We start from the raw sequence: 53,452 nt of genomic DNA on the forward strand, positions 1-53,452 counted from the left end.
CTGCCCAGCGGGCAGCTCCCCTTCACCGAACAGGCTGGGCTGGCCTTGTTCACTCCCTGCTGCGGACGGCGCTTGACTCATGCGCCCATTGTCCCGGCGGCCGGGAGATTCATTCACACCTTCTGAGCTCGACTTTGGCCATTCCCGCGCTGTAAAGGCGAAGCGGATCGGCTCGTAGACTGACTTTTCTCTCCGGGCAAGGGAGAAGGCCATGTCTGTTTTGCCGACCCGCTTCGCGCAGGTCATTTTGTGCTTCGCCGGGCTGTTTTGTCAGCGAACTTGGCAGCATGCCCAGTTGCTGCTCATGGGCGCGGTGCTGGTGCCCGGCGCGCGCACCGTCGCCAGCGTGCTGCGGGTACTGGGCTTGGCCGGCGAAGCGCACTTCGTGAACTTCCATCGCGTTCTGAGTCGCGCGGTGTGGTCGCCACGGGTGGCAGCACGCGTGCTGCTGGGGATGCTGGTGCGCGCCTTCGTGCCCGACGGACCCATCGTGCTGGGTATCGACGACACGATCGAGCGTCGGCGTGGGACCCACATCGCCGCACGCGGCATCTACCGGGATCCCGTGCGCTCGTCTCGCAGCCATTTCGTCAAGGTAGGCGGTCTGCGCTGGCTCAGCGTGATGCTGCTCGCACCTATTGCCTGGGCGCATCGCGTCTGGGCGCTGCCTGTGCTGACCGCCCTGGCACCATCCGAACGCCACGACCGCCAACACGGACGTCGTCACAAGGCGCTGACGGACCACGGCCGACAACTGCTGCGCCAGATCGCACGGTGGTTACCAGATCGGGAGTTGGTGATGGTGGCCGATTCGAGCTTCTCGGCACTGGAGTTTTTGAGCGCGCTGGCACCGCGCATGAGTTGCATCACGCGGCTGCGCCTGGATGCCCGGCTGTTTGCGCCGCCGCCGCCACGCAAGCCTGGACGCCCCGGACGCCCGGCACTCAAAGGCGAGCGGCTGCCCACGTTGGCCAGCAAGTTGATCAACGCCCGCACACGCTGGCAACGCGTGCTGGTGCCGGCCTGGTATGGGCTCACAGCACGCCCTATCGAGGTCGTCTCAGGCTGCGCGGTGTGGCAGCACCCGGGACTGCCGGTGGTGCCCCTGCGCTGGGTGCTTATCCGAGACCCGTTGGGGCGTTTCGATCCCCAGGCGTTGCTGTGTACCAACCAGGGCATGACAGCGCTGCAGATCGTGGCGTTCTTCGTTCGGAGGTGGCAGCTGGAGGTCACCTTCGAGGAGGCCCGCCGGCACCTCGGGTTGGAGACGCAACGGCAGTGGAGCGCGCTGGCTATTGCACGCACCACGCCGATCTTGCTGGGCCTGTTCTCGTTGGTGACGCTGCTGGCCAACACGCTCGTGCGCAATGGCAGCCTGCCCATGCGCCAGGCCGCCTGGTACACCAAAACCATCCCAACCTTCAGCGACGCGCTCGCAGCAGTCCGGGCGCACTGGTGGCGGGCCATCGGTTTAGCAACGTCCCGGCGCGAACGCGACATCATCAAAGTCCCGCGCAGTGTGTTCCGCCGCCTGCACGAGGCGGCTTGCTATGCCGCGTGATGGCCAAAGTCGAGCTGAGTGCTTGGATTTCGCCCGCCAGTGATACGGACTACATGGAATCTCAGGACCTTGATTTCCGTTCGCCCTGAGGTATCGAAGGGTGAACGGCTCCTGCCGTGCGGCAGGCGTCCGAGCCTGTCGGATTCGCACTTCGATACCTCAGTGCGAACGGCCATTTCACAACCAAGACGGCATTGAGTTGAACCGCGCGGCGCGGCCCCGCAACCCACCGCGCGATGGACCTCACCTCATTCACCCCCTCGTCGGCGCTGCTGACGGTCGTCCTGCTCGCGCTGGCGCCGTTCGTGGCGGTCATGGTCACCTCCTTCACCAAGCTGGTGGTGGTGCTGAGCCTGCTGCGCAACGCGCTGGGGCTGCAGCAGGTGCCGCCCAACGTGGTGCTCAACGGCCTGGCGCTGGTGCTGAGCATTTACGTGATGGCGCCGGTGGGCCTGGAAATGGGCCAGCGCCTGCAGGGCATCGACAACATCGGCGCCAGCACCGGCTCCATGCTCAAGGCCGCCGAGACGGCCAAGGAGCCGCTGCGCGGGTTCCTGGTGAAGCACAGCCGCCCGGTGGAGCGCGAGTTCTTCCTGAAGACGGCGCAGCGCGCGCTGCCGCCGGGCCAAGCCGCCAAGCTCACCGAACAGGACTTCCTGGTGGTGGTGCCGGCGTTCACCGTCAGCGAGCTGGCGGTGGCCTTCGAGATCGGCTTTTTGATCTTCCTGCCGTTCCTGGTCATCGACCTGGTGATCTCGAACGTGCTGATGGCGATGGGCATGATGATGCTGTCGCCGACCACCGTGTCGATGCCCTTCAAGCTGCTGCTGTTCGTGCTCATCGACGGCTGGGTCAAGCTCACCCACGGGCTGATCCTCACCTACCTCTGACCATGCCACGTTGCCTTGGCAACGGAGCCGGGAGACCGCCATGCACCACGGCGACATCGTGCAACTGACGCAGCAGGCGCTGTGGTTCGTGCTGCTGCTGTCGGCGCCGCCCATCATCGTGGCGGCGCTGGTGGGCCTGCTGGTGGCCTTCGTGCAGGCCGCCACGCAGCTGCAGGAGCAGACGCTGCAGTACGTGCTGAAGTTCTTCGCGATCGTGATCACGATCTTCCTGACGGCCTCGCTGCTGGGCGGCGGGCTCTACCAGTTCGGTGACCGCGTGTTCACCGACTTCGCCGGCCTGGTGCGGCGCTGAAGGGCATGGAAGCGCTGGCGCTGTTCGGCTCGCTGTCCGACACCGCCCTGCTGCTGGGCCTGTCGGTGACGCGCGTGGCCGTGTGCTTCCTGCTGGTGCCGCTGTTCACCGCGGAGGTGGTGCCGGCGTTGGTGCGCAACGCGCTGTTCGTGGCCGTGGCGCTGCTGGGCCTGGTGCTGCAGCCCTCGGCCGCGCCGGTGCACATGAGCGCATCCCAGTGGGCCGCGCTGCTGGCCAAGGAGGCCTTCATCGGCGGCGCGATCGGGCTGCTGTTCGCCGGCGTGCTGTGGGCCTTCGAGATCGCCGGGCAGCTCATCGACACCAAGATCGGCGCGACGCAGGCGCAGATCGCGGACCCGCTGTCGGGCCACCAGACCACGCTCAACGGTGCCTTCTTCGGCCGCCTGGCGGCCTGGGTGTTCATGTCCCACGGCGGCTTCATGCTGCTGGTGGGCGCGCTGGTCGAGAGCTTCAACCGCTGGCCGGTGCGCCAGCCGCTGGCCGGGCTGGCGCTGGGCGGCGTGCGGGTATTCGAAGGCGAGCTGGGCCGCATCATGCTGCTGGCGCTGCTGGTGGCCGCGCCGGCGCTGCTGCTGCTCTACGTGATCGAAGGCGTGCTGGGGCTGATGAACCGCTTCGCGCAGCAGCTCAACGTGTTCTCGCTGGCGATGTCGCTCAAGGCGGTGGCGGCCACGCTGATCATCCTGGCGCAGCTCGCCACGCTGATCCAGCTGCTGCAGGACGACCTGATGGCGCGCGCCGGGGTGGTGCTGGAGGTGGTCGGGAGGCTGGTGGCCGGGAGCTGAACGTCGGCCGGGATCTCAATCGCGGAACTCGCGCAAGGCCGTCGAGCCCGCCATCGCCGCCATCACGCGCCCTTCCTTGCCGATGGCCACGGCGGCGCCACGGGCGTAGAGCTCGACGAGTTCGCCGCGCTCGTTGTAGGCAAAGCGCAACTCACCGCCGTCGAGGAAGCACACATGGTGCGAGGCCATGCCGGCGACGTGCACCACCTCGTGGCTGTAGACCTCGCACAGGTTGCACAGGCCCACGCTGGTGATCTGCGGCAGCTCGGCAACCAGCTCCCCGCCGGTGCGCGTGAAGCGCGCGCCCCAGTCGGTGGCATGGGTCTCGCCTTCGGCCAGGCGATGGGCTTGGGACGGCAGGGCATGTTCGTTCATGGCGGGCTCCTTCACTGGGTGTAGTTGGCCGGGTCGATGGCGGGCGTGCCGTGGTGGCGGAACACGTCGCCGCCCTTGATGTGCTGCTGGCTCCTGATCTTTTCCGGGCTGGGCGGGGTGACGAAGACGATGCTGGCCTCGGCGGGGTCGCGCAGGTTGACGGCGGCGCTGGCGCCACCCTCGCGGTAGCTGGCGATGGCGCCAATGGCCATCTGCATGAACCAGGAGGCCGCGCCGGTGTTGCCCAGCCGGGCGTCGGTGGTCAAACAATCGATGTGCGCCTCGCTCCAGGCCAGGCGCAGCGTGCGCCGGGTCACGCCCAGACGTTGGTCGGCAAACAGCGATGACAGCTCGCAGAGGTCCATGCGCGATCTCCAGCGGGTGGGAGAAGCGCCGTCGGCCCCTCGGCCCGGGCGATCCGGGCGTGCGGGGCGAACTGCTCGGCACGGGCCTCATTGCCGCATGGCGGCGGCGCTGTCGGCCATGGGAGCTTGCTGGGGCGGGACCGGGAGGGCTGTCCCGGCGGGCATGGTCAAAAGCTCCCGATCGGCGAGGCAGTGAGGGTTGGCGCGCTTGCGCGGCGACCCCGCATCGGACACGCCCCGCTCAGCGCGGCTGCAGCGCCAGCAGCTCGTGCGCCAGCGTGCCGGCGCCGGCACGCTGGAAGGCCTCGCGCACCTGCTCCAGCGACACCGGCAGCGGCGTGAAGTCCCCGCCCGCCACCGTCGCGGGCAGCGCCGGCAGCACGTCGCGCTCGGTGGCGAAGCAGGACACCGCCTCCTTCACGCCCTGCCCGTTCATGCGCAACTCGAAGCGCATCGGCCCCGGCAGCCGCAGCCCGGCCGCCGCATTGACGCGCGAATCGGCCTGGAAGCGGTTGGGGAAGAAACGGCGCACCTGCCGGTGCTCGTCCTGGTGGAAGCAGTAGACATGCGCATCGCGGCTGGGGCGCAGCTCCAGCTCGATGCGCTCGCCGCCGCGCAAGCGCCCCGCCTCGCTGGCCGTGGCCACGCGCAGCGCCAGCGGGGCGGCGGCAGGCGCCGCGGCCGGCACGGGGGCCGTCGCCACGGCGGGCGCGGGCGCGGGCGCGGGCGCGGCCGGGCCCTGTGCCGGAGCGGGCGCCGGCGCCGGTGCGTTGTTCGCCGCGGCGCCGCGCGCGGCGATCTGGCGGTGGTCGGCGCGCAGGTAGGCCTTGAGGAAATCGTGGGTGAGCTTGGGCTCGCGCGACAGGCCCAGCGCCTCGCGGTAGCGGGCCACAGCGTCCTTGGTCTTGGCGTTGACCACGCCGTCGGCCGGCCCGTCGTACACGCCGCGCAGCCGCAGCTGGTTCTGGAACCAGCCGATCAGCTCCCTGGGCCGCGCGGCCAGGGTGTCGTACCAGTCGCGGACCTCGGCCTCGACCTCCGGGTGCTCGGCCTCGGCGCCCAGGCAGCTCCAGTACGGCACCTTGGCCAGCCGGCCCACGAGCTGGATGCCGGCCACTTCCGTCAGCGCGCGCACCGCCTGCGGATCGCCGCCGCGCGTGGGCACGACGAATGACTGGCCGAAGACGCGGATCTCGGCCACGCCGCTGCCGTGCAGCGTGGCGCGCTGGGTGGACGCGCCACCGGGCACGGCGCCGCGGTCCTGCGCCGACAGCAGGCCCAGCGTGACGGCGCGCGTGGCGGCATCGGGCCGCTGCACGGCGCCCTGCAGCATCAGCGGGGCGCCGCCCTGCCCGCCCGGGGCCGGCACCGTCAGCCGGATCGCCTGGCTGCGCCGTGACATGGCGCCGAAGGTGGCCTGCAGCAACTCGCGCGGCACCACCGACTGGCGCCCGCCGCTGTCGGGCGGCTCGCTCACCGCCAGCGGGAGGTCGCGCACGCCGTGGTCGAGCAGCAGGTCGTCCATGCAGCGCAGCCCGGCGGAGAAGTCCTCGACCTGGCGGCCGCTGGGCGGCGGCGCCGCGGGCTCGGGCGGCGTGGCCGCGCAGGCGGCCAGCAGGGCGGCAATGGCCAGGGACAGCGCGCTGCGGGCGCGGCGGGTCAGCGACGGGTGGGTCATGACAGGCAACCTTTGGTCCTCGGCCACGGGGCGGCGCGATGGGCTCGCGCGAGGGAATGCCTGTCTCAGTTGCGCGCCGGCCGCCAGCGGTTCAAAGCACGGCGGCCGGCATGGGACGGATCAGTGGTTGAGGATCTTGGAGAGGAAATCCTTGGCCCGCGGCGCGCGCGCCTCGGGGTTGCCGAAGAACTCCTCCTTGTTGCAGTCCTCGATGATCTTGCCCTGGTCCATGAAGATCACGCGGTGGCTGACCTTGCGCGCGAAGCCCATCTCGTGCGTCACGCACATCATGGTCATGCCCTCGTGGGCCAGCTGCACCATCACGTCCAGCACCTCGCCCACCATCTCCGGGTCCAGCGCCGAGGTGGGCTCGTCGAAGAGCATCACGATCGGGTCCATCGACAGCGCGCGCGCGATGGCCACGCGCTGCTGCTGGCCGCCGGACAGTTGCCCCGGGAACTTGTCCTTGTGCGCCATCAGGCCCACGCGGTCCAGCATCTTCAGCCCGCGCTTGAGGGCCTCGTCCTTGCTGCGGCCCAGCACCTTGATCTGCGCCAGCGTGAGGTTCTCGGTCACCGACAGGTGCGGGAACAGCTCGAAGTGCTGGAACACCATGCCGACGTGGCTGCGCAGCTTGGGCAGGTCGGTCTTGGGGTCGGCGATGCTCACGCCGTTGACGATGATGTCGCCCTTCTGGAAGGGCTCCAGGGCATTGACGGTCTTGATCAGCGTGGACTTGCCCGAGCCCGAGGGGCCGCAGACCACCACGACCTCACCCTTCTGGATGCTGGTGGTGCAGTCGGTGAGCACCTGGAAGCTGCCGTACCACTTGCTGACGTTCCGGATGTCGATCATGAGGATGCTCTCTCAACGGATGATGGCGATGCGCTTCTGCAGCCGCTTGACCAGCATGGACAGGCTGAAGCAGATCACGAAGTAGACGAGTGCCGCGACGAGGTAGGTCTCAACGGGGCGGTTGTAGTTCTTGCCGGCGACCTCGAAGCCCTTGAGCAGGTCGTAGGCGCCGATGGCGTAGACCAGCGAAGTGTCCTGGAACAGGATGATGGTCTGCGTCAGCAGCACCGGCAGCATGTTGCGGAAGGCCTGCGGCAGCACCACCAGCTGCATGGTCTGCTTGTAGCTCATGCCCATGGCGTAGCCGGCGTAGACCTGCCCGCGCGGCACGCTCTGGATGCCCGCGCGCATGATCTCCGAGTAGTACGCGGCCTCGAACACGGTGAAGGTGATGGTGGCCGAGATTTCCGCACCCAATGGCTGCCCGGTCAGCAGCGGGATGAGCAGGAAGAACCACAGGATCACCATCACCAGCGGGATGGAGCGCAGCGTGTCCACGTAGAGCTGCGCCGGGACCTGCAGCCACTTGTGGCTGGACAGCCGCATCATCGCCAGCAGCGTGCCGATGACGATGCCGCCGATCATCGCCACCACCGTGAGCTGCAGCGAGAACAGGAAGCCCTTGATGATGAAGCCGGTGACGACGTCCCAGGTCAGGAAGGAGAAGTCGAGGTTGAGCATCACTTGGCCCCCCCGACGGCGGTTCCCGGAATCCGCAGCCGCTTCTCGATGAACAGCGCGATGCGGTTGACCAGCAGGGCGGAGACGAAATAGAGCGCCGTCACGGCCAGGTAGATCTCCACGCCGCGCGAGGTTTCCTCCTGGGCCTGCATGGCGAACATGGTCAGCTCGGCGATGGACACCGCGAAGGCCACGGCCGAGTTCTTGATGATGTTCATCGACTCGCTCGTCAGCGGCGGGATGACGATGCGAAAGGCCATGGGCAGCAGCACGTAGCGGTAGGTCTGCGGCAGCGTCAGCCCCAGTGCCAGCCCCGCGTAGCGCTGGCCTTGCGGCAGCGCCTGGATGCCCGCCTTCACCTGCTCCGACACGCGCGCCGAGGTGAAGTAGCCCAGCGCGAACGCCACCAGCATGAAGCTGGGGAAGGCTTGCAGCGGCGGGATGAGCGCCGGCAGCACGTGGTACCAGAGGAAGAGCTGCACCAGCAACGGGATGTTGCGGAACAGCTCCGTCCACGCGTTGCCCAGCGCCACCAGCACGCGGCTGGGCGTGGTGCGCAGGATGCCCACCACCGAGCCCACCACCAGCGCCACCAGCAGCGCCAGCAGCGCCACCGACAGCGTCCAGCCCCAGGCCGAGAGCATCCAGTCGAGGTAGGTGATGGAGCCGTCGCTGCCAAAGCAGCGCGGCACCACCTCGCCTTCGATGGTGTCCCGGCAGAACACCTGCCAGTCCCAAGTCGCCACGTTGTTGTTCTCCCTTCGCGGCGCCGGCGCGGCGGCGCCCCAAGAAAAAGGCGCGGAAGACGGCTGTTGCGTCTTTCCGCGCCCGCGGTTACTGCGTGCTCGTCACGGCCATGCCGCGTTCGGTCACACCTTCTTGGCGTACTCCTCGGCCGGCTTGCTGTTGGGGCTCTTCAGCGCCTCCTTGAGCAGGTCGCTCATGGGCAGGTTGACCACGGCACCGGTGGGCGGCGTGGGCTGCATGAACCACTTGTCGTAGAGCTTGTAGATCTCGCCGGACTTGACCATGTCGCCGATCGTCTGGTTGACGATCTTGCGCAGGCCCTCGTCCTCCTTGCGCATCATGATGGCGATGGGCTCGACCGACAGCGGCTCGCCCACGATCTTGAAGTCAGCGGGGTTCTTGCTGCGCGCGATCAGGCCGGCGAGCAGGCTGGAGTCCATCACGAAGACGTCGGCGCGGCCGCTGTCCACCAGCAGGAAGCTGTCGGCGTGGTCCTTGCCGAACACCTCCTTGAAGTCCACGCCTTCGGCGCGCTTGTGGCGGCGCAGGGTCTGCACGGAAGTGGTGCCGGTGGTGGTGGCCACCGTCTTGCCCTTGAGGTCGGCCACCGAGTTGATGCCCGAGCTGGCCTTGGCGGCCATGCGCACCTGCTCGACGAAGGTGGTGTTGGCGAAGGCCACGTCCTTCTGGCGCGCGAGGTTGTTGGTGGTGGAGCCGCATTCCAGGTCCACGGTGCCGTTCTGCACCAGCGGGATGCGGTTCTGCGAGGTCACGGGCTGGTACTTGATCTCCAGGCGGCGGCCGACGGCCTTCTCGACGGCTTCGACGGCCTTCTCGCAGATCGCCACGTGGTAGCCGACGTACTTGGAGCCGCCCAGGGTGTAGGACAGCACGCCGGAGGATTCGCGCACGCCCAGGGTGATGGTGCCCGTGTCCTTGGCCTTTTTCAGCGTATCGGACTGGGCTTGCGCGGCGCCGACGGCCACCAACAGCGCGGCGACGAGCAGAGACTTCTTCATGCGGGCTCCTTCCTTGACGGTGAGGTAAGTAAAGTTTGTGAAAGCCATTCTAGGGGGCCGGTCAGGCCACGCGGCCCGCCGGCCCGTCGATCGCGGCCTCGCCCCCGCTTTGCTGCAGCTGCCACATGCGCGCGTAGCGGCCCTGCAGCGCCAGCAGCTCGGCATGCGTGCCCTGCTCGACGATGCGGCCCTGCTCCATCACCAGGATGCGGTGGGCATCCACCACGGTGGAGAGCCGGTGCGCGATCACCAGGGCCGTCTTGCCCTGCGCGGCGCTCTTGAGCTCGGCCTGGATGGCGCGCTCGTTGGCCGAGTCCAGCGCCGAGGTGGCCTCGTCGAAGATCAGGATGGGCGGGTTCTTGAGCAGCGTGCGCGCGATGGCCACGCGCTGCTTCTCGCCGCCCGAGAGCTTCAACCCGCGCTCGCCGACCACGGTGGCGTAGCCCTTGGGCGTGGCGGCGATGAAGTCATGGATGCGCGCAGCACGCGCGGCAGCCTCCACCTCGGCGCGGCTGGCGCCGGGGCGGCCGTAGGCGATGTTGTATTCGACCGTGTCGTTGAACAGCACCGTGTCCTGCGGGACGATGCCGATGGCCTGGCGCAGGCTGGCCTGCGTGACCTGGCGGATGTCCTGCCCATCGATGGTGATGCGCCCGCCGCCCACGTCGTAGAAGCGGTAGAGCAGCCGCGCCAGCGTGGACTTGCCCGCCCCGGAGGGCCCCACCACCGCCACCGTCTTGCCCGCCGGCACCTCGAAGCTCAGGCCCTGCAGGATCGGCCGCGCCGCCTCGTAGGCAAAGCTCACATCCTCGAAGCGCACGCAACCTTCACTGACGCGCAGCGGCCGGGCGTCGGTCGCGTCCGCCACCTCCCGGTGCGTTTCCAGCAGGTGGAACATGCGGTCCAGGTCGGTCAGCGACTGCTTGATCTCGCGGTACAGCACGCCCAGGAAGTTCAGCGGGATGTAGAGCTGGATCATGAAGGCGTTGATCATCACCAGGTCGCCCAGCGTCATGCGCCCCTCCACCACGCCCTGCGTGGCGCGCCACAGCATGGCCACCAGCGCCACGGCAATGACGAGCTGCTGCCCGCTGTTGAGCAGGGAGAGCGTGCTCTGGCTCTTGAGCGCGGCCTTGCGCAGCTGCTCCAGGCTGCGGTCGTAGCGGTGGGCCTCGAACTCCTCGTTGTTGAAGTACTTGACGGTCTCGTAGTTCAGCAGCGAGTCGATGGCCTTGGTGTGGGCCTGCGAGTCGAGCTGGTTCATCTCGCGGCGGTACTTGGTGCGCCACTCCGTCACGCTGATGGTGAAGGCGATGTAGCAGACCAGCGCCGCCAGCGTGATCCAGGCGAAGCCGGCATCGAACTTCACCGCCAGCAGCGTCAGCACCAGGCCGACCTCGATGAGGGTGGGCAGGATGCTGTAGAGCGAATAGGAGATGAGCGAGTGCACCGCGCGCGTGCCGCGCTCGATGTCGCGCGTCATGCCCCCGGTCTGGCGCTCCAGGTGGAAGCGCAGGCTCAGCGCGTGCAGATGGCGGAACACCTGCAGCGAGATGCGCCGCGCCGTGCCCTCGGTGGCGCGCGCGAAGATCAACTCGCGCAGCTCGGTGAACACGCTGGTCGAGAGCCGCAGCGCCGCGTAGGCCACCAGCAGCCCCACGGGCACCACCAGCATCGACGCGGCGCTGCCGGGCTGGATGGAGAGCGAGTCCACGAGCTGCTTGAGCAGCAGCGGCACGCCGACGTTGGCCAGCTTGGCCGCCACCATGAAGGCCAGCGCCGCGCCCACGCGCCAGCGGTAGAGCCACAGGTAAGGCAGCAGCTTGCGCAGCGTCGCCCAGTCGGAACGGCGGGTGGAAGGATCGGCCGCCGAGTCGGCAGCAGGGGAACGGGCCAGGGCGCGCATGATGTGAACATCAGTGACAACCCTTGCCATCATGCCCATGTCTGAAGAAGTTTCTGCCGTACTGCCCACTGACAAGGAGCTGGTGCTGCGTGTCATCCCGATGCCCTCGGACGTCAACGCCAGCGGCGACGTCTTCGGCGGCTGGGTGATGGCGCAAGTCGATCTCGCCGGGGCCGTGCTCCCCGCGCGGCGCGCCCAGGGGCGCATCGCCACCATCGCCGTCAAGGAGTTCGTCTTCAAGCAGCCCGTGCGCGTGGGCGACCTGCTGAGCTTCTACGCCGAGATCGTCCACGTCGGGCGCAGCTCGATGACGGTGGACGTGGGCGTCTACTCCCAGCCGCTGCACGACGCCGGCAAGGTGCTCAAGGTCACCGAGGCGGTGCTGACCTACGTCGCCGTGGACGAGCAGGGCCGGCCGCGCCCGCTGCCGCCGGCCTGAGCCCTCTCCTCTTCAGAACTTCGAGAAGTCGGGACGCCGCTTCTCGAAGAAGGCCTGGAAGGCCTCCTTGGCCTCCGGGCTGCGCAGGCGCTGCACGAACAGCTCGCGCTCGGCCTGCAGCGCCTGGCGCAGCGCCGGCAGCACCGGCGCGCGCATCAGCGACTTGGTCTGGCGCACTGCCTCGGGCGGCAGCTGCGTGAAGCGCATCGCCATGCGCCGCGCCTGCGCCAGCACCTCGCCGGGCGGCATCACCACGTTGGCCAGCCCCAGCTCCACCGCCTCGGCGCCGGTGAAGGCGTCGCCCAGCATCAGTTTCTCCGCGGCCCGCACATGCCCGATGCGCTGCGCCAGCAGCAGGCTCGAACCGAACTCCGGCACCAGCCCCAGGTTGACGAAGGGCAGCGCCAGCTTGGCCTCGTCGCAGACGACCACCAGGTCGCAGTGCAGCAGCATGGTGCAGCCGATGCCGATGGCCGCGCCGGTGACGGCGGCCACCAGCGGCTTGTCCAGGTCCAGCAGCGACTCCATGAAGGCGAACACCGGTGCGTCCTCGGCGCCGGGCGGGTGCTGCAGGAAATCCTCCAGGTCGTTGCCGGACGTGAAGATGCCGGGCTGCCCGGTGATCAGGACGGCGCGCACGGCCGGATCGGCCTGCGCGGCCTGCACGGCTTGCGCCAGCGCGGCGTACATGGCCTGCGTGAGCGCGTTCTTCTTCTCGGGGCGGGCAATCTCCAGCGTGGCGACGCCGTCGACATTGGCGGTGCGGATGCTCATGGCACGGTGCAAGGGCAAATGAAATAAGCGGGGCACGATAGCAGGGCCGCGCAATGGCCCTGATGGGGGAAAAACATCCCCTGTTGATGCGTCCATGCGCAATGGATTACGCTAGTTGCGGGAGAACTGCCGTGGATGTGCTGCAACTCGACGTGTCCGGACGCCCGCAAGCCTGGATCACCGCCCGCGAGGCGGCTGTGATCTACGCCACCGACGGCGTCGCGTGGACCCTGGGCTACCCTTGCGCGGTGCTGCGCGGGGGCATCCAACGCGCCACCGGGCGCGTTTCTCGTATTGAAGTGCACTCGATCATCGCGGTGCGCGGCGCGATTCCCAGCCGCGCCTGGCGGCAGACGCCGGCCCTGAGCAACACCAAGCTCTTCGCGCGCGACCGCTTCATCTGCGCCTACTGCGGCCGCCACCACGACCCGGAAGATCTCACGCGCGAGCATGTGATTCCCACCTCGCGCGGCGGCCAGGACACCTGGCTCAACTGCGTCACGGCCTGCCGTTCCTGCAACGGCCGCAAGGGCAACCGGCTGCCCGAGGAGGCGCGCATGAGCCTGGTCTACCTGCCCTACGTGCCCAGCCTGCACGAGGACATGATCCTGCGCGGGCGCCGCATCCTGGCCGACCAGATGGAATTCCTGCTCGCCAGCGTGCCGCGCTCGAGCCGGCTGCACGGCTGAACGAGCCTCATCCGCCGGCGCGGCCGGGCCTTTGCCGCCCGTGCCGCTTCCGCCGTTAATCTTGGCCGGTTGAACGCACCCGGGCCACTTGTCCGCCCGCGGCGGCGGCATGACAAGGCGCAGTACGCCGTCAACGCCGCCACCGCGGCGGCCGTTGCCCGGGAATCCAGACCGGAGAACCCATGAAATACAAAACCCTGGCCGCCCTGGCCATGGCGGCCGCGCTGGCCGCCTGCAGCACCACCAGCCCCGACGTGATCCAGCGCGGCGACGCGCAGCGCCTGTCGCAGGTGCAGGACGCCACCGTGCTGAGCATGCGCGACGTGGTCGTGGAAGGCAGCCAGAGCGGCGCCGGCGCCGCCACCGGTGGCGTGCTGGGCGGCATCGCCGGCTCCAGCCGCAGCAGCGGGCGCGAGTCGGTGGCCATCGGCGTGGTGGGCGCCGTGGCCGGCGCGCTGGTGGGCCACGCCATCGAGCGCGGCGCCACGCGCGAGAACGCGGTGGAGATCCTGGTGCAGCTGCGCAACGGCGAGCGCCGCGCCATCGTCCAGGCCAAGGGCAACGAGAACTTCATGCCCGGCGAGCCGGTGGTGCTGGTCACCACGGGCGGCAAGACGCGCGTGGTGCGCAATCCCGGCGCTGCGCCGGCGCTGGCGCCGTATCCCGCAGCGCCCATGGCCACGCCGCCCGGGCTGCCGGCACCGGTCTACTCGCCCGGCGGCCGACAGTACTGAGCCCGGCGCCGCGCGGCGCCGGCTACACGTCCAGCGTGTAGACCTGCGCCTCGCGCCGCTCCTGCGGCGCATGGCCCTGCAGCGGCCGGTCCCATTCCGGCGCCTCGGCGCCGCGCCCGGGGACGAGGCCGCTGGTCATGACGGCTACCTCCTCGCTGGTGGCGTCGAACTCCGCCACCTGCACGCGCGCCTCGTCGAACAGCCGCGCCACCATCGCGCCGCCCGAGTCGATCAGCACCAGGAACTTGGCCGGCTTCTGCAGGGGAAGGCTCCTCGAGCCGCGCTTCACGCTGGCACCGGGGAGCCCGAACGAAGAAGCCGTATCCGCACCGCCCTCGCCGTCCAGTCCCATGCCCAGGACGTTCTCCATAGGCACTGTCGTCATGCCCCCACGCCGCGGGTGGCGTCCGTGCCGGGATGACCGCTGTTGCGCCCGCCGCTGCTGTCATGCGCCGGCTCCTCGCCGAAGATGCGCTGCGCCAGGTCGCGGCCCTTGAACTGCAGCAGGTCCTTGTTGATCTCCTGCGCCACCGTCTGCTGCACCTGCGGGCTCAGGTGCTGGCGCAGCCGGCCCAGGAAGCGCGGCGCGGCGGCGATGTGCAGCGCGCCGTAATGCTCCTTCTGCAGCGCCTGCGCCAGGTACTCGGCCACGCGGCGCGCGAAGAGGTCGGCCTCCTGCTCCAGCTTGTCGGCCCCGGCCGAGGTGGTGATGCTGCTGACCTGCCCGGTACCGCCATGCGCGCGGCGGCCGTGCGCGTCGCGCTGCAGGTCAGCCTCGTCGGCATGGGCGGCCGCGTCGGTGAGCTCTTCCACGTCCTGCAGGTCGGCGCCGCGCCGCTCCTGCGCCAGGATGCGGGCGCGACCCTCGTCGGCCAGCACGATCCACGTCGGCTTCATCGTTGGTACTCCTTGTCGGTGTGTGAGTGGGGAAATGCGAGGGCGGGCTGCCCTCAGCTGCGGTCGGGGGCCGCGGGGGTGGAAATGTCCTTGAGCGCCTCGCCCACGCTGGCCTCGTCGCTGCCGCGGTCGGCCAGGTCGCCCAGCGAGACGATGCCCACGATCTGCTGCTGCCGGTCCACCACCGGCATGCGCCGGATCTGGGTGTCACGCATCTCGTCGAGCACGTCCTCCAGCGGCTGGTCCTCGAAGCAGCAGCGCACGCTGCCGCTCATGATCTCGCTCACCGGGGAGGACTTGGCGTCCATGCCCGCGGCCACGCCGCGCACGGCGATGTCGCGGTCGGTGAGCATGCCCACGAGCTTGCGGCCTTCGCACACCGGCACCACGCCGACGTTGAGCTCGTCCATCAGCTGCGCCGCGCGCTCGATGGTGTCCGTGGGCTGCACCACGCGCACATCGCGTGTCATCACGTCCATGACCTGGTCCATATGCACGACTCCTTGGGCTTCCGCAGGCAGGCAGCGGCAAGCGTGGTGCCCGTTGCGCGGGTTCGCCCGGCGCGGCTGAGGCGCCGCTTCGGGCGTGGCGCTTGCTGAGCCGCCCCATGCCGCGAACCCGTGCGGCAGGTCTTCCGTCTTCGAGGAGCAAGCAATGAAGCGTTTTATCTCCACCGCCGTGCTGGGCTGCACGATGGCCCTGTTCACCAGCTTGGCACCCGCGGCCGACCGCATGGTGCGCAGCGACCGCAACTTCATGGAGCAGGCCGCGCAGAACGGCCACGCCGAGGTCGAGGCCGCCAAACTGGCGCAGAGCAAGAGCGCCAACCAGAAGGTCAAGGACTTCGCGGCCCGGATGGAGCAGGACCACACCAAGACCAACGAGGAGCTCGCCACGCTCGCATCCAGCAAGAACGTGAAGCTGCCCACCGAGCCCTCGGCGGTGCAGAAGAGCAAGGCCAAGGCCATGGGCACGCTCGACGGCGAGCGCTTCGACCGCCAGTACGCCGACGAGATGGGCATCAAGGCCCATGAGGACACCGTCAAGATGTTCCGCAAGGCCGCCGACGGCGCCAAGGACGCGGACGTGAAGGCCTTCGCCGCCAAGACGCTGCCCGCCCTGGAAGAGCACCTGAAGATGTCGCGCGACCTGCGCGCCTCGCTGGGCAAGTGAGCCCCGCCCGCCCCGGCGCCCGACCCACGCCGGGCACACGGGCGGCGCGCGCCGCCGGCGCCCCTACCGGGCCGGTACGGGCACGGTCAAGGGCCATGCAATAAATCTTGTCTCCGCACAACCCCCAGCGACGGCGGTTTCCATATGCTGGAAAATGCCGGGTTGCATCATGGTCAGCAAAAGCATCAAAGGACGCGGGGGGAAACATGGAGTCGCCGTACTCGATCCTGATCGTTGAAGACGAGGCGGTGATCGCCCTGGATCTGCAGCTGCAGCTGGAGGACATGGGTTACCGTGTGCTGGGCCCGGCCGAGAGCGGCCCGCAGGCGCTGGCGCTGGCGGCGCAGGAGCGCCCGGACCTGGTGCTGATGGACATCCGCATCCAGGGCCCCATCGACGGCATCGAGACCGCGGCGCGGCTGGGCCGCGTCAGCGGCCTGCCGGTGGTCTTCCTCACCTCGCACAGCGACGACGAAACGGTGGCGCAGGCGGCGCGCACCTCGCCCTGCGGCTTCCTGACCAAGCCCTTCGAGGGCCGGGCGCTGCGCGCGGCCATCGAGATGGCGCTGTCGCGCGCCCAGCTGGAGCGGCGGCTGCGCGAGTCCGAGCGCTGGTTCGCCGCCACGCTGCGCTGCGTGCAGGACGGCGTGATCGTGGTCAACCCCGACGCCACGCTGCGCTTCATCAATCCCGCCGCCGAGGCGCTCACCGGCTGGAGCGCCGAGGAGGCGGTGGGACGGCGCCTGGCGGAGGTGGTGCGCTTCGCCCCCGGCGACACCGAGCCCCCGGCGGCGCTGCAGGCACTGGCGCAGAACCGCCACATCGGCGTGCAGCACGGGCGGCGGCTGCTGCGCCGCAACAGCGCGCGCGCGGTGGTGACGGTGGACGAGTCGGCCGCGCTGGTTGAAGGCGAGTTCGGGCTGCGCATGGGCGCGGTGCTGGTGCTGCGCGACGCCACCGAGCGCCTGGCGCGCGAGGGGCTCGACGCCGCGGGCCAGCGCCGCCCGCCCGCGGCCAACACCAGCTCCGTGCCCGCCATGGAGCACGAGGCCCTGCCGCTGGCCCAGGTCACCTGAACCGCGCGCGCGGCCGTCGCCCCAGCAACCGCCCCGCTCCGTGTTTCGCTTTTTCCGCCTGAACTGAAAGCCCTCCGCTCGGGCTGAGCCGGCCGCAGCGCCCGCGACACGCTCGCGCCACGGGCCCGGCGCCGCGCTCAGGGCCGACGGAAGAAGTGAACCCATGCCCTTGCGCCCGCCCTTTTCCGTCCGCCTGCCCTTTCCCCGGGCCATTGCCGTCGCGCTGGTGCTGCTGCTGGCGGTGGCGGCCGTGGCGCTGTGGACGCAGCGCCGCGTGGCCGATGCCGGCGAGCTGCGCCGCCACACGCTGCAGGTGCGGCTGGAGGTCGCCGCCTTCGGCAACGACGTCAAGGACCTGTCGCGCGCCGTGCGCGGCTTCACCATCAGCGGCCAGGACGACTGGCTCGAGCCCTACCGCAGCGCGCGCGAGCGGCTGCCGCAGCGGCTGCAGCGCCTGCGCGAGCTCACGGCCGGGCAGCCGGCGCAGCAGCGGCGCCTGGAGCAGCTGGGCCCGCTGCTGCTGGGCTACCTGCGCTTCGTGGACGAGCTGCTGAATGCTGCCGCCCACGAGGGCATGGCGTCCGCGCGGCAGCGCATCGCCACCGGCTCGACCCGCCACATGGTCAACGACATCGACGCCCTGCTGCACGAGCTCGACGCCGAGGAGCTGCGGCTGCTGGCGGAATACGAGCAGACGGCGCAGGACCGCACCGACCTCAACACTGCCGTGACGATCCTGGGCAGCCTGCTGTCGCTGGGCCTGGTGGCCTGGGCCGGCGTTGCGCTGCAGCGCAACGTGGGGCGGCTGCGCGGCAGCGTCGAGCGGCTGGCGCGCGCGCGCAGCGCCGAGTCGCAGGCGATGACGCGGCTGCAGCAGACGCAGGCCTCGCTGTACGCGGCCAACGACGCGCTGCAGGCGCAGGCCGACCACCTCACCGAGCTCAACGACGCGCTGTGGCAGTGGATCGGCGGCGCGCCGGCGCGGCTGGCGGTGGCGGCGCCCAACTCGCGGCTGGACGATCCCGAGCGGCTGGCGGCGCTGCGCCGCACCGGGCTGATGGACTCCGAGCCCGAGGAGAGCTTCGACCGCTTCACGCGGCTGGCGGCGCACTCGCTGCAGGTGCCGCTGTGCCTCATCAGCCTGGTGGACGAGCGGCGCCAGTTCTTCAAGAGCGCCTACGGGCTGCCCGAGCCCTGGGCCAGCCTGCGCCAGACGCCGCTGTCGCATGCGATCTGCCAGTACGTCGTCACCTCGGGCCAGGTGCAGGAGATTGCCGACACGCGCGCCGATGCGCGGCTGCGCGACAGCCCGGCCGTCACGGAACTGGGCGTGGGGGCCTACCTGGGCGTGCCGCTGGCCACGCCCGACGGGCAGGTGCTGGGCAGCTTCTGCGTCATCGACCACCAGCCGCGCGCCTGGCGCGCGCAGGACCGCGCGACGCTGGAGCGCATCGGGCAGTCGGTGCTGGCGGGCATCGCCGTGCGCATGCAACTGCACGAGCTGGAGCGCCGCGTGGCCGAGCGCACCGCCGAGGCCAAGCGGCTGGCCGAGGCGATCCAGCATTCGCTCACCGGCTTCAGCATCGTGGACCGCCAGGGCCGCTTCACCTACGTCAACGACGCCTACGCGCACATGTGGGGCTACGCCAGCGCGCACTCGCTCATCGGCGCCGAGGTCAGCGGGCACTGCGTGGACTCCACGCTGACCGCGCGCATCGCCGCCGACCTGCACGCGCGCGGCAGCTGCCGCGTGGACTTCACGGCGCGGCGGCGCGACGGCTCCACCTTCGAGGCGCTGCTCGACGCGCACCGCACCCAGGACGAGGGCGGGCGCGAGTTCCACATCAGCACCGTCGTCGACATCACCGAGCGCAAGCGCGCCGAGCAGGCGCTGCGCATGAGCGAGGAGCGGCTGCGCCTGGCGCTGGAGGCCGGGTGCATGGACGCCTTCGAGCTGGACCTGGTCACGGGCGTGGTGCTGCGCATCGGCAGCCTGCAGGCGGCGCTGGGGCTGGCGCTGGAGGAGCAGCACCTGCTCAAGCCCTTCCTCAAGCGCGTGCACCCCGACGACCGCTCGGCGCTGGTGGCGGCGATGGAAGGGCTGAGCCCGGCGCAGCCCTCCTACCGCGCCGAGTACCGCTTCCGCGACGGCGACGGCGACGGCGGCTGGCGCTGGCTGCTGGAGCGCTCGCAGCGCAGCTTCGGCCCCGCGGGCGAGCCCGGGCGCATCACCGGCGTGACCATGGACATCACCGAGCGCCGCCATGACGAGGAGGCCATGCGCACCTCGCTGGCGGAAAAGGAGGTGCTGCTGCAGGAGGTGCACCACCGCGTGAAGAACAACCTGCAGGTGGTCACGAGCCTGCTGCAGCTGCAGCGCCGCCAGTTGCGCGACCCGGCCACCCAGGCAGTGTTCACCGAGACCGAGAACCGCGTGCGCGCCATGGCGCTGGTGCACCAGCGGCTGTACCAGCAGTCCACGCTGTCGTCGCTGGACTTCGCGGACTACCTGCGCAGCCTGGGCGCGCAGCTGATGCAGTCCTTCGGCAGCGAGCGCTCGGTGCGCGTGGAGTACCGGGTGAAGCCACTGCGGCTGCCGATAGGCACGGCCATCCCGCTGGGGCTGATCGTGACGGAGCTGATCACCAACGCGCTGAAGTACGCGCTGGCGCAGCGCAGCGACGGCGTGCTGGGCATCGAGCTGGCGTCGGACGGCCCGCAGGGGCTGGCGCTGAGCATCAGCGACAACGGCCCGGGGCTGCCCGCGGACTTCGACCCGACGCGCAGCGCCGGCCTGGGCATGCGGCTGGTGCAGATGCTCTCGCGCCAGATCGGCGCCACGGTGGACTTCGGCGCCAGCCCGGGCGGCGGCGCCTGCTGCCGGCTGCGCGCGCCCATCCGCAAGGAGGAGGCGGTGGTGGCGTGAGGGGCAGCAGCGCGCCGAAGCATGAATTGATCGGAAAAGCTGGATAGTGAACGCAATGTGTGCGGGCTTTACCCAGAATTTCTGAACAATCTCCGCCGCTCTTCACTCACTCCAACGCCAGCGCCTCCGCCAAGTGGGCGTACACCGCCGACACCCGGCGCAGGTGGCGCGACTCCGGGTGCGCCAGCAGCCACAGCTCGGTGCGGCAGTCGGCGACCTCGGCGCTCATCGCCTGCAGGTCGGTGCGGCCGCGCGCCAGGAACAGCGGCAGCAGCCCGACGCCCAGGCCCAGCGCCACCAGCTCCATCACCGTCAGGATGCTGTTGACGCGGTAGACGGGCACGACCTTGGGAAAGCGGCGCCGGCGCCACAGCACCGTGGGGTGCTCGGGCAGCGCGTCGTCGGGCGCGACCCAGGGCGCGCGGCCCTCCTCCACGTCCGGCCAGCGCCACGCCGGAGCGCTCACGCCCCGGTACAGCGCCACGCGGATCGGGCCGAGCTGCCGACCCACCAGGTGCGGCGGCGGCGTGCGGGTGGCGCGCAGGGCGATGTCGGCGTCGCGCCGCGTCAGGCTGGCCAGCTCGTTGCCGGCCTGCAGCTCGTAGCCCAGCAGCGGATGGCGCTGGTGCAGTTCGCGCAGCGCCGGCGCGAGCAGGCCGTGCAGGAGGGTGTCGGTGGTAGTGATGCGCACCGTGCCCGCCACGGCTTCGGGCCGCTGCTGCAGCGCCGAGCGCGCCGCTTCCAGCGCCGACTCCAGGACTTCAGCCTGCTCGGCCAGCGTGCGCGCCAGCTCCAGCGGCGTGCAGCCGCTGCGCGAGCGCTCGAACAGCGGCTGCCCCAGCCCGCGCTCCAGCCGCTGCAGGGCGCGGAAGGCGGTGGAGGCGTCCACGCCCAGGCGCTCGGCCACGCCGTTGAGGCTGCCGGCGCGCACCAGCGCCAGCACCAGCTCCAGGTCGCCCGCGCCCAGCTTGTATTGCTTTGCTGCAGTCATTGTGTGCCTCCGCGCCCATTCGCATGGCGCCGACGCAATCCTAGAGTGGCTTCACCCTGTCACTCAACGGAGTGTTGCCATGAACGAAGCCCCTGACTCTTCCACCCTCGCCGCGCAGGCCGCCTGGGGCGCGACGCTGCTGCGCCTGAGCCTGGGCGTGATGTGGATGTCGCATGCGCTGCTGAAGCTGTTCGTCTTCACCCTGCCCGGCACGGCGCGGTTCTTCGAAAGCGTGGGCTATCCCGGCGCGCTGGCCTACCCGGTGTTCGCCGCCGAGTTGCTGGGCGGGCTGGCGCTGCTGCTGGGCCTGTACGCGCGGCAGGTGGCGCTGGCGCTGCTGCCGGTGATGGTGGCGGCGCTGTGGGTCCACCTGCCCAACGGCTGGGTCTTCACCAGCCCCGGCGGCGGCTGGGAATACCCGCTGTTCCTGAGCGTGGCCTCCGTCGCGCAGTGGCTGCTGGGGGATGGGGCGCTGGCGCTGCGGCGCAGCCCGCGGCTGGTGCCGGCTTTCTGAACGCCTGGACGAGGAGACCACCATGGAACGCATCGACATGAACCCGGCGTCCGAGCCGCTGGTGCTGGTCAGCCACCCGCTGTGCCCCTACGTACAGCGCGCCGCCATCGTGCTGATGGAAAAGGGTGTGCCCTTCGAGCGCCGGGACGTGGACCTGGCGCACAAGCCGCGCTGGTTCCTGGAGCTGTCGCCGCTGGGCAAGACGCCGGTGCTGCTGGCGGGCGGCGACGCCATCTTCGAATCCGCCGTGATCTGCGAGTACCTGGACGAGACGCTGCTACCGCCGCTGCACCCGCGCGACGCGCTACAGCGCGCCCGGCATCGCGCCTGGATGGAATTCGGCTCGGCGCTGCTCAACGCCATCGCCGCCTTCTACAACGCCCCGGACGAGGCGGCGCTGGCGGCCCGGGCGGCGGACATCCGCGCCCGCTTCGCACGGGTTGAAGCCGCGCTGGGCGACGGCCCGTGGTTCGCCGGGCCGGAGCTTGGCCTGGTGGACGCGGTGTTCGGGCCGGTGTTCCGCTACTTCGACGTGTTCGACACGATCGGGGATTTCGGGTGCCTGGAGGGGCTGCCGAAGGTGTGTGCGTGGCGGGCGGCGCTGGCGGGGCGGCCGTCGGTGCGGGAGGCAGTCGGGCCGGAGTACCCGGAGCTGCTGAGCGAATTTCTGTGGGGACGCGGGTCGGCGCTGGCGCGGCGGATGGGGGCTGGCACGCCGGTCCTCGCTGATTGAGCTACACCCCGCGCAGCACGCTGAAGGCACGGAACAGCGCTGCGGGCAGCGGCACCTGCAGCCGCCACACGATGCTCATGGGCCGGTTGCCTTCGGCGGATTCCAGCGTCACGGGACCGCAGGCGCGGTAGGGATCAGCCTTGCGCTCGCGCACGAAGAGCTGGAAGCGCCAGCCGTTGACAGCGCTGTCCAGGTAGCGCCGGCCACTGGAGGTGTCCGGCCCGGCGCTGCGCTGTGTCTGCCAGTGAAAGCGCTCGGTGCTGATGGCGTAGTCCCGGTAAGCCAAGCGGTCGTGAACGACGCCTGTCTTGTCCAGCGTCACGAACAGCAGCTCGGTACGACGCGGCGCCAGGGACAGCACACCGGCCTGGAACGGCACGCGGCGCTCGGCCGTGAGCCAGCCCACGGCGGTGAGCACTTCGCGCACGCCGTAGGCGGCATGCAGGCGCAGCGGCGTGTCTTCCAGGCCCGGCACCGGCCGGTCCAGCAGGCTGCTGCGCGCCTGCAGCAACGCGGCCAGCTCGGCCAGTTCTCCGCACAGTGCCGGGTGGCGCGCCAGACGCGCGGTGAAGGCCGCGCCGCTGCCGGCCTGTGCGTGCTGCCCATCGATCTGGTAGGCCAGCATCTGGGCCTTCAGCGCCGTGCCGGCATCACTGCCGGGCAGCTGCCCGCCGGACGCTCCCACGGCGGTCATCAGGTCCAGACGTACGGGGTCGTCCACGTGCAGCAGGTCTGCAAAGCGGCGGCTGAAGTAATCCTCCTCCGGCCCCGGCTCGCCAGCCAGCAGTCCGGCATCGCGCCGCAGCGCGGTCCAGCCGCTGCGCTTGCCGTCCCGGTACACGTCCTCCAGCTCCAGTGCCTGGTCGTGGATGAAATCCGCCAACCGCACCGCCCCGCGTCCGCGCAGCGCGGCGTAGGCCTGCAGCTCGGTGCGCAGGCGGCGCCAGTTCTGCTGCACCAGCGTGCGCAGCCCCCGCAGCACCTGCTCGCGCGTCTGGCGTTGCAGGTGGATGTGGCAACCCGGCGGCAGGCTGCCGAAGCCGCGCTCAACGGCTTCCACCAGCGCCCGGCGCGGCAGTCCGGTCAGGCTGGAGAGCAGCCGGTCGAAGCGGAAATCGGCGCGGTGCTGGCCGACGAAGTCCAGCACCAGGCAACTCTCCTTGCCCGGCGCCAGACGCAAGCCGCGGCCGATCTGCTGCTGGAACAGGACCGGGCTCTGCGTGGGGCGCAGCAGCAGCAGCGTGTCCACCTGCGGCAGGTCCACGCCTTCGTTGTAAAGGTCCACCGTCACCAGCGCGCACAGCTCGCCGCGCGCCAGCCGCTGCGGCGCGCGGCGGCGCTCCTCGGCCGGGGTTTGGCCGGTCACGCAGGCGGCGGGCAACCCGGCCGCGTTGAGCTTGGCGGCCATGAACTCGGCGTGCTCCACCGACACGCAGAACACCAGGGCCCGCGAGCGCCGCGGATTGGCCGCCAGGCGCTGCCACTCCCGGATCACCAGGTGGGCCCGGCCGTCATTGCCCGTCACCAGCTTGCCCAGGGCCTCGCGCTCACCCGGTTTCTCCCAGGGCACCTCCGAAAAGTCGGTGTCGTCGTCGCAGGCGTAGTACTCGAAGGGCGCCAGCAGCTGCAGGTCCAGCGCATGCCACAGCCGCAGCTCCACGGCCGGGCTGCCGTCCGGGCGCGCATCGAAATACGGCGTCAGCGGCCGTCCGTCGCTGCGCTCCGGCGTGGCCGTGAGCCCCAGCAGCAGCCGTGGCTGCACCGCCCGGGCGAAGGCGTCAAAGCGTTCGGCCGCCAGGCGGTGACATTCGTCCACCACCACCGTGTGCCAGAAGTCCGGGCCCTGGACGGCCACCAGGTCGCGGCTGCAGACGCTGTCGATGGTGGCGAAAAGGTGGTCCATCCCTTCGGGCTCACGCCCGCCAACGAGCAGCTCGCCGAAGTCCGGCTCGCGCAGCACTTCGCGATAGGTGCGCAGCGCCTGGCGCAGGATTTCCTCGCGGTGCGCCACGAACAGCAGCCGCGGCCGCCCGCCCTCGTGGCGGCAGGTGTCGCGGTAGTCGAAAGCTGCCACCACCGTCTTGCCCGTGCCGGTGGCCGCCACCACGAGGCTGCGGCGGCGGCCGTGGGCCCGCTCCAGCGCCAGCTGCTCCAGCATGTCCTGCTGGTAGGTCTTGGGCTGCAGGTCGAAGAACGCGGCAACGACGTTGCCGTCCTCGCCGCCGAAGGACTCGCGCCCCAGCGCCGCCGCCAGGGCGCGCCGGTGCTCGGGGTCGTCCGGGTCGTAACGCTGGAATTCGGCGTCGGCCCACAGCGTCTCGAAGTGGGCGGCGGCCCGCGCGAACAGCGCTTCCTGTGCGCGCTGCGCCAGCTTCACCGTCCACTCCAGCCCGCCGGTGAGCGCGGCGCCCGAAAGATTGGCGCTGCCCACATAGGCCGAGCCGAAGCCGCTGGCGCGGTGGAACAGCCAGGCCTTGGCATGCAGCCGCGTGCGCCGGCCGTCCAGTGACACGCGCACCTTGCAGCCGGGCAGGCGCGCCAGCTCGTCCAGCGCGCGTGCCTCCGTGGCGCCGGTGTAGGTGGTGGTGAGGACGCGGATGCGCGTGCCCGGCCGGCCCGCCGCTCCCAGCGCCGTGACCTGCTGCAGCACATCGCGCAGCTTGCGCACGCCCGACACGGTGATGAAGCTGACCAGGATGTCCACCTGGTCGGCCGAGGCCAGCTCGCGGCGGATCTCGTTGAGCAGCGAAGGCGAATCCTTGCCGGCAGTGAAAAGCCAGGGCGCGGACAGCCCCACCTCCGGCACCGGCCACGATCCGGGCGCGCCATGGCGGATCGCCGTGAGCACACGCGGCGGTGTGGCCAGCAGATCGACGGTCTCGGCCGCCTCTGCTGTGCCGCGCTCCTGCGCCAGGCGCTCGCGCAGCGTCACCAACAATGCGTTGACCAGATCGAGCTGGCGCAAGGCCTTGTCGGCGCCCTCACCGGAGAGCTCGTCCAGGATCGCGCCGAGCTGCCGCACCAGCTGGTCGGACAGCAGCGGGGCGGCGCTGTCTGGCAGCGCCAGGAACTCGGCGCGACGTGCATCAAGCTGCTCGGCCAGCCGCTCGGTCAGGGCCAGTTCGTAAAGTCCGTCGGGCAGGCTCATGAATTCAGGAATAACTCCGCGTCCATTTCACCGGCGCGAAGCGAATCAGCGGCACGGCCGGCTGCTGGGGCGAGACCAGGGCACGCGACAGGTCCAGCGCGAGGTCGCGCGCGTTGGGCCTGGGTACCGGCGTGTCGAAGTCGATGGAGAGGTGGTAGGTGCGGCCGGTGTCGCTCAGCGCCAGCTCTGGCGCCACCGGGCGGTCTGCCCAGCGGCCGCCCTCGCGTACGCGCCGGCCCTGCTCGTCCCACATGCCGAATTGAAAGCCTGCCACGCCGCCGAAGCGCTGCTGCGCCACGGCCAGCACGGCCTCGCCGGGGCGGAACACGAAGCCGGACATCGTGGGGGTGACGCTCAGCCGTACCCGCGTGCGGCCGGGCTGGTTGACCTGGTCGTAGGCCGGGCGTGGATCGAGCACCAGCGGCAGCACGAACAAATAGACCTGCGTGTCGTACTGGCGCAGCCGGTTGTCGATGGACACGCTCAGCCGCAGGCCCGGCAGTTCGAAGTCGGGCGCTTGCAGGGCAGCACCCTCACGCTCTTGGTCGAAACCCGCAGGCGGCGCCTCGCCGATGTAGGGACGGCTCTCGACGCCGCCCTTGAAGCCGGCGCAGCCGCCCAGCAGCAGGCTGATCCAGAGGTACAGGCTCAAGCGTCGCAAGGCGGGCATGGCGCGTTTGGCTGTGAAGGCAGGCGGGGCACGGACGGGACGGGGGAACCCGGCGCTCGCGGCGCCCGCCACGCCGCCGGCGCGGCCGGGTGGCCAGCCGCGCGAACGGGAAAACGGAGGGAGATTTGGTAGGCCGTCGGGGGCTCGAACCCCGGACCAAAGGATTATGAGTCCTCTGCTCTGACCGACTGAGCTAACGGCCCACTGTGCAAGCTGCGGGCGCGATTGTAGGGGCGCGACCGGGCGTTACTTCTGGCTCAGCGCGTTGCTGACCAAGCGCGAGGTGATGTCCACGATCTGGATCATGCGGTCGTAAGCCATGCGCGTGGGGCCGATCACGCCCAGCGTACCCACCACGCGGCCGTCCACCTCGTAGGGCGCGGACACCACGGACAGCTCCTCGAAGGGCACGACGCGGCTTTCGCCGCCGATGTAGATGCGCACCCCTTCGGCGCGGCTGGAAACGTCGAGCAGCCGCATCAGCTCGGTCTTGCGCTCGAACAGGTCGAAGAGCTTGCGCAGCGAACCCATGTCGTGGCCGAAGTCCTGCACCGCCAGCAGGTTGCGCTCGCCGCTGACCACGACCTGGTCGCTTTCCTCCAGCGCCTGGCTGCCGGCCTGCACCGCGGCCTGCATCAGCGCCGCGATCTCGCCGCGCAGCTGCTCCACCTCGCCCTTGAGCCGCGCGCGCACCTCCTCGATGCTCAGGCCGGCGTAGTGGTGATTGAGGTAGTTGGTGGCCTCGGCCAGCTCGGACTGGCCGTAATCGCGCGCGGTGAAGATGACGCGGTTCTGCACGTCGCCGTCCGGCGCCACCAGGATCACCAGCACGCGGCGCTCGCCCAGGCGCAGGAACTCGATGTGGTGGAACACGCCGGCCTTGCGCGGCGCCGTCACCACGCCCACGAAGCTGGAGAGGTTGGAGAGCAGGTGCGCCGCCTGCGCGATCACGCGCTGGGGCTGGTCGGGGTGCAGCTGCTCGCGCGCCGCGGCGAGCTCGGGCGCGCCCTGCTCCAGGCCACGCGCGGTGAGCATGGTGTCCACGAACAGCCGGTAGCCGCGCGGCGTCGGGATGCGCCCGGCGCTGGTGTGCGGGCTGGCGATCAGCCCCAGGTCTTCCAGGTCGGCCATCACGTTGCGGATGGTCGCCGGCGAGAGCTCCAGCCCGCACGCCTTGGACAGCGTGCGCGAGCCCACGGGCTGGCCGTCCGCGATGTAGCGTTCAACCAGGGCTTTGAGGAGGGTGCGGGCGCGCTCGTCGAGCATGCTTTTCATTCTACGGAGATGGGGCTGCGCCCCCGAGGGCGCAAGGGGCCCTGTGGTGTAATCCGCCGCATGCCGACCCCGTTTCGACACGCCGCATTAGTGGGCAAGTACCAGGCACACGGTATCACCTCCGTGCTCGAAGAGGTGGCGCAGTTCCTGGTGAAGCAAGGTCTGCAGGTCTCGCTGGAGCGCAACACCGCGCACAGCACCGGCCTGACCGCGTACCCCGTGCTCGATGCCTCCGAATTCAACTCCTGCTGCGACGTGGCGGTGGTGGTGGGAGGCGACGGCACCATGCTGGGCATCGCCCGCGAGCTCGCCCGCCTCAACGTGCCGCTGGTGGGCATCAACCAGGGCCGCCTGGGCTTCATCACCGACGTGCCCATCGGCCAGTTCCGCGACGCCCTGGCCTCGATGATGGCCGGCGACTACGAGGAGGAGCACCGCTCCATGCTCGAAGGCGGCATCTGGCGCGACGGCGAATGCATCTTCGAGGGCCTGTCGCTCAACGACGTGGTGGTCAGCCGCGGCGCCACGGCCTCGATGGTGGAGCTGAGCCTGCACATCGGCGAGGACTTCATCGCCAACATCCGCGCCGACGGCCTGGTCATCGCCACGCCCACGGGCTCCACCGCCTACGCGCTGTCCGCGGGCGGGCCGATCTTGCACCCGGGCATCGGCGGCTGGGTGCTGGTGCCGATTGCCTCGCACACGCTGTCCAACCGCCCCATCGTGCTGCCCGACCAGGGCGAGATGCGCATCGAGATCGTCGCCGGGCGCGACGCCTCGGCCAATTTCGACATGCAAAGCCTGGCCAGCCTGCACATCGGCGACCAGGTGCGCGTGCAACGCTCGGCGCACAAGGTGCGCTTCCTGCATCCCAAGGGCTGGAGCTACTACGCCACGCTGCGGCGCAAGCTGCGCTGGTACGAGGGAGTGGTCTGATGCTGCGGCGTCTGGTGCTGCGCGACTTCGTGATCGTGGCCGCGCTGGAGGTGGACTTCGACGCCGGCTTCTCGGTGCTCACCGGCGAGACCGGCGCGGGCAAGTCCATCCTGATCGACGCGCTGCAGCTGGCGCTGGGCAGCCGCGGCGATGCCGGCGTGGTGCGCGAGGGCGCCGCTCGCGCGGAGATCACCGCCGAGTTCGACGCGCCCGCGGCGCTGGCGCCCTGGCTGGAGGAAGCCGGCTTCGACAGCGACGGCAGCACGTTGCTGCTGCGCCGCGCCATCGACGCCCAGGGCAAGAGCCGCGCGTGGATCAACGGCAGCGTCGCCACCGTGGCGCAGCTGCGCGAGGCGGCGGAGTTCCTGCTCGATATCCACGGCCAGCATGCCTGGCAGAGCCTCACCCGCCCGGCCGCCACGCGCGCGCTGCTTGACGGCCAGGCCGGCGTGGACACCACCACGCTGGCGGCGCTGTTCACGCGCTGGCGCGAGGCGACGCAGACGCTGCAGGACGCGCGCACCCGCCAGGACAGCCTGGAGCGCGAGCGCGAGCGGCTGGCCTGGCAGATCGGCGAGCTCGACAAGCTCGCCCCCGGCGAGGACGAATGGGAGCCGCTCAATGCCGAGCACGAGCGGCTGTCGCATGCCCAGGCACTGCTGAGCGCGGCGCGCACCGCGCTGGATGCCGTCTCCGAGGCCGACACCAGCGCCGATGCGCTCACCAACCGCGCCATCGACGCCCTCACCGACGTCTCCCGCTACGACGCCCGGCTGGAACCGGTGGTGGAAGTGCTGCAGGCCGCGCAGGTGCAGCTGCAGGACGCCGCGCACAGCCTCAATGCGTATCTCGGCCATGCCGAGCTGGAGCCCGAGCGGCTCAATGAGCTCGACGAGCGGCTGTCGGCCTGGATGTCGCTGGCGCGCCGCTACCGCCGCCCGCCCGCGGAGCTGCCCGCGCTGCTGGCGCAGTGGCGCACCGAACTGAAGGCGCTGGACGCCGCCACCGACCTCGACGCGCTGGAGGCCGATGTCAAGAAGGCGCTGGAGGCCTGGCGCGCCGAGGCCCAGCGCGTGAGCGCGCTGCGCCGCGCCGCTGCCCCGCAGCTGGCGCAGCGCGTGACGCAGGCCATGCAGCAGCTGGGCATGGCCGGCGGGCGCTTCGAAGTGGGCCTGCTGCCGCAGGACCAGCCGCAGGCCTTCGGGCTGGAATCGGTGGAGCTGCGCGTGGCCGGCCACGCCGGCAGCTCGCCGCGGCCGCTGGCCAAGGTGGCCTCCGGCGGCGAGCTTTCGCGCCTGGCGCTGGCCATCGCCGTGACCACGGCGCGCGAGCAGGCCGCCGGCGCGGCCACGCTGATCTTCGACGAGATCGACGCCGGTGTCGGCGGCGCGGTGGGCGACGCGGTGGGCCGATTGATGAAGCAGCTCGGCCGCGAGCGCCAAGTGTTGGCCGTGACGCACCTGGCCCAGGTGGCGGCCTGCGCCGACCACCATTTCGTGGTCAGCAAGGCCGAGCGCCAGGGCATCACGCTCAGCGACGTGCAGCCCGTGGCCGGCGAGGCGCGCACCGCCGAGGTGGCGCGCATGCTGGGCGGCGAGCGCCTGGCGGGCACCAGCCTGGCGCATGCCCAGGCGCTGCTGGACGAGGCCGCCGCGCCTTCTTCGGACCGTGCCAAGGCCAGGCCGCGATGAGCGACGACACCTTCCCCGCGAAGCCGCTGCGCGAGGTGGTGCTGGTGTCCGGCACCTCCGGCTCGGGCAAGTCCGTGGCGCTGCATGCGCTGGAGGACGCGGGCTTCTTCTGCGTGGACAACCTGCCCCCGGAGCTGCTGCCGCAGTTCCTGCGCCTGGAAGCCGAGCGCGACCGCCATGTGGCCATCGCCGTGGACGTGCGCACCGCCGGCTCGCTGCCGCGGCTGGTGACGATGCTGCCGCAGCTGCGCAGCGAGGGCGTGGCCATCCGGCCGTTGTTCCTGGATGCCACCACCAACACGCTGCTGCGGCGCTTCTCGGAAACGCGCCGCCCGCACCCGCTGACCAAGCGCGCGGCCGACGCCGGCCAGCCGCAGCCGGCGCTGGTGGAAGCCATCGAGATCGAGCGCGAGCTGCTGGCCGGGCTGCGCGAGGTGTCCACCGTCATCGATACCAGCGAGCTGCGCCCGGCGGTGCTGCGCAGCTGGATTCGCGACCTCGTGGGCGCGCGCCCCGGCGGGCTGACGCTGGTGTTCGAGTCCTTCGCCTTCAAGCATGGCGTGCCGCTGGACGCGGACTTCGTGTTCGACGTGCGCGTGCTGCCCAATCCGTACTACATCCGTGAGTTGCGGCCATTGACCGGGCGCGACGCTCCGGTGGCCGACTACCTGCACGCGCAACCGGAGGCCACCGACATGCTCGAACAGATCGAAGCCTTCCTGCGGCGCTGGCTGCCCGCCTTCGAGGACGACCAGCGCAGCTACCTGACCGTGGCCATCGGCTGCACCGGCGGCCAGCACCGCTCGGTGTACCTGGTGGAGACGCTGGCGCAGCGCTTCGCCGGCCATGGCGCCGTGCTGCGCCGCCACCGCGAACTCGACGCCTCGGCATGACCACGCCAGGCCACGGGACGGGTGCCGCCGGCGGCGCGGCCCCCACCCCGGCCGACCAGGCCACGCTGCCGCTGTTCCCGCTGCAGACCGTGCTCTATCCGGGCGGCCTGCTGCCCCTGAAGATCTTCGAGGCCCGCTACCTGGACATGGTCGGCGAGTGCCTGCGCACGGGCGGCGGTTTCGGCGTGGTGTGCCTGCGCGATGGCGCGGAGGTGCGCCGCCCCGGCGCAGCGCCCGAGCAGTTCGAGCACGCCGGCGTGCTGGCCCGGCTGGACGAGGTCGATGCGCCGCAGCCCGGCATCCTGCTGCTGCGCTGCATCGGCACCCGGCGTTTCACTTTCGACACGCCGCGCCACGAGGATGACGGCCTGTGGGTGGCCGATGTCAATTTCCTGCCCGACGACCCCGTCGTGGCGCCGGGCGAGGAATTCGAGCCCACCGCCGCGGCGCTGAGCCGGGCCCTGGAGGCGCTGGAGACCGAGGGGCTGCAGCTGTGCGACGGGCCGCCGAAGCTGGACGACGCCGGCTGGGTCGCCAACCGCTGGTGCGAACTGCTGCCCCTGCCGCTGTCCGTGCGCCAGAAGCTGATGCTGCTGCCCGACCCGCTGACGCGGCTGCGCCTGGTGGACGACGTGTTGCGCCAGCGCGGCCTGGTGACGGGCTGAACGCGGGCGCTGCCCGCAACTGTTGACTGACTTGCAACAATATCTCACTCAGCGCCCACACAGTGGGCTGTACGTCAACCCACAGACAACAGTCCCAGGCCGGGGCTCAGACCCCGCAACGCTCCAGCAGCTTGCGCACCGGCGCGGGCAGGCCCATGTCAAAAGCCTGCGCCAGCGTGACCCAGCGTCCGGGCGGCAGGAAGGCCTCTACGGCGGCGCGGGCTGACTCGTCCTGCGGCAGTTCGTGGCGCCAGGGCTGCAGGGCCCAGTCGAAATGCGTCAGCGCATGCTCCACCAGCGGCAGCGCCTCGCCCTGCCCCGGCAGCGCGGTCAGGCGCTGCTGCAGCGCCTCCAGGTCCTCGTACTCCGGCAGGCTCCACAGCGAGGCCCACACGCCGCTGTCCGGACGTTGCGTCAGCCACAAGCGGTCGCCCTGCTGCAGCCACAGCAGCGCATGGCTGCGCCGGCCGCGCGTGACGCGCCGGGTCTTGACCGGGTAGCGCGCGGGATCGCCCTGCGCGTGCGCCACGCAGCCGTGCTGCAGCGGGCACAGCAGGCAGGTCGGGCGCCGCTGCGTGCACACGCCCGCGCCCAGGTCCATCAGGCCCTGCGTGTAGGCCTCGATGCCGGCCGCGGGCAGCAGCGCCTGCGCCTTCGCCCACAGCTCGCGCTCGGCGCTGGCTTGCGACAGGTCCCGGTCGAAGCCCAGCGCGCGGGTGAGCACGCGCTTGACGTTGCCGTCCAGGATGGCGGCGCGCTCACCGAAGCAGAAGGCGGCAATCGCCGCCGCGGTGGATTTGCCGATGCCGGGCAGCGTTGCCAGCGTCGCGCTGTTGTCGGGGAAGCGCCCGCCGTGCTCGCTCATCACCGCCTGCGCGCAGCGGTGCAGGTTGCGGGCGCGGCTGTAGTAGCCCAGGCCGCTCCACAGCGCCAGCACCTCGTCCAGCGGCGCCGCGGCCAGCGCCGCCACGTCCGGGAAGCGCGCCAGGAAGCGCTCGTAGTAGCCCAGCACGGTGGCGACCTGCGTCTGCTGCAGCATGATTTCCGACAGCCAGACGCGGTACGGGTCGCGCGTGTTCTGCCAGGGCAGCGCATGGCGGCCGTGCGTGCGCTGCCAGGCGATGACGCGTTCGGCCAGCGTCGAGGGGGCGGCCTCGCCGCCCGAGAAGTCTTCGGTTCGCATTCGGATCGGGAATTCAGGCGGCGCGCACCTGCAGCTTGGGGCGGTCGCCGCTCTCGACGGCTTCCAGGCGCGTGAGCAGGCGCAGCGCGTGGCCGAAGCGCTCCTGCTCCAGCAGCTCCTGCGCCTCCAGCTCGACGATGCGCTGCTGCAGCTCGTCGGCGGCCTGCTGCACGCGCTGCACGGCGTCGTGGCGGTGCTGCAGCCGGTCGCGCGACTGGTCCAGCCGCGCCTGCGCCGGGGTCCACAGTGCATGGCTCCAGCCTTCGAGTTCCGCGGTGGCGCCGTGGAACAGCCGCACCAGCCGCACCTGCAACTGGCGCACCAGCCGCGTCTGAAAGCCCGGGCGGATCAGCCGCAGCAGGTGGCTCGGGCCCATCTGGCGGGCGTAGGCGCCGCTGAGCACGGTCAGCTCGTCGATGAAAGGCTGCAGCGCCGGCGGCGCTTCCGCCGTCAGCGTCAGCCCATGGGCGGCATTGATGGCGGCGTAGCCTGCCGTCATCACGCCATGGATGTCCTCGCAGCGCCGCTGCGCCTGCGACAGGCGCAGGTGCAGCCGCTCGCTCAGCGCGGCGAAGGCCCGATGCAGCCGCAGCGGCCGCTGCCAGGCGTTGCCGCACTCCTGCTGCATGCGCTTGAGCTCCACATGCACGGCCTGGACATGCAGCCCCGCCAGCAGCTCCTGCGCCATGCGCGCATGCACGGCACGCAGCGCATCGAACTGGGCGCCGCAGGCCTGCAGCGCGACGCCGTCGCGGTTCACGCGCTGCTGCAGCGACTGCAGCCGCGCCGCGCTGCGTTCCTGCAGGCTGCGCAGCTCGGCCAGCTGCGCGGCCAGGTGCGCCTGGTGCTCGTCCTGCAACAGCGCCACGCGCTGCGCCAGGGCCCGGGCCTCGGCATGCAGCGCCTGACCGGCACGGCGGCGCTCGCGCAGTACCCCAATCAGGGCTGCGCACTCGGCGTCCAGCAGGTCGTGTTCGCCCAACACCTGCGCAAGCTCGTCGGCCGGACAGCCCGGGGGCTGCGGCCAGGACCAGAGCTCAGGCGGCGGGACAAGAGAGTTTTCAGGCATGTGCAAGCCAGCAGGCCAGGAATGCAGGCGCCGATTTTGGCCCAGCCCCCCCGTGGACAAGGGTAGGGTGAACAACTGCTGACAGGAAAGCAACCTGGACTGCGGAAATTCACCGCCGCTGACAGCTTGGGCAGAAAAACGTGGAGCGCTGGCCCTGCACCAGGCGCTGCACCGGGGTGCCGCAGCGCCGGCAGGGCTGGCCTTCGCGGCCATAGACGCCGGCCTGGTCCTGGAAGGCACCGCTCATGCCGTGCGCGTCGCGGAAGTCGCGCAGCGTCGAGCCGCCCAGCTCCAGCGCGCGCCCGAGCGTGTCGCGCAGCGCCGCCAGCAGCCGCTCGCAGTCGGCCAAGGTCAATGCGTTGGCCGGCGTGCGCGGGTCGATGCCCGCTTCGTACAGCGCCTCGCAGGCGTAGATGTTGCCCGCGCCGACCACGATGTCGCCGGCCAGCAGCGCGGTCTTGATCGGGACGCTGCGGCGCTGCAGGCCCTGGCGCAGCAGCGCCGGGGTCAGGGCCGGGTCGAAGGGCTCGCGGCCCAGCCGCGCCAGCAGCCGCGCGGCCATGCCCTGGTCCAGCGCCGGCGACCACACCACGGCGCCGAAGCGGCGCGGATCGGTCAGTCGCAGCGTGCCGGCGTCGGTGACGAGGTCGAAATGCTCATGCTTGCCCGGCGCGGCAGCGGGCTCGGCAAGAAAGGCCAGCGAGCCCGACATGCCCAGGTGCAGCAGCAGCCCGCCCTGCGGTGCGCCGTCGGGGTGCAGCAGCGGCAGCCAGATGTACTTGCCGCGCCGCTGCAGCGGGCCGATGCGCAGGCTCACCAGGGAGGCGGGCTCCACGCCCAGCGGCCAGCGCAAGGCGGCACCCACGCGCACCGCGCGCACCAGCGCGCCCTCCAGACGCGGCGCGACGCTGCGGCGCGTGACTTCGACTTCAGGCAATTCGGGCATCGGCGGGATTATCCGCAGCGCCGTCCATGGCCCCGTCGGCGCGGCAGGGTCAGCGGCCTCCTAGAATGAAATTGAAACTAGGAGCTTTGATGGCCGGACTTGCCTCACGATGGTTCAGGCGCCCGCCGCATGCACTACTGCGTCGCGTGGCCGTGGCAGCCGTGCTGGGCGCCACGTGCGCGGCACATGCGCAGGAAGTGCCCCAGCCCTCGACCATGGACGCGCAGCTGCTGTACCAGGTGCTGGTGGCTGAGATGGAGCTGCGCAGCGGCCGTGCCGGCGATGCCTACCAGATCATCCTCGACGCCGCGCGGCGCACGCGTGACGAAGGGCTGTTCCGCCGCTCGGTGGAGATCGCGCTGCAGGCGCGCGCCGGCGACCAGGCGCTGCAGGCCACGCGCGCCTGGCGCCAGGCGCAACCCCAGTCCGGCGAGGCGCTGCGCTTCGAGCTGCAGCTGCTGCTGGCGCTGCACCGCGGCAACGAGGTGGCCGAGCCGCTGCGCACGCTGCTGGAGCGCAGCCCCGAGGCCGAGCGGCCGGCGCTGATCGGCGCGCTGCCGCGGCTGCTGCAGCGCCAGGACGAGCCGCGCCAGACGGCGCAGTTGCTGGAGGCGCTGCTCAAGCCCTACGTGGCCCGCCCGGACACCCGCACCGTCAGCCGCGTGGCGCAGGGCAGCGCCTGGCTGTCCGCCGGCGACGCGCAGCGCGCGCTGGAGCTGGCCCGGCAGGCCGCGGCCGACGACCCGGCCTCCCCCGCGCCGGCGCTGCTGGCGCTGGATCTGCTGCCGCGCCAGGTGGCGGCCGACGAGCTGGTGCGGCGCTACCTGGAACAGCCCAATGCCGAGCCGGCCGTGCGCCTGGCCTATGCGCGCACGCTGAGCAACATGCAGCGCTATGGCGACGCGGTGCAGCAGGTCGAGCAGGTCACGCAATCCCGTCCCGAGCTGGCGCCGCCCTGGCTGATGCTGGGCGCGCTGCGGCTGGAGCTGCGCGAGCCCGCGCGCGCCGAGGCCGCGCTGCAGAGCTATCTGAAACTGGTGCGTGAGCAGGGTGCGAGCGCCAGCGAGGAAGGCGAAGCCGAGCCGCCCGACGAGGCGCGCCAGCGCGGCATCACGCAGGCGCAGCTGCTGCTGGCGCAGGCGGCCGAGCAGCGCGGCGACATGGCCCAGGCCGAGCGCTGGCTGGCGGGCATCGACGATCCGCAGCGCCTGGTGGAAGTGCAGGCGCGCCGCGCCCTGCTGCTGGCGCACCAGGGCCGAGTCGATGAAGGCCGGGCCCTGCTGCATGCCCTGCCCGAGCGCACCGAGGAAGAGGCCCGCACCAAGCTGATGGCCGAGGTGCAGTGGCTGCGCGAGCTCAAGCGCTGGCCCGAAACCTACAAATTGCTGGCGCGCGCCAATGAGCGCTTCAGCGCCGACTCCGACCTGCTGTACGAGCAGGCCATGGCGGCCGAGAAGCTCGACCGCCTGGACGAGATGGAGAAGCTGCTGCGCCAGGTGATCGCGCTCAAGCCCGATCACCAGCATGCCTACAACGCGCTGGGCTACTCGCTGGCCGAGCGGGGCCAGCGCCTGAACGAGGCTCGGGAGCTGATTGTCAAGGCGCTGGAGATGGCGCCGGGCGATCCTTTCATCATCGACAGCCTGGGCTGGGTCGAATTCCGGCTCGGTCGCAACGAGGAGGCGCTGCGCCTGCTGCAGCAGGCCTACGCGGCGCGGCCCGACATCGAGATCGCCGCGCACCTGGGCGAAGTGCTGTGGACCCTGGGCCGGCGCGACGAGGCCCGACGCGTGTGGCGCGAGGCGCGCGGGCGCGACGGCGCCAACGAGCTGCTGCGCTCCACGCTGGCACGGCTGAAGGTCGATCTGTGAAGCGCCGCCGCTGGCTGGCCGCCGCACTGCTGCCGGCGGCGCTGCTGGCGGGCTGCGCGCAGGCGCCGCGCGCGGTGGCGCCGGATGTGCTCGCCGGCCGCCTGGCGGTGCAGGTCGAGGCCTTCAACGACAGCCCGGCGCGCAGCTTCAGTGCCGCCTTCGAGCTGCAGGGCAATGCCGAGCGCGGCACGCTGCAGCTGACTTCACCCCTGGGCACCGTGCTGGCGCGCGCGCAGTGGCGGCCGGGCCAGGCGCTGCTGCAGACCTCGCAGGGCGACAGCCGCGACGCCAGCCTGGACGCCTTGTCGGAGCGCATGCTGGGTGAGCCGATCCCGCTGGCCGCGCTCATCGAATGGCTGCACGGCCGGCCCTGGGCCGCTGCGCCGGTGCAGCGCCTGCCCGACGGCTTTGAACAGCTGGGCTGGCGCATCGACCTCAGCCGCTTCACCGACGGCGTGCTCGTGGCGCAGCGGCCGCAGCTGCCCGTCATCGGGGTGCGGGCCCGGCTGGATCAGAATCCCTGATTTTTCGCTGCCGGACAGCGGCGCCACGGACGGCGGCCGGCATCGGGCAGCATCGGACCTTGCCATGCCTTTGCGCGCCCTCTACGACGTCCCGGCCCCGGCCAAGTTGAATCTGTTCCTGCATGTGGTGGGACGCCGCGAGGACGGCTATCACCTGCTGCAGTCGGTGTTCGTGCTGGTCGACTGGTGCGACACGCTGCATTTCGAGCTGCGCCAGGACGGCCAGCTGTATCGCCATGACCTTGGGCCGGCGCTGCCGGAAGTGGATCTGGCGCTGCGCGCGGCACGGCTGCTGCAGCAGCGCAGCGGCACCTCACTGGGGGCGGACATCTCGGTGCTCAAGCGCGTGCCCTGGGGCGCGGGCATGGGTGGCGGCAGTTCCGATGCCGCCAGCGTGCTGCTGGCGCTCAACCGGCTGTGGAGCCTGGGCTGGAGCCGTGCGCAGCTGCTGGAGCTGGCGCCCCAACTCGGAGCGGACGTGCCTTTCTTCGTTGGCGGATGCAATGCCTTTGTCGAAGGCATCGGCGAGCGGCTCACGCCGGTGCAGGTGCCGAAACAGCGTTTCGCGGTGATCAGGCCACCGGTGGAACTCCCCACGAAAGACATTTTTTCAAGCCCCCTGTTGGCAGGCGCCAAAACAGGTGCTACAGTAGCGCTCTTTCCTGCAGACGACGCGTCGCAAACGATCCTGCAACCCGGCTTTGGTCGAAATGATCTGCAAGCCGCCGCTGAAGATCGTGCGCCAGAGGTAGCGCAAGCCGCCCGATGGTTGCGGAACCGATACGGCAACAGCCGCATGACAGGTTCTGGAAGCGCAGTGTTTGCTAGAATTGAAAAATGTGATACAATCGCTGTCTCAGCTGAGGCAATAAGCTCGAAAAATGATGCAAGTGCACTGGCATCATTGCCGAGCGGATGGCTGGGAAAGCTGTGTCACAGCCTGGATCGGCATCCGCTGGAGAGCTGGGCAGGCTGAAAAGTTTCAGGTGCTGGCGCAAGCCGGAACCGGTGTAGGGGAGTCGCCAAGTTGGTTAAGGCATCGGATTTTGATTCCGACATGCGAGGGTTCGAGTCCTTCCTCCCCTGCCAAATCATCTAGTTTCATCAAACAAGCCCGCGGCGCCGCATTGACGGCGCCGCGTTGCTTCCAAAACCCGTTTCGACGGAGCGCGCATCGTGTTGTTCAATACCGTGCTGTTCACCGGCAACGCCAATCCGTTGCTGGCCCAGGAAATCGCAACCCACCTGGGCGTCGAGGTCGGCAAAGCCGCCGTCGGCCGCTTCTCCGATGGTGAAGTGACGGTCGAGATCCAGCAGAACGTGCGTGCCCGCGACGTGTTCGTGGTGCAGTCCACCTGCGCGCCGACCAACGAAAACCTGATGGAACTGCTCATCATGGTCGATGCGCTCAAGCGTGCCAGCGCGCGCCGCATCACGGCCGTGATCCCCTACTTCGGCTACGCCCGCCAGGATCGCCGCCCGCGCTCCACCCGCGTGCCCATCAGCGCCAAGGTTGTGGCCAACCTGCTGGAGACGGTGGGTGTCGAGCGCGTGCTGACCATGGACCTGCACGCCGATCAGATCCAGGGCTTCTTCGACATTCCGGTGGACAACATCTACGCCTCGCCGGTCCTGCTGTCGGACCTCAAGAGCCGCAGCTACTCCGACTTGGTGGTGGTGTCGCCCGACGTGGGCGGCGTGGTGCGCGCCCGCGCCCTGGCCAAGCAGCTGGGCTGCGACCTGGCCATCATCGACAAGCGCCGCCCGGCCGCCAACGTGTCTGAAGTGATGCACGTCATCGGCGAGATCGAAGGCCGCAACTGCGTGATCATGGACGACATGATCGACACCGCCGGCACGCTGGTGAAGGCGGCCGAGGTGCTCAAGGACCGCGGCGCCAAGAACGTCTACGCCTACTGCACGCACGCCGTGTTCTCCGGCCCGGCCATCAGCCGCATCGAGTCCTCGGCGCTGGACGAGGTGGTGATCACCAACACCATCCCGATGAGCGAAGCCGCGCGCGGCTGCCGCAAGATCCGCCAGCTCTCGGTGGCCTTCCTGTTCGCGGAAACCATCCGCCGCATCTCGGACGGCGAGTCGGTGACGTCGCTGTTCGCGGAGCAGAACAACAACTTCTGACGGAATGGGCGCCTGACCGGTGCCCTTTCCTTTTCTGTGCAGGCCCTCCGTGCCTGCGTATTCCTTGGGCAGCCTGGTCGCGGGCGCCCGATTCACTTGGAGTGAAGCATGAAATTCGTCGCCTTCGAGCGCACCCTGCAGGGGACCGGAGCGAGCCGCCGCCTGCGCAATGCCGGCAAGGTGCCCGGCATCGTCTACGGCGCCGGCGAGCCGGCCATGATCGAGCTGGACCACAACGCGCTGTTCCACGCCCTGAAGAAAGAAGCCTTCCACAGCTCGCTGCTGGAGATGGAAGTCAACGGCCAGACCTCCAAGGTCATCCTGCGTGACTACCAGATGCACGCCTGGAAGCCGATCGTGATGCACATCGATTTCCAGCGCGTGGACGAGACCACCCGCCTGCACAAGAAGGTGCCGCTGCACTTCACGAACGAAGAGAACTCGCCGGCCGTCAAGACCGACAAGTGCACCGTGGCCCACGTCACGACCGAGATCGAGGTCGAGTGCCTGGCCGCCCAGCTGCCCGAGTTCCTGACCGTGGACCTGGGCGAGCTGGTCAATGGCCAGTCGCTGCACGCCTCCGACCTGAAGCTGCCGGCCAACGTCAAGCTGGTCAACCGTGGCCGCAACCCGGTGATCGCCGTGGCCAACCCGCCGAAGGCCGAGGAAGAGATCGTGGCCCCGGTGGTTGCCGCCGCGCCGGCCAAGGGCAAGAAGGGCAAGAAGTAATGCCCGGGGCCCTCGCGGCCCCTTCCCTTCTCAAAAAGCCCCGCCCTGCGGGGCTTTTTCATGGGCCGTCGCCGGCACGAGGCCACGCGCGGGCACTGTTTCCGCGCGTGTCGGCGCAACCCAGCTTCACCGCCTCGCGATAATCCTTTCCATGATTCGACTGCTGGTGGGCCTGGGCAATCCGGGCCCGGACTACGAGGACACGCGCCACAACGCCGGCTTCTGGTGGATCGACGCCGTGGCGCGCGAGCTGCGCACGACGCTGGTGCCCGAGCGCAGCTATTGGGGCCTGGTGGCACGCGTGAATCGCGCCGAGGGGCCGCTGTGGCTGCTGGAGCCGCAGACCTACATGAACCTCTCGGGCAAGTCGGTGGCGGCGCTGGCGCGCTTTTTCAAGATCGCGCCGGACGAGATCCTGGTCGCACATGACGAGCTCGATCTTCTGCCCGGCCAGATGAAGCTCAAGCGCGGCGGCAGCCACGCCGGCCACAACGGCCTCAAGGACATGCAGGCCCAGCTCGGCAGCGCGGACTTTTGGCGGTTGCGCTTGGGGATCGGCCATCCTGGCGTGAAGGCCGAGGTCGTGAACTACGTGCTGAAGAAGCCCTCGCCCACCGACCGCGAGGCGATTCACGAGTGCATCCAGAAGTCGCTGCAGGTGCTGGACCTGCTGCTCGCCGCCGACATGGAGCGCGCCACCATGAAGCTCAATGCCCGTCCACCGCGGCCCAAGCCGCCGCGTCCGCAAACGCCCCCATCCACGGACGGCAGTACCGGCGCCACGTGAAGCGCCCCGTGCTCCTGGCGCTGCTGCTGGCTGCTGCCGCCGCAGCCCCGGCACAGGGCGTCTACCGCTGCGGTCCCGAAGGCCGCGAGTACCGCCAGACACCCTGTCCTGGCGGCCAGGCGGTGGACGCGGCCGATCCGCGCAGCGAGGAGCAGCGGCGCGAGGCGGCGCAACTGACACAGCGGGAAGCAACCTTGGCGCAGTCGCTGCGCCGGGACCGGGAAGCCCAAGTAGCGCGTACCGCACGCCAGACCCGCTCCCAAGCCTCCAAGGCACAGCCCCAAAGACAGGCTGAGGGCGACGCGCCACCGGCCGCGAAGCCGCGGGGCAAGCACCGCCGCGATCTAGGTCCGGCCGTGCGCCGCGCCTGGGCCCCCAAGGCTGCCGAGCCCGAGGCACCCAAGAAACAGCCAGACGGCAAGAGAGCGGAAAAACAGCCGTCCTGAAACGACAAGGCCGGCGATGTGCCGGCCCGGGTCAGCCCAAGGGAACGCGAATCAGCCGGCCGACACCGACGCCGCCTGCAGCCGGCGGTACTTGGCCCAGAGGCTTTCCTTGTCTTCGACATGCTGTGGATTGACCGGGATGCAGCTCACCGGGCAGACCTGCACGCATTGCGGCTCGTCGAAGTGGCCCACGCACTCGGTGCAGCGATCCGGGTCGATCTCGTAGAACTCCAAGCCCAGCGAGATGGCCTGGTTCGGGCACTCGGGCTCGCAGACGTCACAGTTGATGCACTCGTCGGTGATCATGAGCGCCATCAACGCTCTCCTTTACTACGGTTGAATCGCGCGCGGCCTTCAAGGCTTCGCCACGCGCTCTTGCAGGCGGCGGAGCACGAAGGGTGCCACGAACTTGGAGACATCACCGCCCAGGGTGGCAATCTCGCGCACGAAGGTGCCGCTGACGAACTGGTACTGGTCACTGGGCGTGAGGAACAGCGTCTCCACGTCCGGCATGAGCTGGCGGTTCATGCCCGCCATCTGGAACTCGTACTCGAAGTCGCTGACCGCGCGCAGCCCGCGCACCACCACCTTGCCGCCATGCTCGACCACGAAGTCGCGCAGCAGGCCGCGGAAGGCGATCACTTCCACGTTCGGATAAGCCCGCGCCGCCTCGCGCGCGATGTCCAGCCGCTCGTCGATGGTGAACATGGTGCGCTTGTGGTGCCCCGCCGCCACGGCCAGGATCAGCCGCTCGAACAGCCGGCTGGCACGGCGCATGAGGTCCTCGTGGCCCAGCGTCATCGGGTCGAAAGTGCCGGGATAGACGGCGGTGAGCCGCGTGGTGCTGGTCATGGCTGGACCTCCGAAGGTGAAGCCGCGCTGCCGGCGTCCGCGCGCTGCAGCAGGTGGAAGAACACCGCGCCGGCCCGGCCATGCCGGTACAGCTGCAGGCCCGCGGGAGCCTGCGCCAGCAGCGACGGCGCTTCCAGATAGATGAAACCGCCGTCCGCCAGCAAGGGCCGGGCCGCGGCCAGCGAGGCCTCGAACAGGCCCGCGTCGAAGGGCGGGTCCAGCAGCACCAGGTCGAAGCTGCCGGGCGCGGCGCTGCGCATGGTGCTGATGGCATCGGCCTGCCGCACTTCGACCTGCGTGGCCTTGAGCCGCTGCCGCGAGGCGCGCAGGCTGGCCACCAGCTGCGCGTCGCGCTCCAGCAGCAGCACGGAGGCCGCGCCGCGCGAGGCGGCCTCGAAGCCGAGTGCCCCGCTGCCGGCATAGGCATCGAGCACGCGCCAGCCCGTCAGGTCCTGGCCCAGCCAGTTGAACAGGGTTTCGCGCACGCGGTCCGGCGTGGGGCGCAGCCCGGGCCTGTCGGCCACGGGCAGCCTGCTGCGCTTCCAGACGCCACCAATGAGCCGCACCTCGCGCGGCGCGGTGGATGCAGCCGACTTGGCCGGCTTACCGGAAGGCGAAGCCGGCGCGCCGCCCCGCGGGCTGCGCACCTCGCGCGGCGGCGCGGCGCGGGTCATGGGCGGACCGGGATGCCGTCGCGCGCCAGCAGCGCCTTGGCCTGGCCCACCGTGAACTCGCCGTAGTGGAAGATGCTCGCCGCCAGCACCGCGTCGGCGCCGCCGATGCGGATGCCTTCCGAGAGGTGCTCCAGCGCGCCCACGCCGCCGGAGGCGATCACGGGCACGGGCACGGCGTCGCTCACGGCGCGGGTGAGCTCCAGGTCGAAGCCGATCTTGGTGCCGTCGCGGTCCATGCTGGTCAGCAGGATCTCGCCGGCGCCGTACTCGGCCATCTGCGTCGCCCACGCCACCGCATCGAGGCCGACGTTCTTGCGCCCGCCATGCGTGTACACGTCCCAGCCCGGGCCGCGCGCGGCCAGGTCCTCGCCCTGGCGACGCTTGGCGTCGATGGCCACCACGATGCACTGCGCGCCGTACTTGTCCGAGGCGTCGCGGATGACCTGCGGATTGGCCACCGCGGCGGAGTTGAAGCTGACCTTGTCGGCGCCGGCATTGAGCAGCCGGCGCACGTCCTCAACGGTCCGCACTCCCCCGCCCACCGTCAGCGGGATGAACACCTGCGAGGCCACCGCCTCGATGATGTGCAGGATCAGGTCGCGCCCGTCGCTGGTGGCGGTGATGTCCAGGAAGGTCAGCTCGTCGGCGCCCTGCTCGTTGTAGCGGGCGGCGATCTCGACCGGATCGCCCGCGTCGCGCAGCTCGACGAAGTTCACGCCCTTGACGACGCGCCCGCCCGTGACGTCCAGGCAGGGAATGATGCGTTTGGCCAGCATTTAGCGCGCGACGCCTTCGAGCAGTTCGTCGGCGCGGGCCTGCGCCGCTGCGAAGTCCAGCGAGCCGGTGTAGATGGAGCGACCGCAGATCACGCCTTCCACGCCCTCGCTGTACACCTCGCACAGCTTCTCGATGTCGGCCATGTTGGACAGGCCGCCCGAGGCGATGACGGGGATGGACAGGGCCTGGGCCAGCTTCACGGTGGCGTCGATGTTGATGCCGGTGAGCATGCCGTCGCGGCCGATGTCGGTGTAGATCACGCCTTCGACGCCGTAGTCCTCGAACTTGCGCGCCAGATCGACCACCTCGTGGCCGGTGAGCTTGCTCCAGCCGTCGGTGGCGACCTTGCCGTCCTTGGCGTCCAGGCCGACGATGATGTGGCCGCCGAAGGCGCTGCAGGCGTCCTTGAGGAAGCCCGGGCTCTTGACCGCGGCGGTGCCGATGATCACGTAGCTCAGGCCGTCGTCGAGGTAGCGCTCGATGGTGTCGAGGTCGCGGATGCCGCCGCCAAGCTGCACCGGAATCTCGTCGCCCACCTCGGCGAGGATGGACTTGATGGCGGCTTCGTTGACCGGCTTGCCGGCAAAGGCGCCGTTGAGGTCCACCAGATGCAGCCGGCGCGCGCCGGCATCAAGCCAGCGCCGCGCCATGGCGGCCGGGTCCTCGCCGAAAGTGGTGGATGCGTTCATGTCGCCTTGTTGCAGACGCACGCATTTGCCGTCCTTGAGGTCGATGGCCGGAATGAGGAGCATGGCTCGGCAGAGCAATTAAGGGTTGAAGGGAGAAACCCGGTTTCTCAGGGCTTCCAGTGCAGGAAGTTGCGGTAGAGCGCAAGGCCGTGAGCGGCGCTTTTTTCCGGGTGGAACTGGGAGGCAAAAATGTTATCCCTCGCCACCACACAGGTAAAGCTGGCGCCGTAATCGCTTTCCCCGGCGCTGTGCGCGCTGTTTTCAGGCACGGCGTAATAGCTGTGCACGAAATAGAAAAAGGAATCGTCGGGCACGCCCTGCCAGATGGGATGTGATTGCGTCTGGCGTACTTGGTTCCAGCCCATGTGCGGCACCTTGTAGCGGCTGCCGTCGGGCTGCAGTTGGCCCTCCAGGCGGAAGCGGCGCACGCGCCCCGGGATCAGCCCCAGGCCCGGCGTGTCCTGCTCCTCGCTGTGGTCCAGCAGCATCTGCATGCCCACGCACACACCCATCAGCGGCTTGGACGCGGCCGCTTCGAGCACGGCCTCCTTGAGACCGGATTCAGCCAGGTCGCGCATGCAATCGCGCATCGCGCCCTGCCCCGGCAGCACCACGCGCTCGGCGGCACGCACCTCTTCGGGGCGCGAGGTGATGATCACGTCCAGCCCGCTGTCCTGGGCCACGTGCAGCACGGCCTGCGAGACCGAGCGCAGGTTGCCCATGCCGTAATCGACGACGGCGACGGTGCGCTTGCTCATGTCAGAGACATCCCTTGGTGGAAGGAATCACGTCGGCCGCGCGCTCGTCCACGGTCCAGGCCATGCGCAGCGCGCGCCCGAAGGCTTTGAAGATGGTTTCGCACTGGTGATGCGCATTGACGCCCTTGAGGTTGTCGATATGCAGGCTCACCAGCGCGTGGTTGACGAAGCCCTGGAAGAACTCGAAGACGAGTTGCGTGTCCAGCGCACCGATCATGGCGCGCGTGAAGTTCACGTCCATGTGCAGACCGGGGCGGCCGGAGAAGTCCACCACCACGCGCGACAGCGCCTCGTCCAGCGGCACGTAGCTGTGGCCGTAGCGCACCAGGCCCTTCTTGTCGCCCACCGCCTTCGCCACGGCCTGGCCCAGGGCGATGCCCACGTCCTCGACCGTGTGGTGCCCGTCGATGTGCAGGTCGCCCGTGCACTCCACCTCCAGGTCCACCAGGCCATGGCGCGCGATCTGGTCGAGCATGTGGTCGAAGAAGCCAACGCCCGTGTTCAGCTGCGCCTGCCCGGTGCCGTCGAGGTTGATGCGCACGCGGATCTGCGTTTCCTTGGTATCGCGCCGGACTTCGGCGATACGCGCTTGGCGGGACTCCATTTACAGGCTCGCTTTCAGGGCGTCGATCATCAGTCGGTTTTCGGCAGGCGTGCCCACCGTCAGGCGCAGGCAGCTATCCAGCAGCGGGTGCAGCGCCGACACGTTCTTCACCAGCACGCCGCGCGACTTCATGCCCTCGAAGGCCTTCTTCGCGTCGGGCACGCGCACCAGGATCATGTTGGCCTCGCTCGGGTAGGGCTTGGCGCCGGGCAGGTCGCGCAGCTCGTTGATGAGCCTGGCGCGCTCCTCGCGCAGCACCGCCGCCTGGCGCGCGAACTCGTCGGCATGCTCGAGCGCGAACAGCGTGGCCTCGGCATTGAGCACGCTGACGTTGTAGGGCGGGCGCACCTTGTCGATCTCGTGCACCAGCGCCGCCGCGCCGGCCATGTAGCCCAGCCGCACGCCGGCCAGGCCGAACTTCGACAGCGTGCGCATCACCAGCACATGCTCATGCCGGGCCATGCGCTGCAGCCAGCTGCGCGACGAGAAGGGTTGATAGGCCTCGTCGAACACCACGAAGCCGCTGCCCTGCGCGCCCACGGCCTCGACGATGCGCTGCACGACGGCGTCGTCGAACAGGTTGGCGGTGGGATTGTTCGGGTAGGCGATGTAGGTGATGGCCGGCCGGTGCTCCTCGATGGCGGCCAGCATCGCCGCCTCGTCCAGCTCGAAATCGGCGGTGAGCGGCACGCCCACGAACTGCAGGCCCTGCAGCTTCGCCGACATCTCGTACATCACGAAGCCGGGCAGCGGCGCCAGGATCTTCGCGCCGGGCCGGTCGCAGGCCAGCGCCAGCAGCGAGATCAGCTCGTCCGAGCCGTTGCCCAGCATCAGCGCGCACCCTTCGGGCAGCCCGATGTACTGCGTCAGCGCCGCGATGACGTCGGCGACGCAGGTGGTCGGGTAGCGGTTGATCGCCACCTGGCCCAGACGCTCGCCCAGCGCCGCCTGCAGCTCGGGCGGCAGGCTGAACGGGTTTTCCATCGCGTCGAGCTTGACCAGCCCGCGGCTGTCCTGGATGGCATAGGCGTGCATGGACTGCACGTCCTGGCGGATCACGCGCTGCATCAGCGCTTGCAAGGACGCCGTCGTCATCACGAACCTTTCTTGAGTCGGAATTCGGCCGCCTGCGCGTGGGCCTGCAGGCCCTCGCCATAGGCCAGCTCGGCGGCGATGCGGCCCAGTTGCTGCGCGCCCTGCTCGCTCACCTCGATGAGGCTGCTGCGCTTCTGGAAGTCGTAGGTGCCCAGCGGCGAGCTGAAGCGCGCCGTGCCCGAGGTGGGCAGCACGTGGTTGGGACCGGCGCAGTAGTCGCCCAGGCTCTCACTGGTGTAGGCGCCCAGGAAGATCGCCCCGGCATGGCGCAGCAGCGGCTCCCAGCGCTGCGGCTCGCTGGAGCTGACCTCCAGGTGCTCGGGCGCGATGCGGTTGCTGATCTCGCAGGCCTCGTCCATGGAGCGGGTCTGGATCAGCGCGCCACGGCCTTCCAGCGAGGCGCGGATCACGTCCGCGCGCGGCATGCCGGGCAGCAGCCGCTCGATCGCCTCGCGCACCTGCGCGATGTAGCCGGCATCGGGGCACAGCAGGATGCTCTGCGCCAGCTCGTCGTGCTCGGCCTGGCTGAACAGGTCCATGGCCACCCAGTCCGCCGGCGTGCTGCCGTCGGCCAGCACCAGGATCTCACTCGGCCCCGCGATCATGTCGATGCCCACCTGGCCGAAGACGCGGCGCTTGGCGCTGGCCACGTAGGCGTTGCCCGGGCCGGTGATCTTGTCCACGCGCGGGATGGAGGCCGTGCCGTAGGCCAGCGCCGCCACCGCCTGGGCGCCGCCCACGGTGAAGGCGCGGTGCACGCCGGCGACAAACGCGGCGGCCAGCACCAGCGGGTTCTTCTCGCCGCGCGGCGTGGGCACGACCATCACGATCTCGGGCACGCCCGCCACGTGTGCGGGGATGGCGTTCATCAGCACGCTGGAGGGGTACGCGGCCTTGCCGCCGGGCACGTAGATGCCCACGCGGTCCAGCGGCGTGACCTTCTGGCCCAGCAGCGTGCCGTCCGCGTCGCGGTAGCTCCAACTCTTGCCGCTGGCTTCCAGCTGGCGCTCGTGATACGAGCGCACGCGTTGGGCGGCGAATTCCAGCGCCTCTCTCTGAGCCGGCGTGATGGCGTCGAAGGCGGCCTTCAGCTCCTCGCGGCCCAGCTCCAGGGCCGACACGCTGTCGGCCTGCAGGCCGTCGAAGCGCTGCGTGAACTCCAGCACCGCGGCGTCGCCGCGGCTGCGCACGGCCTCGATGATCTCCGCCACCCGATGCTCGATCGCGGCATCGGTCTCGGCCGACCAGTGCAGCACGCGCTGGAAGGCTGATTCGAAATCCGCGTCGGCGGTGCTGAGTTGGCGCAGCTGCAGGCTCATGGAGGGCTCGGGAGTGAGGGGGCCGAAGGCCGTGGGAGGAAGGTGAGAAGCTGAAAAGTCAGGCGGGAATGGCGCCGGCAAAGGCGTCGATGAGGGGGCGCAGCGCGGCGCGCTTGAGCTTCAGCGCAGCCTGGTTCACGACCAGGCGCGAGGAGATCGGCATGATCTGCTCGACCTCCACCAGGTGGTTGGCGCGCAGCGTGGAGCCGGTGGAGACCAGGTCCACGATGGCGTCGGCCAGGCCGGTCAGCGGCGCCAGCTCCATGGAGCCGTAGAGCTTGATCAGGTCCACGTGCACGCCCTTGTCGGCGAAATGCTGGCGCGCGATGTGGGTGTACTTGGTGGCGACGCGGATGCGCGAGCCCTGCTGCACGGCGGCGGCGTAGTCGAAATCGTTGCGCGCGGCCACGCTCATGCGGCAGCAGGCGATGCGCAGGTCCAGCGGCTGGTACAGCCCGGTGGCGCTCTCGCCGCCGGCGTGCTCCAGCAGCACGTCCAGGCCGGCCACGCCCAGGTCCGCGCCGCCGTACTGCACATACGTCGGCACGTCGGTGGCGCGCACCAGCACCACCCGCACGTCCGGGCGGTTGGTGGGCAGGATCAGCTTGCGCGACTTCTCGGGGTCCTCGCCCACCTCGATGCCGGCGGCGGCCAGCAGCGGCAGGGTCTCTTCGAAGATGCGGCCCTTGGACAGCGCCAGGGTGATGGTGTCGTTCATGGCTTGCTTCAGGCCTTCACGCGCTCGATGTCGGCGCCGACGGCGCGCAGCTTCTCTTCCATGCGGTCGTAGCCGCGGTCGAGGTGGTAGATGCGGTCCACGGTGGTCTCGCCCTGGGCCACCAGGCCGGCGATGACGAGGCTGGCCGAGGCGCGCAGGTCGGTGGCCATGACGGTGGCGCCGGAGAGCTGCGACACGCCCTGGATCAGGGCCGTGTGGCCGTCCACTTCGATTCTGGCGCCCAGCCGCATCAGCTCGTTCACGTGCATGAAGCGGTTCTCGAAGATGGTTTCCGTCACCTTCGCGGCGCCCTCGGCGATGCAGTTGAGCGCCATGAACTGCGCCTGCATGTCGGTCGGGAACGCGGGGTATTCGCTGGTGCGGAAGCTCACCGCCTTGAGCCGGCCATTGCCGCGCACGCGGATCGAGTCGGCACCGATGTCGAGTTGCACGCCCGCCTCGCGCAGCTTGTCCAGCACGGCATCCAGATGGTCCGGACGGGCGTTCTTCAGCAGCACATCGCCGCCGGTGGCCGCCACGGCGCAAATGAAGGTGCCGGTCTCGATGCGGTCCGGGACGATGCGGTGCGGCTCGCGCGGCGCGTGCAGCCGCTCCACGCCCTGGATGCGGATGCGGCTGGTGCCGTGGCCCTCGATGCGCGCGCCCATGGCGATGAGCATCTCGGCCAGATCGACGACTTCGGGCTCCTGCGCCGCGTTCTCCAGCACCGTCTCGCCCTCAGCCAGCGCGGCAGCCATCAGCAGGTTCTCGGTGCCGGTGACGGTCACCATGTCGGTAGTGATGCGCGCGCCCTGCAGCCGGCCGGCGCTGGTGGCGACGATGTTGCCGTGCTCCACCGTGATCTGCGCGCCCATGGCCTGCAGGCCCTTAATGTGCTGGTCCACCGGGCGCGAGCCGATGGCGCAGCCCCCGGGCAGCGACACCGTCGCCTTGCCGAAGCGCGCCAGCAGCGGCCCCAGCACCAGGATCGAGGCGCGCATGGTCTTGACCAGCTCGTAGGGCGCCACCGGCTCGGCCACGCGGCTGGCGTCGATCAGCACCGCGTCGTCGCCGGGCTCGCCGCGCAGGCCGCACCAGTCGGCCTGCACGCCCATGTTGCGCAACAGCACGAGTGTGGTGCCCACGTCGCGCAGGCGCGGCACGTTGAGCAGGCGCACGGGCTCGTCGGTGAGCAGGGCCGCGCAAAGTTCGGGCAGCGCCGCGTTCTTGGCGCCGGAGATGACGATCTCGCCCTGCAGGGAGCGGCCGCCGCGGATCAGGAGTTGGTCCATGCTTTTATGGGCGGCTTGGCGGCGAAGGGGCTAGCGCTCGCCGCGCACACCCACCGCGGCGACAAGGCCGCGAAAGGCGTCAGTGATGGTGGTCGGCGGCGGGCTGCTGCGCGGCCCACTCGGCGGGGGTGAGGGTCTTCATCGACAGCGCGTGGATCTGTTCGCGCATGCGGTCGCCCAGGGCGGCATACACGCGCTGGTGGCGCGCCACGCGCGGCTTGCCCTCGAATTCGGCGGACACGATGGTGGCGAAGAAGTGGCGCCCATCGCCCTCCACCGCCAGATGCGCGCAGTCGAGCCCGGCGGCGATGTAGTCGCGGACTTCGGAAGGGGTCGGATCGGCCATGGTGGCGCGATTCTACCGGTGCCCGCCGTCCACCCCCGGCTCGCTGGGCCTTCCCGCCACGGCCAACCCGTAACCAAGTCCTTGAAAAGGCGCCGGGTTCGGCCGCCAGAAGCGGCCTGCGCCGGCCTCAATGCCGCAGCTTGTACCCGCTGCGCAGCAGCTGCAGCGCCACGCCGGAGACAAATAGGAAACTCGCCCCCACCACCGCCAGGCTGATCCAGGGCGAGACGTCGCCGGTGCCGAAGAAGCCGTGGCGGAAGCCGTCGATCATGTAGAAGAAGGGGTTCAAGTGGCTCACGCCCTGCCAGAAGTCCGGCAGCGAGTGCACCGAGTAGAAGACGCCCGAGAGGAACGTCATCGGCATGATGATGAAGTTCTGGAACGCGGCCATCTGGTCGAACTTCTCGGCCCACAGCCCGGCGATCAGCCCCAGCGCCCCCAGCATCCCCGCGCCCAGCACGGCGAACACCAGCACCCACAGCGGCGCTTCCAACCGCGGCGGCGCGAACCAGGCCGTCACCGCGAACACCCCCAGCCCCACCACCAGCCCGCGCAGCATGGCCGCGCCCACGTAGGCGCTGAACCAGGCCCAGTGCGACAGCGGCGTCACCAGGAGGAACACGAGGTTGCCGGTGATCTTGCTCTGGATCAGCGAGCTGGAGCTGTTGGCGAAGGCGTTCTGCAGCACGCTCATCATCACCAGCCCCGGGATCAGGAAGCTCGTGTAGGCCACGCCCGGATAGACCTGCACATGCGCTTCCAGCACGTGGCCGAAGATCAGCAGGTACAGCACGGCGGTGAGCACCGGCGCCGCCACGGTCTGAAAACTGACCTTGTAGAAGCGCAGCACTTCCTTCTTGAACAGCGTCCCGGCGCCTTCAAAACTGATGCCGTTCATGCCATGGCCCCCTGCACGACGGCCTCGCGCTCGGCGCCCTGCATGATCTCGATGAACACGTCCTCCAGGTCGGCGCGGCCGATCTCCAGTTCCTCCACGCGCACCCCGGCGGCGCGCAGCGCCGCCAGCAGCGTCTCGACCTCGGCGGCGTCATGCGCCTTGAGCTGCACGATGCGCCCGGTCACGCGCGCCTGGGCGGCGAGGGCCGGCGGCAGGCTGTCGTCGGTCTTGAAGCGCAGCATGGTGCTGGCGGTGCCGGCCAGCAGGTTGGCCGTGCGGTCCAGCGCCACGATGCGCCCGCGCTTGAGCATGGCGATGCGGTGGCAAAGGGCTTCCGCTTCTTCCAGGTAGTGGGTGGTCAGCAGCACGGTGTGGCCCTGCTTGTTGAGCTTGGCCACGAACTGCCACAGCGTCTGGCGCAACTCCACGTCCACGCCGGCGGTGGGCTCGTCCAGCACGATCACCGGCGGGCGGTGCACCAGCGCCTGCGCCACCAGCACGCGGCGCTTCATGCCGCCCGAGAGCTGGCGCATGTTGGCCTGCGCCTTGTCGGCCAGGCCCAGCTCCTCCAGCAGCTCGTCGATCCAGGCCTCGTTGTTCTTGACGCCGAAGTAGCCGCTCTGGATGCGCAGCGTCTCGCGCACGCTGAAGAAGGGGTCGAAGACGAGTTCCTGCGGGACGATGCCCAGCTGCTTGCGCGCCTGGGCGTAGTCGCCGACCACGTCGTGGCCCAGCACCGTGACGCGCCCGGCGCTGGCGCGGTTGAGGCCGGCAAGGATGCTGATAAGGGTAGTCTTGCCGGCCCCGTTGGGGCCCAGCAGCCCGAAGAACTCGCCGCGGCCGATGTCGAAGCTCACGTCATCGAGGGCGCGAAAAGCCCCTCGCGGGGTGTCGTAGGTCTTGCTGACTTCCTGGAAGCTGACGGCAGGCATAGGGGCGGGATTGTAGGAGCGAGGCATTTGTGCTTCGACCGTATGCAGGAACGACCTGCCCTTGGGCTACGCTATGAAGCGTGCAGTCCCGGCCGCGGAATTGGTCATTGATCTCAGCTGCCTTACCCATGTCCACAAACAACAACTCACAACCTGACGCCTTGGAACGCCGGCCAGAGGCCCGTGCCATCCGTGTCGAAGATTTGCTGGCCGAGGTGAAAAGAGGTCGAATCAGAATCCCACCCTTTCAACGAGCACTGCGGTGGGAAAGTGAAGACGCTAGGAAACTACTCGACAGCATCTACCGCGGCTACCCGATTGGCACCCTGCTTCTCTGGGAAACTCAAGCTGAGGCACAAGAACTCCATTTTGGCTCAATTAGCATCGCGGCACATCTGCGACCGGATGCCTGGTGGGTAGTTGATGGACAGCAAAGAGTTGTCTCGCTTATTCGCGTATTACTGACCATTCATCCAAGCACAGATGAGTTTGCACTTTATTTCGACCTTGACAGCGCCGAGTTTGCTTTAGCGAGCGCAATCAAGACTCTTAAAGACGACCCAGCACGCTGGCTGCCCCTCGCTGTTGTTTTGGATTCCGAGCAGCTTTTCCAATGGATGCTGGACCAAAGACCAGAGGGCCATCGTCGAGAACAGGCCGTACGTGTTGGCAAGCGAATCCGCGAGTACGACATCCCGATCTATGTTGTCCATACCGACAGTGAAGCCACGCTCCGCGAGATTTTTGGCCGTGTTAATAACAGCGGCAAACAACTTCAAGCATTTGAAGTATTCGATGCATTGCATGGCGCACGCGCAGTGAGCCGCCCGGCCACCGTCGCAGACATTGTTGAAGAGCTACGGGAACTAAGTTTTGGAACCGTCGAACAAAAAATTCTATATAGATTGCTACGGGTACTCACGGGTGCTGACGTAACTGACCGAGGCGGCAAAGGTGTACTTCGCCTGAGCGATGAAGAGGCGCGCAAGGCTTACGCCGATACCGCCGCAGCAGCCAAGCAAGTCATACAATTTTTAAAGCTTGATGTCGGCATTGTCCACTACGACCTACTGCCATACAAGCAGCCGCTAGTGACCTTGGGAAAATTCTTTCATCACCATCCAACACCGCTGCCACGGTCCCGTGAATTACTAGCTCGCTGGCTGTGGCGTGGCGCACTTAACGGCGCCCACCGAGGCGACACAGTGTCGACCCGACGCGCGTTAGATCAGATTGACCAGTTTGACGAAGAACGATCCGTTCAAAACATGCTGGCACAAGTTGCCAACATACCAAACGAAGCACCATCGGCCAAAGAGCCCTTCAATTTCAGATTCGCGTATGGCAAGCTTCAAATTTTGGCATTGATTGAACTCTCGCCTCG

General features: G+C 69.7%; 58 protein-coding genes and 2 tRNA genes (1 of these 60 cut by a window edge). 25 read left to right on the forward strand and 35 right to left on the reverse strand.

Annotated features, from left to right (window positions below):
- Window positions 1-213 (reverse strand): hypothetical protein (locus HHL10_RS30140; RefSeq protein ID WP_205832846.1); only part of this gene is annotated, 213 nt, incomplete at its 3' end.
- On the opposite strand from HHL10_RS30140, the gene HHL10_RS00005 reads away from it, so the two are divergent.
- From HHL10_RS00005 to sctT, 4 genes are all read left to right on the forward strand, one after another.
- Window positions 212-1,561, forward strand: coding sequence for an IS701 family transposase (locus HHL10_RS00005; RefSeq protein ID WP_169158302.1), 1,350 nt, complete (start codon window positions 212-214; stop codon window positions 1,559-1,561). The genes HHL10_RS30140 and HHL10_RS00005 overlap by 2 nt on opposite strands.
- 236 nt (window positions 1,562-1,797) lie before the next feature.
- A complete protein-coding gene (sctR, locus tag HHL10_RS00010) occupies window positions 1,798-2,451 on the forward strand; it encodes a type III secretion system export apparatus subunit SctR (protein ID WP_169158303.1) in 654 nt (217 codons plus the stop codon).
- 40 nt (window positions 2,452-2,491) lie between these two features.
- Window positions 2,492-2,764, forward strand: coding sequence for a type III secretion system export apparatus subunit SctS (gene sctS, locus HHL10_RS00015; RefSeq protein WP_169158304.1), 273 nt, complete (start codon window positions 2,492-2,494; stop codon window positions 2,762-2,764).
- 5 nt (window positions 2,765-2,769) lie between these two features.
- Window positions 2,770-3,570: a type III secretion system export apparatus subunit SctT gene (gene sctT / locus HHL10_RS00020; RefSeq protein ID WP_169158305.1), complete on the forward strand. Its 801-nt coding sequence runs from the start codon at window positions 2,770-2,772 to the stop codon at window positions 3,568-3,570.
- A gap of 15 nt (window positions 3,571-3,585) precedes the next feature.
- Here the strand turns inward: sctT and HHL10_RS00025 are convergent, their stop codons facing one another.
- The 8 genes from HHL10_RS00025 to HHL10_RS00060 all read right to left on the reverse strand — a co-directional run bounded on the left by HHL10_RS00025 (window position 3,586) and on the right by HHL10_RS00060 (window position 11,196).
- On the reverse strand, window positions 3,586-3,945 hold the full coding sequence (locus HHL10_RS00025) for a hypothetical protein (protein ID WP_169158306.1): 360 nt from the start codon (window positions 3,943-3,945) through the stop codon (window positions 3,586-3,588).
- An 11-nt stretch (window positions 3,946-3,956) separates the two neighbouring features.
- Window positions 3,957-4,310: a DUF2875 family protein gene (locus HHL10_RS00030; RefSeq protein WP_169158307.1), complete on the reverse strand. Its 354-nt coding sequence runs from the start codon at window positions 4,308-4,310 to the stop codon at window positions 3,957-3,959.
- A 241-nt stretch (window positions 4,311-4,551) separates the two neighbouring features.
- Window positions 4,552-5,988, reverse strand: a complete 1,437-nt coding sequence (locus tag HHL10_RS00035; protein WP_169158308.1) for a DUF4384 domain-containing protein — start codon at window positions 5,986-5,988, stop codon at window positions 4,552-4,554.
- Between the two features lie 120 nt (window positions 5,989-6,108).
- On the reverse strand, window positions 6,109-6,843 hold the full coding sequence (locus HHL10_RS00040; protein ID WP_169158309.1) for an amino acid ABC transporter ATP-binding protein: 735 nt from the start codon (window positions 6,841-6,843) through the stop codon (window positions 6,109-6,111).
- 12 nt (window positions 6,844-6,855) lie between these two features.
- Complete coding sequence (locus tag HHL10_RS00045; RefSeq protein ID WP_169158310.1) at window positions 6,856-7,524, reverse strand: amino acid ABC transporter permease; 669 nt, start codon at window positions 7,522-7,524, stop codon at window positions 6,856-6,858.
- Window positions 7,524-8,270 (reverse strand): amino acid ABC transporter permease, encoded by a 747-nt coding sequence (locus HHL10_RS00050; protein ID WP_169158311.1) that lies wholly within the window; start codon window positions 8,268-8,270, stop codon window positions 7,524-7,526. Before HHL10_RS00050 ends, HHL10_RS00045 begins: the two co-directional genes overlap by 1 nt.
- Before the next feature lie 123 nt (window positions 8,271-8,393).
- A complete protein-coding gene (locus HHL10_RS00055; RefSeq protein ID WP_169158312.1) occupies window positions 8,394-9,290 on the reverse strand; it encodes an amino acid ABC transporter substrate-binding protein in 897 nt (298 codons plus the stop codon).
- Window positions 9,291-9,351: 61 nt separating this feature from the next.
- Window positions 9,352-11,196 (reverse strand): ABCB family ABC transporter ATP-binding protein/permease, encoded by a 1,845-nt coding sequence (locus HHL10_RS00060; protein ID WP_169158313.1) that lies wholly within the window; start codon window positions 11,194-11,196, stop codon window positions 9,352-9,354.
- A 37-nt stretch (window positions 11,197-11,233) separates the two neighbouring features.
- Between HHL10_RS00060 and HHL10_RS00065 the strand changes: the two genes are divergently transcribed.
- A complete protein-coding gene (locus HHL10_RS00065; protein WP_169158840.1) occupies window positions 11,234-11,635 on the forward strand; it encodes an acyl-CoA thioesterase in 402 nt (133 codons plus the stop codon).
- A 12-nt stretch (window positions 11,636-11,647) separates the two neighbouring features.
- Here HHL10_RS00065 and HHL10_RS00070 read toward each other — a convergent pair whose 3' ends face one another.
- Window positions 11,648-12,409, reverse strand: a complete 762-nt coding sequence (locus tag HHL10_RS00070; RefSeq protein ID WP_169158314.1) for an enoyl-CoA hydratase — start codon at window positions 12,407-12,409, stop codon at window positions 11,648-11,650.
- A 131-nt stretch (window positions 12,410-12,540) separates the two neighbouring features.
- On the opposite strand from HHL10_RS00070, the gene HHL10_RS00075 reads away from it, so the two are divergent.
- Window positions 12,541-13,098: an HNH endonuclease gene (locus HHL10_RS00075; protein WP_169158315.1), complete on the forward strand. Its 558-nt coding sequence runs from the start codon at window positions 12,541-12,543 to the stop codon at window positions 13,096-13,098.
- Window positions 13,099-13,280: 182 nt separating this feature from the next.
- Window positions 13,281-13,832, forward strand: coding sequence for an outer membrane lipoprotein (locus tag HHL10_RS00080; RefSeq protein WP_169158316.1), 552 nt, complete (start codon window positions 13,281-13,283; stop codon window positions 13,830-13,832).
- A gap of 22 nt (window positions 13,833-13,854) precedes the next feature.
- Here HHL10_RS00080 and HHL10_RS00085 read toward each other — a convergent pair whose 3' ends face one another.
- From HHL10_RS00085 to HHL10_RS00095, 3 genes are read right to left on the reverse strand one after another with little or no spacing between them, the layout of a single operon-like run.
- Window positions 13,855-14,217 (reverse strand): hypothetical protein, encoded by a 363-nt coding sequence (locus HHL10_RS00085; RefSeq protein ID WP_169158317.1) that lies wholly within the window; start codon window positions 14,215-14,217, stop codon window positions 13,855-13,857.
- Entirely contained in the window at window positions 14,214-14,729 is a 516-nt protein-coding gene (locus HHL10_RS00090; RefSeq protein ID WP_169158318.1) for a host attachment protein, read from the reverse strand. The genes HHL10_RS00085 and HHL10_RS00090 overlap by 4 nt, the downstream gene beginning before the upstream one ends.
- Before the next feature lie 53 nt (window positions 14,730-14,782).
- Window positions 14,783-15,220, reverse strand: coding sequence for a CBS domain-containing protein (locus tag HHL10_RS00095; protein ID WP_169158319.1), 438 nt, complete (start codon window positions 15,218-15,220; stop codon window positions 14,783-14,785).
- A 163-nt stretch (window positions 15,221-15,383) separates the two neighbouring features.
- On the opposite strand from HHL10_RS00095, the gene HHL10_RS00100 reads away from it, so the two are divergent.
- The 3 genes from HHL10_RS00100 to HHL10_RS00110 all read left to right on the forward strand — a co-directional run bounded on the left by HHL10_RS00100 (window position 15,384) and on the right by HHL10_RS00110 (window position 19,904).
- Window positions 15,384-15,902: a DUF4142 domain-containing protein gene (locus tag HHL10_RS00100; RefSeq protein WP_235970952.1), complete on the forward strand. Its 519-nt coding sequence runs from the start codon at window positions 15,384-15,386 to the stop codon at window positions 15,900-15,902.
- A 206-nt stretch (window positions 15,903-16,108) separates the two neighbouring features.
- Window positions 16,109-16,978: an ATP-binding response regulator gene (locus HHL10_RS00105; RefSeq protein WP_169158320.1), complete on the forward strand. Its 870-nt coding sequence runs from the start codon at window positions 16,109-16,111 to the stop codon at window positions 16,976-16,978.
- Between the two features lie 163 nt (window positions 16,979-17,141).
- Window positions 17,142-19,904, forward strand: a complete 2,763-nt coding sequence (locus HHL10_RS00110; RefSeq protein ID WP_169158321.1) for a histidine kinase dimerization/phosphoacceptor domain -containing protein — start codon at window positions 17,142-17,144, stop codon at window positions 19,902-19,904.
- A gap of 106 nt (window positions 19,905-20,010) precedes the next feature.
- On the opposite strand, the gene HHL10_RS00115 is transcribed toward HHL10_RS00110, so the two are convergent.
- Window positions 20,011-20,895 carry a LysR family transcriptional regulator gene (locus HHL10_RS00115; RefSeq protein ID WP_169158322.1) on the reverse strand — a complete coding sequence of 295 codons (885 nt, stop codon included), beginning with the start codon at window positions 20,893-20,895 and terminating at the stop codon, window positions 20,011-20,013.
- Window positions 20,896-20,974: 79 nt separating this feature from the next.
- Here HHL10_RS00115 and HHL10_RS00120 point away from each other — a divergent pair, with 79 nt between their 5' ends.
- Window positions 20,975-21,409: a DoxX family protein gene (locus tag HHL10_RS00120; RefSeq protein ID WP_169158323.1), complete on the forward strand. Its 435-nt coding sequence runs from the start codon at window positions 20,975-20,977 to the stop codon at window positions 21,407-21,409.
- Between the two features lie 22 nt (window positions 21,410-21,431).
- Window positions 21,432-22,142, forward strand: a complete 711-nt coding sequence (locus HHL10_RS00125; RefSeq protein WP_235970954.1) for a glutathione S-transferase family protein — start codon at window positions 21,432-21,434, stop codon at window positions 22,140-22,142.
- Between the two features lies 1 nt (window position 22,143).
- Here HHL10_RS00125 and HHL10_RS00130 read toward each other — a convergent pair whose 3' ends face one another.
- The 4 genes from HHL10_RS00130 to hrcA form a co-directional block, all read right to left on the reverse strand.
- Window positions 22,144-25,290 carry a DEAD/DEAH box helicase gene (locus HHL10_RS00130; protein WP_169158324.1) on the reverse strand — a complete coding sequence of 1,049 codons (3,147 nt, stop codon included), beginning with the start codon at window positions 25,288-25,290 and terminating at the stop codon, window positions 22,144-22,146.
- Between the two features lie 4 nt (window positions 25,291-25,294).
- Window positions 25,295-25,960, reverse strand: a complete 666-nt coding sequence (locus tag HHL10_RS00135; protein ID WP_169158325.1) for a hypothetical protein — start codon at window positions 25,958-25,960, stop codon at window positions 25,295-25,297.
- Between the two features lie 126 nt (window positions 25,961-26,086).
- Window positions 26,087-26,163: transfer RNA gene (locus tag HHL10_RS00140), tRNA-Ile, on the reverse strand.
- Between the two features lie 43 nt (window positions 26,164-26,206).
- A complete protein-coding gene (hrcA, locus tag HHL10_RS00145) occupies window positions 26,207-27,226 on the reverse strand; it encodes a heat-inducible transcriptional repressor HrcA (protein WP_169158843.1) in 1,020 nt (339 codons plus the stop codon).
- Between the two features lie 69 nt (window positions 27,227-27,295).
- Between hrcA and HHL10_RS00150 the strand changes: the two genes are divergently transcribed.
- From HHL10_RS00150 to HHL10_RS00165, 4 genes are read left to right on the forward strand one after another with little or no spacing between them, the layout of a single operon-like run.
- Window positions 27,296-28,171 carry an NAD kinase gene (locus HHL10_RS00150; RefSeq protein WP_169158326.1) on the forward strand — a complete coding sequence of 292 codons (876 nt, stop codon included), beginning with the start codon at window positions 27,296-27,298 and terminating at the stop codon, window positions 28,169-28,171.
- Complete coding sequence (recN, locus tag HHL10_RS00155; protein WP_205832848.1) at window positions 28,171-29,862, forward strand: DNA repair protein RecN; 1,692 nt, start codon at window positions 28,171-28,173, stop codon at window positions 29,860-29,862. The genes HHL10_RS00150 and recN overlap by 1 nt, the downstream gene beginning before the upstream one ends.
- Complete coding sequence (gene rapZ / locus HHL10_RS00160) at window positions 29,859-30,755, forward strand: RNase adapter RapZ (RefSeq protein ID WP_169158327.1); 897 nt, start codon at window positions 29,859-29,861, stop codon at window positions 30,753-30,755. Before recN ends, rapZ begins: the two co-directional genes overlap by 4 nt.
- Window positions 30,752-31,420 (forward strand): LON peptidase substrate-binding domain-containing protein, encoded by a 669-nt coding sequence (locus tag HHL10_RS00165; protein ID WP_169158328.1) that lies wholly within the window; start codon window positions 30,752-30,754, stop codon window positions 31,418-31,420. The genes rapZ and HHL10_RS00165 overlap by 4 nt, the downstream gene beginning before the upstream one ends.
- Window positions 31,421-31,526: 106 nt before the next feature.
- On the opposite strand, the gene mutY is transcribed toward HHL10_RS00165, so the two are convergent.
- The 3 genes from mutY to mutM all read right to left on the reverse strand — a co-directional run bounded on the left by mutY (window position 31,527) and on the right by mutM (window position 34,618).
- Window positions 31,527-32,603 carry an A/G-specific adenine glycosylase gene (mutY, locus tag HHL10_RS00170; protein WP_169158329.1) on the reverse strand — a complete coding sequence of 359 codons (1,077 nt, stop codon included), beginning with the start codon at window positions 32,601-32,603 and terminating at the stop codon, window positions 31,527-31,529.
- A gap of 13 nt (window positions 32,604-32,616) precedes the next feature.
- Window positions 32,617-33,585, reverse strand: a complete 969-nt coding sequence (locus tag HHL10_RS00175) for a hypothetical protein (RefSeq protein ID WP_205832849.1) — start codon at window positions 33,583-33,585, stop codon at window positions 32,617-32,619.
- Between the two features lie 196 nt (window positions 33,586-33,781).
- A complete protein-coding gene (gene mutM, locus HHL10_RS00180) occupies window positions 33,782-34,618 on the reverse strand; it encodes a bifunctional DNA-formamidopyrimidine glycosylase/DNA-(apurinic or apyrimidinic site) lyase (protein WP_169158331.1) in 837 nt (278 codons plus the stop codon).
- A 146-nt stretch (window positions 34,619-34,764) separates the two neighbouring features.
- On the opposite strand from mutM, the gene HHL10_RS00185 reads away from it, so the two are divergent.
- The 8 genes from HHL10_RS00185 to HHL10_RS00220 all read left to right on the forward strand — a co-directional run bounded on the left by HHL10_RS00185 (window position 34,765) and on the right by HHL10_RS00220 (window position 41,114).
- Window positions 34,765-36,489: a tetratricopeptide repeat protein gene (locus HHL10_RS00185; protein ID WP_310734492.1), complete on the forward strand. Its 1,725-nt coding sequence runs from the start codon at window positions 34,765-34,767 to the stop codon at window positions 36,487-36,489.
- Entirely contained in the window at window positions 36,486-37,013 is a 528-nt protein-coding gene (locus HHL10_RS00190; RefSeq protein WP_169158333.1) for an outer membrane lipoprotein LolB, read from the forward strand. The genes HHL10_RS00185 and HHL10_RS00190 overlap by 4 nt, the downstream gene beginning before the upstream one ends.
- Before the next feature lie 64 nt (window positions 37,014-37,077).
- Window positions 37,078-37,989 (forward strand): 4-(cytidine 5'-diphospho)-2-C-methyl-D-erythritol kinase, encoded by a 912-nt coding sequence (ispE, locus tag HHL10_RS00195; RefSeq protein ID WP_169158334.1) that lies wholly within the window; start codon window positions 37,078-37,080, stop codon window positions 37,987-37,989.
- Between the two features lie 36 nt (window positions 37,990-38,025).
- Window positions 38,026-38,102 (forward strand) — tRNA-Gln (locus HHL10_RS00200).
- 87 nt (window positions 38,103-38,189) lie between these two features.
- Window positions 38,190-39,152, forward strand: a complete 963-nt coding sequence (locus HHL10_RS00205) for a ribose-phosphate pyrophosphokinase (protein WP_169158335.1) — start codon at window positions 38,190-38,192, stop codon at window positions 39,150-39,152.
- Window positions 39,153-39,260: 108 nt separating this feature from the next.
- Window positions 39,261-39,881, forward strand: coding sequence for a 50S ribosomal protein L25/general stress protein Ctc (locus HHL10_RS00210; RefSeq protein WP_169158336.1), 621 nt, complete (start codon window positions 39,261-39,263; stop codon window positions 39,879-39,881).
- 151 nt (window positions 39,882-40,032) lie between these two features.
- The gene (gene pth / locus HHL10_RS00215) at window positions 40,033-40,668 is read left to right on the forward strand and encodes an aminoacyl-tRNA hydrolase (RefSeq protein WP_169158337.1); all 636 of its coding nucleotides are present in this window, start codon (window positions 40,033-40,035) and stop codon (window positions 40,666-40,668) included.
- A gap of 8 nt (window positions 40,669-40,676) precedes the next feature.
- Window positions 40,677-41,114, forward strand: a complete 438-nt coding sequence (locus HHL10_RS00220) for a hypothetical protein (protein WP_169158338.1) — start codon at window positions 40,677-40,679, stop codon at window positions 41,112-41,114.
- A gap of 51 nt (window positions 41,115-41,165) precedes the next feature.
- On the opposite strand, the gene HHL10_RS00225 is transcribed toward HHL10_RS00220, so the two are convergent.
- From HHL10_RS00225 to HHL10_RS00290, 14 genes are all read right to left on the reverse strand, one after another.
- The gene (locus HHL10_RS00225) at window positions 41,166-41,429 is read right to left on the reverse strand and encodes a YfhL family 4Fe-4S dicluster ferredoxin (RefSeq protein WP_169158339.1); all 264 of its coding nucleotides are present in this window, start codon (window positions 41,427-41,429) and stop codon (window positions 41,166-41,168) included.
- Between the two features lie 39 nt (window positions 41,430-41,468).
- A complete protein-coding gene (gene coaD, locus HHL10_RS00230; RefSeq protein ID WP_169158340.1) occupies window positions 41,469-41,966 on the reverse strand; it encodes a pantetheine-phosphate adenylyltransferase in 498 nt (165 codons plus the stop codon).
- On the reverse strand, window positions 41,963-42,640 hold the full coding sequence (rsmD, locus tag HHL10_RS00235; RefSeq protein WP_169158341.1) for a 16S rRNA (guanine(966)-N(2))-methyltransferase RsmD: 678 nt from the start codon (window positions 42,638-42,640) through the stop codon (window positions 41,963-41,965). Before rsmD ends, coaD begins: the two co-directional genes overlap by 4 nt.
- Entirely contained in the window at window positions 42,637-43,416 is a 780-nt protein-coding gene (hisF, locus tag HHL10_RS00240) for an imidazole glycerol phosphate synthase subunit HisF (RefSeq protein ID WP_169158342.1), read from the reverse strand. Before hisF ends, rsmD begins: the two co-directional genes overlap by 4 nt.
- Window positions 43,417-44,169: a 1-(5-phosphoribosyl)-5-[(5-phosphoribosylamino)methylideneamino]imidazole-4-carboxamide isomerase gene (gene hisA, locus HHL10_RS00245; RefSeq protein WP_169158343.1), complete on the reverse strand. Its 753-nt coding sequence runs from the start codon at window positions 44,167-44,169 to the stop codon at window positions 43,417-43,419.
- Window positions 44,170-44,213: 44 nt separating this feature from the next.
- Window positions 44,214-44,864 carry an imidazole glycerol phosphate synthase subunit HisH gene (gene hisH / locus HHL10_RS00250; protein WP_169158344.1) on the reverse strand — a complete coding sequence of 217 codons (651 nt, stop codon included), beginning with the start codon at window positions 44,862-44,864 and terminating at the stop codon, window positions 44,214-44,216.
- 1 nt (window position 44,865) lies between these two features.
- Window positions 44,866-45,468, reverse strand: coding sequence for an imidazoleglycerol-phosphate dehydratase HisB (hisB, locus tag HHL10_RS00255; protein WP_169158345.1), 603 nt, complete (start codon window positions 45,466-45,468; stop codon window positions 44,866-44,868).
- On the reverse strand, window positions 45,469-46,563 hold the full coding sequence (gene hisC, locus HHL10_RS00260; RefSeq protein WP_235970956.1) for a histidinol-phosphate transaminase: 1,095 nt from the start codon (window positions 46,561-46,563) through the stop codon (window positions 45,469-45,471). It abuts the gene before it with no gap.
- On the reverse strand, window positions 46,563-47,882 hold the full coding sequence (hisD, locus tag HHL10_RS00265; protein ID WP_169158346.1) for a histidinol dehydrogenase: 1,320 nt from the start codon (window positions 47,880-47,882) through the stop codon (window positions 46,563-46,565). The genes hisC and hisD overlap by 1 nt, the downstream gene beginning before the upstream one ends.
- Window positions 47,883-47,940: 58 nt before the next feature.
- Window positions 47,941-48,600 carry an ATP phosphoribosyltransferase gene (hisG, locus tag HHL10_RS00270; RefSeq protein WP_169158347.1) on the reverse strand — a complete coding sequence of 220 codons (660 nt, stop codon included), beginning with the start codon at window positions 48,598-48,600 and terminating at the stop codon, window positions 47,941-47,943.
- 8 nt (window positions 48,601-48,608) lie between these two features.
- A complete protein-coding gene (murA, locus tag HHL10_RS00275) occupies window positions 48,609-49,892 on the reverse strand; it encodes a UDP-N-acetylglucosamine 1-carboxyvinyltransferase (protein WP_169158348.1) in 1,284 nt (427 codons plus the stop codon).
- Window positions 49,893-49,971: 79 nt separating this feature from the next.
- Window positions 49,972-50,238 carry a BolA family protein gene (locus HHL10_RS00280; RefSeq protein ID WP_169158349.1) on the reverse strand — a complete coding sequence of 89 codons (267 nt, stop codon included), beginning with the start codon at window positions 50,236-50,238 and terminating at the stop codon, window positions 49,972-49,974.
- Window positions 50,239-50,365: 127 nt separating this feature from the next.
- Complete coding sequence (locus tag HHL10_RS00285) at window positions 50,366-51,136, reverse strand: ABC transporter permease (protein ID WP_169158350.1); 771 nt, start codon at window positions 51,134-51,136, stop codon at window positions 50,366-50,368.
- Window positions 51,133-52,068, reverse strand: coding sequence for an ABC transporter ATP-binding protein (locus tag HHL10_RS00290; RefSeq protein ID WP_169158351.1), 936 nt, complete (start codon window positions 52,066-52,068; stop codon window positions 51,133-51,135). Before HHL10_RS00290 ends, HHL10_RS00285 begins: the two co-directional genes overlap by 4 nt.
- Window positions 52,069-52,196: 128 nt before the next feature.
- Here HHL10_RS00290 and HHL10_RS00295 point away from each other — a divergent pair, with 128 nt between their 5' ends.
- Window positions 52,197-53,452, forward strand: partial view of a DUF262 domain-containing protein gene (locus HHL10_RS00295; protein ID WP_169158352.1) — the 5' portion only. The gene runs 379 nt beyond the window's last position; the window shows 1,256 of its 1,635 coding nt (coding positions 1-1,256); its start codon is at window positions 52,197-52,199; the stop codon falls past the right edge of the window.

The sequence above is a fragment of the Azohydromonas caseinilytica genome, assembly GCF_012927045.1.
Taxonomy (GTDB): Bacteria; Pseudomonadota; Gammaproteobacteria; order Burkholderiales; family Burkholderiaceae_C; genus Azohydromonas; species Azohydromonas caseinilytica.

What these genes read in the sequence shown, in the direction of transcription:
- HHL10_RS00130 (WP_169158324.1), bottom strand. Translation starts at nt 25,290, where the DNA reads ATGAGCCTGCCCGACGGACTTTACGAACTGGCCCTGACCGAGCGGCTG.
- HHL10_RS00095 (WP_169158319.1), bottom strand. Translation starts at nt 15,220, where the DNA reads ATGGACCAGGTCATGGACGTGATGACACGCGATGTGCGCGTGGTGCAG.
- HHL10_RS00105 (WP_169158320.1), top strand. Translation starts at nt 16,109, where the DNA reads ATGGAGTCGCCGTACTCGATCCTGATCGTTGAAGACGAGGCGGTGATC.
- HHL10_RS00065 (WP_169158840.1), top strand. Translation starts at nt 11,234, where the DNA reads ATGTCTGAAGAAGTTTCTGCCGTACTGCCCACTGACAAGGAGCTGGTG.
- HHL10_RS00085 (WP_169158317.1), bottom strand. Translation starts at nt 14,217, where the DNA reads ATGACGACAGTGCCTATGGAGAACGTCCTGGGCATGGGACTGGACGGC.
- hisF (WP_169158342.1), bottom strand. Translation starts at nt 43,416, where the DNA reads ATGCTGGCCAAACGCATCATTCCCTGCCTGGACGTCACGGGCGGGCGC.
- hrcA (WP_169158843.1), bottom strand. Translation starts at nt 27,226, where the DNA reads ATGCTCGACGAGCGCGCCCGCACCCTCCTCAAAGCCCTGGTTGAACGC.
- sctT (WP_169158305.1), top strand. Translation starts at nt 2,770, where the DNA reads ATGGAAGCGCTGGCGCTGTTCGGCTCGCTGTCCGACACCGCCCTGCTG.
- sctR (WP_169158303.1), top strand. Translation starts at nt 1,798, where the DNA reads ATGGACCTCACCTCATTCACCCCCTCGTCGGCGCTGCTGACGGTCGTC.
- HHL10_RS00125 (WP_235970954.1), top strand. Translation starts at nt 21,432, where the DNA reads ATGGAACGCATCGACATGAACCCGGCGTCCGAGCCGCTGGTGCTGGTC.
- recN (WP_205832848.1), top strand. Translation starts at nt 28,171, where the DNA reads ATGCTGCGGCGTCTGGTGCTGCGCGACTTCGTGATCGTGGCCGCGCTG.
- pth (WP_169158337.1), top strand. Translation starts at nt 40,033, where the DNA reads ATGATTCGACTGCTGGTGGGCCTGGGCAATCCGGGCCCGGACTACGAG.
- HHL10_RS00115 (WP_169158322.1), bottom strand. Translation starts at nt 20,895, where the DNA reads ATGACTGCAGCAAAGCAATACAAGCTGGGCGCGGGCGACCTGGAGCTG.
- HHL10_RS00120 (WP_169158323.1), top strand. Translation starts at nt 20,975, where the DNA reads ATGAACGAAGCCCCTGACTCTTCCACCCTCGCCGCGCAGGCCGCCTGG.
- HHL10_RS00210 (WP_169158336.1), top strand. Translation starts at nt 39,261, where the DNA reads ATGAAATTCGTCGCCTTCGAGCGCACCCTGCAGGGGACCGGAGCGAGC.
- HHL10_RS00100 (WP_235970952.1), top strand. Translation starts at nt 15,384, where the DNA reads ATGAAGCGTTTTATCTCCACCGCCGTGCTGGGCTGCACGATGGCCCTG.
- murA (WP_169158348.1), bottom strand. Translation starts at nt 49,892, where the DNA reads ATGGACCAACTCCTGATCCGCGGCGGCCGCTCCCTGCAGGGCGAGATC.
- rsmD (WP_169158341.1), bottom strand. Translation starts at nt 42,640, where the DNA reads ATGACCCGCGCCGCGCCGCCGCGCGAGGTGCGCAGCCCGCGGGGCGGC.
- HHL10_RS00225 (WP_169158339.1), bottom strand. Translation starts at nt 41,429, where the DNA reads ATGGCGCTCATGATCACCGACGAGTGCATCAACTGTGACGTCTGCGAG.
- HHL10_RS00110 (WP_169158321.1), top strand. Translation starts at nt 17,142, where the DNA reads ATGCCCTTGCGCCCGCCCTTTTCCGTCCGCCTGCCCTTTCCCCGGGCC.
- hisB (WP_169158345.1), bottom strand. Translation starts at nt 45,468, where the DNA reads ATGGAGTCCCGCCAAGCGCGTATCGCCGAAGTCCGGCGCGATACCAAG.
- HHL10_RS00045 (WP_169158310.1), bottom strand. Translation starts at nt 7,524, where the DNA reads ATGCTCAACCTCGACTTCTCCTTCCTGACCTGGGACGTCGTCACCGGC.
- hisC (WP_235970956.1), bottom strand. Translation starts at nt 46,563, where the DNA reads ATGACGACGGCGTCCTTGCAAGCGCTGATGCAGCGCGTGATCCGCCAG.
- sctS (WP_169158304.1), top strand. Translation starts at nt 2,492, where the DNA reads ATGCACCACGGCGACATCGTGCAACTGACGCAGCAGGCGCTGTGGTTC.
- HHL10_RS00060 (WP_169158313.1), bottom strand. Translation starts at nt 11,196, where the DNA reads ATGCGCGCCCTGGCCCGTTCCCCTGCTGCCGACTCGGCGGCCGATCCT.
- HHL10_RS00040 (WP_169158309.1), bottom strand. Translation starts at nt 6,843, where the DNA reads ATGATCGACATCCGGAACGTCAGCAAGTGGTACGGCAGCTTCCAGGTG.
- HHL10_RS00055 (WP_169158312.1), bottom strand. Translation starts at nt 9,290, where the DNA reads ATGAAGAAGTCTCTGCTCGTCGCCGCGCTGTTGGTGGCCGTCGGCGCC.
- HHL10_RS00090 (WP_169158318.1), bottom strand. Translation starts at nt 14,729, where the DNA reads ATGAAGCCGACGTGGATCGTGCTGGCCGACGAGGGTCGCGCCCGCATC.
- HHL10_RS00070 (WP_169158314.1), bottom strand. Translation starts at nt 12,409, where the DNA reads ATGAGCATCCGCACCGCCAATGTCGACGGCGTCGCCACGCTGGAGATT.
- mutY (WP_169158329.1), bottom strand. Translation starts at nt 32,603, where the DNA reads ATGCGAACCGAAGACTTCTCGGGCGGCGAGGCCGCCCCCTCGACGCTG.
- hisH (WP_169158344.1), bottom strand. Translation starts at nt 44,864, where the DNA reads ATGAGCAAGCGCACCGTCGCCGTCGTCGATTACGGCATGGGCAACCTG.
- HHL10_RS00025 (WP_169158306.1), bottom strand. Translation starts at nt 3,945, where the DNA reads ATGAACGAACATGCCCTGCCGTCCCAAGCCCATCGCCTGGCCGAAGGC.
- HHL10_RS00030 (WP_169158307.1), bottom strand. Translation starts at nt 4,310, where the DNA reads ATGGACCTCTGCGAGCTGTCATCGCTGTTTGCCGACCAACGTCTGGGC.
- HHL10_RS00080 (WP_169158316.1), top strand. Translation starts at nt 13,281, where the DNA reads ATGAAATACAAAACCCTGGCCGCCCTGGCCATGGCGGCCGCGCTGGCC.
- ispE (WP_169158334.1), top strand. Translation starts at nt 37,078, where the DNA reads ATGCCTTTGCGCGCCCTCTACGACGTCCCGGCCCCGGCCAAGTTGAAT.
- HHL10_RS00135 (WP_169158325.1), bottom strand. Translation starts at nt 25,960, where the DNA reads ATGCCCGCCTTGCGACGCTTGAGCCTGTACCTCTGGATCAGCCTGCTG.
- HHL10_RS00290 (WP_169158351.1), bottom strand. Translation starts at nt 52,068, where the DNA reads ATGCCTGCCGTCAGCTTCCAGGAAGTCAGCAAGACCTACGACACCCCG.
- hisA (WP_169158343.1), bottom strand. Translation starts at nt 44,169, where the DNA reads ATGCTCCTCATTCCGGCCATCGACCTCAAGGACGGCAAATGCGTGCGT.
- HHL10_RS00035 (WP_169158308.1), bottom strand. Translation starts at nt 5,988, where the DNA reads ATGACCCACCCGTCGCTGACCCGCCGCGCCCGCAGCGCGCTGTCCCTG.
- hisD (WP_169158346.1), bottom strand. Translation starts at nt 47,882, where the DNA reads ATGAGCCTGCAGCTGCGCCAACTCAGCACCGCCGACGCGGATTTCGAA.
- HHL10_RS00165 (WP_169158328.1), top strand. Translation starts at nt 30,752, where the DNA reads ATGACCACGCCAGGCCACGGGACGGGTGCCGCCGGCGGCGCGGCCCCC.
- coaD (WP_169158340.1), bottom strand. Translation starts at nt 41,966, where the DNA reads ATGACCAGCACCACGCGGCTCACCGCCGTCTATCCCGGCACTTTCGAC.
- HHL10_RS00150 (WP_169158326.1), top strand. Translation starts at nt 27,296, where the DNA reads ATGCCGACCCCGTTTCGACACGCCGCATTAGTGGGCAAGTACCAGGCA.
- mutM (WP_169158331.1), bottom strand. Translation starts at nt 34,618, where the DNA reads ATGCCCGAATTGCCTGAAGTCGAAGTCACGCGCCGCAGCGTCGCGCCG.
- rapZ (WP_169158327.1), top strand. Translation starts at nt 29,859, where the DNA reads ATGAGCGACGACACCTTCCCCGCGAAGCCGCTGCGCGAGGTGGTGCTG.
- HHL10_RS00285 (WP_169158350.1), bottom strand. Translation starts at nt 51,136, where the DNA reads ATGAACGGCATCAGTTTTGAAGGCGCCGGGACGCTGTTCAAGAAGGAA.
- hisG (WP_169158347.1), bottom strand. Translation starts at nt 48,600, where the DNA reads ATGAACGACACCATCACCCTGGCGCTGTCCAAGGGCCGCATCTTCGAA.
- HHL10_RS00005 (WP_169158302.1), top strand. Translation starts at nt 212, where the DNA reads ATGTCTGTTTTGCCGACCCGCTTCGCGCAGGTCATTTTGTGCTTCGCC.
- HHL10_RS00280 (WP_169158349.1), bottom strand. Translation starts at nt 50,238, where the DNA reads ATGGCCGATCCGACCCCTTCCGAAGTCCGCGACTACATCGCCGCCGGG.